The organism is Streptomyces sp. NPDC002309, assembly GCF_053593375.1.
Genome location: NZ_JBSFCI010000013.1, coordinates 113,276 through 168,135 on the forward strand (window position 1 = coordinate 113,276; position 54,860 = coordinate 168,135).

The 54,860-nt window shown below is 72.3% G+C and carries 34 protein-coding genes (1 of these 34 cut by a window edge); 18 read left to right on the forward strand and 16 right to left on the reverse strand.

Going from position 1 to position 54,860, the window contains the following annotated elements:
• The 6 genes from ACWCPM_RS13820 to ACWCPM_RS13845 form a co-directional block, all read left to right on the forward strand.
• Positions 1-4,293 carry the 3' portion of an amino acid adenylation domain-containing protein gene (locus tag ACWCPM_RS13820; RefSeq protein ID WP_450976354.1) on the forward strand. The gene continues 2,025 nt to the left of window position 1, outside the view, so 4,293 of the gene's 6,318 nt are visible here — the last part of the coding sequence; the start codon falls outside the window, past its left edge; it ends in the stop codon at positions 4,291-4,293.
• Between the two features lie 65 nt (positions 4,294-4,358).
• The gene (locus tag ACWCPM_RS13825) at positions 4,359-5,642 is read left to right on the forward strand and encodes an ATP-grasp domain-containing protein (RefSeq protein ID WP_450976355.1); all 1,284 of its coding nucleotides are present in this window, start codon (positions 4,359-4,361) and stop codon (positions 5,640-5,642) included.
• Between the two features lie 71 nt (positions 5,643-5,713).
• Positions 5,714-11,077, forward strand: coding sequence for a non-ribosomal peptide synthetase/MFS transporter (locus ACWCPM_RS13830; RefSeq protein ID WP_450976356.1), 5,364 nt, complete (start codon positions 5,714-5,716; stop codon positions 11,075-11,077).
• 180 nt (positions 11,078-11,257) lie between these two features.
• Positions 11,258-17,092, forward strand: coding sequence for an SDR family NAD(P)-dependent oxidoreductase (locus tag ACWCPM_RS13835; protein WP_450976357.1), 5,835 nt, complete (start codon positions 11,258-11,260; stop codon positions 17,090-17,092).
• Positions 17,089-18,135, forward strand: coding sequence for a ketoacyl-ACP synthase III family protein (locus ACWCPM_RS13840; RefSeq protein WP_450976358.1), 1,047 nt, complete (start codon positions 17,089-17,091; stop codon positions 18,133-18,135). Before ACWCPM_RS13835 ends, ACWCPM_RS13840 begins: the two co-directional genes overlap by 4 nt.
• Positions 18,125-18,922 carry a thioesterase II family protein gene (locus ACWCPM_RS13845; RefSeq protein WP_450976359.1) on the forward strand — a complete coding sequence of 266 codons (798 nt, stop codon included), beginning with the start codon at positions 18,125-18,127 and terminating at the stop codon, positions 18,920-18,922. The genes ACWCPM_RS13840 and ACWCPM_RS13845 overlap by 11 nt, the downstream gene beginning before the upstream one ends.
• Positions 18,923-19,094: 172 nt before the next feature.
• On the opposite strand, the gene ACWCPM_RS13850 is transcribed toward ACWCPM_RS13845, so the two are convergent.
• The 4 genes from ACWCPM_RS13850 to ACWCPM_RS13865 all read right to left on the reverse strand — a co-directional run bounded on the left by ACWCPM_RS13850 (position 19,095) and on the right by ACWCPM_RS13865 (position 26,553).
• The gene (locus tag ACWCPM_RS13850) at positions 19,095-22,061 is read right to left on the reverse strand and encodes a hypothetical protein (protein ID WP_450976360.1); all 2,967 of its coding nucleotides are present in this window, start codon (positions 22,059-22,061) and stop codon (positions 19,095-19,097) included.
• Positions 22,062-22,063: 2 nt separating this feature from the next.
• Positions 22,064-23,911 (reverse strand): HSP90 family protein, encoded by a 1,848-nt coding sequence (locus ACWCPM_RS13855; RefSeq protein ID WP_450976361.1) that lies wholly within the window; start codon positions 23,909-23,911, stop codon positions 22,064-22,066.
• 63 nt (positions 23,912-23,974) lie between these two features.
• Positions 23,975-24,961: a hypothetical protein gene (locus ACWCPM_RS13860; protein ID WP_450976362.1), complete on the reverse strand. Its 987-nt coding sequence runs from the start codon at positions 24,959-24,961 to the stop codon at positions 23,975-23,977.
• 368 nt (positions 24,962-25,329) lie between these two features.
• A complete protein-coding gene (locus tag ACWCPM_RS13865; RefSeq protein WP_450976363.1) occupies positions 25,330-26,553 on the reverse strand; it encodes a cytochrome P450 family protein in 1,224 nt (407 codons plus the stop codon).
• Between the two features lie 155 nt (positions 26,554-26,708).
• On the opposite strand from ACWCPM_RS13865, the gene ACWCPM_RS13870 reads away from it, so the two are divergent.
• Together ACWCPM_RS13870 and ACWCPM_RS13875 are read left to right on the forward strand one after the other, a co-directional pair.
• Positions 26,709-27,986 carry an FAD-dependent oxidoreductase gene (locus ACWCPM_RS13870; RefSeq protein ID WP_450976364.1) on the forward strand — a complete coding sequence of 426 codons (1,278 nt, stop codon included), beginning with the start codon at positions 26,709-26,711 and terminating at the stop codon, positions 27,984-27,986.
• A 134-nt stretch (positions 27,987-28,120) separates the two neighbouring features.
• Complete coding sequence (locus ACWCPM_RS13875; protein WP_450976365.1) at positions 28,121-29,536, forward strand: FAD-binding oxidoreductase; 1,416 nt, start codon at positions 28,121-28,123, stop codon at positions 29,534-29,536.
• 3 nt (positions 29,537-29,539) lie between these two features.
• Here ACWCPM_RS13875 and ACWCPM_RS13880 read toward each other — a convergent pair whose 3' ends face one another.
• From ACWCPM_RS13880 to ACWCPM_RS13900, 5 genes are all read right to left on the reverse strand, one after another.
• Entirely contained in the window at positions 29,540-30,415 is an 876-nt protein-coding gene (locus ACWCPM_RS13880) for a PhzF family phenazine biosynthesis protein (protein WP_450976366.1), read from the reverse strand.
• 121 nt (positions 30,416-30,536) lie between these two features.
• Complete coding sequence (locus ACWCPM_RS13885) at positions 30,537-31,820, reverse strand: ThuA domain-containing protein (protein ID WP_450976367.1); 1,284 nt, start codon at positions 31,818-31,820, stop codon at positions 30,537-30,539.
• Positions 31,817-34,087: an RICIN domain-containing protein gene (locus ACWCPM_RS13890; RefSeq protein ID WP_450976368.1), complete on the reverse strand. Its 2,271-nt coding sequence runs from the start codon at positions 34,085-34,087 to the stop codon at positions 31,817-31,819. The genes ACWCPM_RS13885 and ACWCPM_RS13890 overlap by 4 nt, the downstream gene beginning before the upstream one ends.
• 112 nt (positions 34,088-34,199) lie before the next feature.
• The gene (locus tag ACWCPM_RS13895) at positions 34,200-35,582 is read right to left on the reverse strand and encodes a ricin-type beta-trefoil lectin domain protein (protein WP_450976369.1); all 1,383 of its coding nucleotides are present in this window, start codon (positions 35,580-35,582) and stop codon (positions 34,200-34,202) included.
• A gap of 721 nt (positions 35,583-36,303) precedes the next feature.
• A complete protein-coding gene (locus tag ACWCPM_RS13900) occupies positions 36,304-37,002 on the reverse strand; it encodes a hypothetical protein (protein ID WP_450976370.1) in 699 nt (232 codons plus the stop codon).
• A 387-nt stretch (positions 37,003-37,389) separates the two neighbouring features.
• On the opposite strand from ACWCPM_RS13900, the gene ACWCPM_RS13905 reads away from it, so the two are divergent.
• The 5 genes from ACWCPM_RS13905 to ACWCPM_RS13925 all read left to right on the forward strand — a co-directional run bounded on the left by ACWCPM_RS13905 (position 37,390) and on the right by ACWCPM_RS13925 (position 42,981).
• A complete protein-coding gene (locus ACWCPM_RS13905; RefSeq protein WP_450976371.1) occupies positions 37,390-37,902 on the forward strand; it encodes a GNAT family N-acetyltransferase in 513 nt (170 codons plus the stop codon).
• A gap of 225 nt (positions 37,903-38,127) precedes the next feature.
• Positions 38,128-38,982: a hypothetical protein gene (locus ACWCPM_RS13910; protein ID WP_450976372.1), complete on the forward strand. Its 855-nt coding sequence runs from the start codon at positions 38,128-38,130 to the stop codon at positions 38,980-38,982.
• A gap of 172 nt (positions 38,983-39,154) precedes the next feature.
• Complete coding sequence (locus ACWCPM_RS13915) at positions 39,155-39,724, forward strand: hypothetical protein (RefSeq protein WP_450976373.1); 570 nt, start codon at positions 39,155-39,157, stop codon at positions 39,722-39,724.
• A complete protein-coding gene (locus ACWCPM_RS13920; RefSeq protein ID WP_450976374.1) occupies positions 39,721-41,907 on the forward strand; it encodes a M48 family metalloprotease in 2,187 nt (728 codons plus the stop codon). Before ACWCPM_RS13915 ends, ACWCPM_RS13920 begins: the two co-directional genes overlap by 4 nt.
• Positions 41,908-42,492: 585 nt before the next feature.
• Positions 42,493-42,981 carry a hypothetical protein gene (locus tag ACWCPM_RS13925; protein ID WP_450976375.1) on the forward strand — a complete coding sequence of 163 codons (489 nt, stop codon included), beginning with the start codon at positions 42,493-42,495 and terminating at the stop codon, positions 42,979-42,981.
• 61 nt (positions 42,982-43,042) lie between these two features.
• On the opposite strand, the gene ACWCPM_RS13930 is transcribed toward ACWCPM_RS13925, so the two are convergent.
• The gene (locus ACWCPM_RS13930; RefSeq protein ID WP_450976376.1) at positions 43,043-43,699 is read right to left on the reverse strand and encodes a TOPRIM nucleotidyl transferase/hydrolase domain-containing protein; all 657 of its coding nucleotides are present in this window, start codon (positions 43,697-43,699) and stop codon (positions 43,043-43,045) included.
• 147 nt (positions 43,700-43,846) lie between these two features.
• On the opposite strand from ACWCPM_RS13930, the gene ACWCPM_RS13935 reads away from it, so the two are divergent.
• Positions 43,847-44,062, forward strand: coding sequence for a hypothetical protein (locus tag ACWCPM_RS13935; protein WP_450976377.1), 216 nt, complete (start codon positions 43,847-43,849; stop codon positions 44,060-44,062).
• Positions 44,063-44,254: 192 nt separating this feature from the next.
• Here ACWCPM_RS13935 and ACWCPM_RS13940 read toward each other — a convergent pair whose 3' ends face one another.
• The 3 genes from ACWCPM_RS13940 to ACWCPM_RS13950 form a co-directional block, all read right to left on the reverse strand.
• The gene (locus ACWCPM_RS13940) at positions 44,255-45,406 is read right to left on the reverse strand and encodes a glutathione-independent formaldehyde dehydrogenase (RefSeq protein ID WP_450976378.1); all 1,152 of its coding nucleotides are present in this window, start codon (positions 45,404-45,406) and stop codon (positions 44,255-44,257) included.
• Positions 45,407-45,684: 278 nt separating this feature from the next.
• Positions 45,685-46,182, reverse strand: coding sequence for a winged helix-turn-helix transcriptional regulator (locus ACWCPM_RS13945; RefSeq protein WP_450976379.1), 498 nt, complete (start codon positions 46,180-46,182; stop codon positions 45,685-45,687).
• A 32-nt stretch (positions 46,183-46,214) separates the two neighbouring features.
• Entirely contained in the window at positions 46,215-47,231 is a 1,017-nt protein-coding gene (locus tag ACWCPM_RS13950) for a LysR family transcriptional regulator (protein WP_450976380.1), read from the reverse strand.
• A gap of 148 nt (positions 47,232-47,379) precedes the next feature.
• On the opposite strand from ACWCPM_RS13950, the gene ACWCPM_RS13955 reads away from it, so the two are divergent.
• A complete protein-coding gene (locus ACWCPM_RS13955; protein WP_450976381.1) occupies positions 47,380-48,330 on the forward strand; it encodes a DMT family transporter in 951 nt (316 codons plus the stop codon).
• Between the two features lie 101 nt (positions 48,331-48,431).
• On the opposite strand, the gene ACWCPM_RS13960 is transcribed toward ACWCPM_RS13955, so the two are convergent.
• On the reverse strand, positions 48,432-48,791 hold the full coding sequence (locus ACWCPM_RS13960) for a carboxymuconolactone decarboxylase family protein (protein WP_450976382.1): 360 nt from the start codon (positions 48,789-48,791) through the stop codon (positions 48,432-48,434).
• Between the two features lie 39 nt (positions 48,792-48,830).
• Positions 48,831-49,619 carry an SDR family NAD(P)-dependent oxidoreductase gene (locus ACWCPM_RS13965; RefSeq protein ID WP_450976383.1) on the reverse strand — a complete coding sequence of 263 codons (789 nt, stop codon included), beginning with the start codon at positions 49,617-49,619 and terminating at the stop codon, positions 48,831-48,833.
• Positions 49,620-49,884: 265 nt separating this feature from the next.
• Between ACWCPM_RS13965 and ACWCPM_RS13970 the strand changes: the two genes are divergently transcribed.
• Together ACWCPM_RS13970 and ACWCPM_RS13975 are read left to right on the forward strand one after the other, a co-directional pair.
• Entirely contained in the window at positions 49,885-50,748 is an 864-nt protein-coding gene (locus ACWCPM_RS13970; RefSeq protein ID WP_450976384.1) for a LysR family transcriptional regulator, read from the forward strand.
• Between the two features lie 166 nt (positions 50,749-50,914).
• Positions 50,915-51,736, forward strand: coding sequence for an enoyl-CoA hydratase/isomerase family protein (locus tag ACWCPM_RS13975; RefSeq protein ID WP_450976385.1), 822 nt, complete (start codon positions 50,915-50,917; stop codon positions 51,734-51,736).
• A gap of 284 nt (positions 51,737-52,020) precedes the next feature.
• On the opposite strand, the gene ACWCPM_RS13980 is transcribed toward ACWCPM_RS13975, so the two are convergent.
• Positions 52,021-54,522 (reverse strand): SpoIIE family protein phosphatase, encoded by a 2,502-nt coding sequence (locus ACWCPM_RS13980; RefSeq protein ID WP_450976386.1) that lies wholly within the window; start codon positions 54,520-54,522, stop codon positions 52,021-52,023.
• A 92-nt stretch (positions 54,523-54,614) separates the two neighbouring features.
• Between ACWCPM_RS13980 and ACWCPM_RS13985 the strand changes: the two genes are divergently transcribed.
• Positions 54,615-54,860 (forward strand): hypothetical protein (locus ACWCPM_RS13985; RefSeq protein WP_450976387.1); only part of this gene is annotated, 246 nt, incomplete at its 3' end.

A 54,860-nucleotide genomic window follows, 5' to 3' on the forward strand; every position in this document is an offset into this window, starting at 1 on the left:
GGAGCCTGGCTCACCGGCGGCACCCTGCACCTGCCGGACCGGGAGACCGCGACCGACCCGCGGGCTTTCGCCCGCTACCTCGCCCTGCACCGGGTGGACGTGGTCAAACTCGTGCCGAGCCACCTCAATCTGCTCGCCCGGCACGGCGACCTGGCGGATGTCCTGCCCCGCAGGCTGCTGATCCTCGGAGGCGAGGGGTGCCCGTGGTCCCTCGTGGAGGAGGTCCGCCGGCTGCGGCCGGACCTCGCCGTGCACACCCACTACGGGCCGACCGAGGCCACGATGATGTCGCTGATCTGCGACGTGGACGAGGTCCCCGAGCCGGCCCGCACCGGGCTCGTGCCGCTGGGACGCCCGCTGCCCGACGTGACCGGACTGGTGGTGGACCGCGCGGGCCGCGCCCTCCCGGCCGGTGTCCCCGGCGAACTGATGCTCGGCGGGCCGGGCGTGGCCCGCGGTTACGTCGGCCGGCCGGACCTCACCGCGGAGCGCTTCGTGGACGGTCCGGACGGCGGCCGCTGGTACCGCACCGGGGATCTGGTGCGGCTGCGCGACGGCGGAGCGGTCGAATTCCTGGGCCGCACCGACGACCAGGTCAAGATCCGCGGCCACCGGGTCGAGCTCGGCGAGGTGACCGCCGCGCTGCGGGCGCTGCCCGAGGTGGCCGACGCCGTCGTGCTGCCCGAAGGCGAGGCGCACGAGCGCGGGCTGGCCTGCTGGGTCGTGCCCGCCCCCGGTCACACGCCGCGGCCGGACGGGATCCGCGCCCGGCTGCGTCTGTCGCTGCCGGCCCACATGGTGCCCGCCGACGTGAGCGTGCTGGACCGCATCCCCCTCACCTCCAACGGCAAGCCCGACCGGGCCGCACTGCGGCGGCAGCCGAGAGCCGCCCGTCCCGAAGCCGCCGCGGTGGCGCCGAGCACCCCCGCCGAACAGGCGGTCGCCGGGGTCTGGACGGAACTCCTCGGCCTTCCCTCGGTCGGCGCGGAAGACGACTTCTTCGCGCTCGGCGGCCACTCCTTCGCGGCCACCCGGATGGTGGGCATGCTGGCCGAGGCGACCGGCCGCAGGCTGCCCGTGCGGCTCGTCTTCGAACGACCGGTGCTGCGCGACCTGGCCGCGGAGCTGGAGACCCGTTCGACGGGGGCGGGCGGGTCCGGGCCGGTGCCCCGGCGCGCGGATCCCGCCGCCCCGGTGCGGCTGTCGTCCGCGCAGGAGCGGTTGTGGTTCCTGTGGCAGCTGCGTCCGGACAGCGACGCCTACAACACCAGCGTGGCACTGCGGTTGAACGGTCCGCTCGACGTGGCGGCCCTGTGCGCCTCGGTGCGTGACCTCGCCGGCCGCCACGAGGGGCTGCGCATGGTCGTCACCGAGGACGAGGCGGGACCACTGGCCGTACCGGTCGCCCCCGACACCCTCGCGGTGTCCTCGGCGGAGACCGAGGAGGACGGCGTCGCCGCCGCCGTACGGGCCGAGGTGTCGCGGCCGTTCGCCCTGGACCGCGAACCGCCCTTCCGGGCACTGGTGCTGCGGATCTCGGCGGCGGAACACGTGCTCGTGCTGACGGTGCACCACATAGCCGTCGACGCCTGGTCCTGGACCACGATCCTGGACGACCTCTCGACGCTGTACCAGGCGCGGCGCGGCACCGGCCCGGCTCCCGAGCCGCTCGGCGTCCAGTACACCGATGTGACCGAATGGCTCCGCGCCCGGCACGACGGCGGAGCCGCCGACGAGCGTCTGGACTGGTGGGCGGCTCGACTGGACGGACTCTCCCCCCTCACGCTCCCGATGGACCGCCCGCGCGGACCGGCGGCCGGCTGGGCGGGCGCCTCCGAACCGCTGGTGCTCCCCGCGGGTCTGGCCGCGCGGCTGCGGGCCGTCGCGGCGGAGCTGGACTGCACCCCCTTCATGGTGCTGCTCACCACCTGGCAGGCGCTGCTGGCCCGGCTCGCCGGGACCGAGGACGTAGCGGTCGGCGTACCGGTGTCCGGGCGCACCCATCCCGGCACCGAACACATGGTGGGCTGCTTCGCGAACACGCTGGTGCTGCGCGGCGACCTGTCGGGCGACCCCACGGTCGAGGAGGCACTGCTGCGTACCCGGACCCGGGTGCTGGCAGCCCTCGACCACGCCGAAACGCCGTTCGAGGACGTCGTTCGACGACTGCGTCCGGAGCGCGACCCGGACGCCACTCCGCTGATCCGGGCCATGCTCAACGTCATCGACCTGCCCGCCCCCACCGACAGGTTCGCCGGCCTGGCCGCCACCCGGATCGACACACCCCGGACCGCGGCGCAGACCGACCTGTCGCTCGCCCTGGTCGACGACGGCACCGGGTTCACGGGCACGCTGACCTACCGGACCGGTCTGTTCGACCCGGCCGCCGTGCGGCGCTGGGCGCGCTGGTTCCTCGCGCTGCTCGAAGCGGTGCTCGACGCGACGGACCGGCCGATCCTCGGGCTCGACCCGCTGTCCGCCGGGGAACGCGCGGAACTGCGCTCGGCGTCGACCGGCCCGTCACTGCCGCGGGACCGGCCGGCCACAGTCGTCGCCGCCGTGCTCGAGCAGGCACGCCGCAGGCCGGACGCGGTCGCGGTGCTGGCCGCCGACGGCGAGGTGACCTACGCCGAACTGGCCCAGTGGTCCGGCCGGGTGGCGGCCGCGCTGGCGGCGCACGGTGTCCGGCCCGGCGAACCCGTCGGAGTCTGCCTCTCACGCGGCCGGCTGCTCCCGGGCACGCTGCTCGCCGTACTGCGGGCCGGGGCGGCGTACCTGCCGCTGGATCCCGAGCACCCGTCCGCCCGGCTGTCCGGGCTGGCCGCGGACGCGGGGGTGCGCGTGGTCGTCGCCGCCGGCACGGCTCTCGCCGCGGCCCGTGCCGTGCCGGGGGTGACCGTGATCGACGTCGACGAGGTCGCGAACGTGACGGCCCCTCCCGCCGAACCGGCGGAACCGGACCCGCAGCAGCCGGCGTACGTCCTGTTCACCTCCGGCTCGACCGGCCGGCCCAAGGGCGTGCGGGTCACCCATGCGAACCTGGCCGCCTTCGTCGCCGCTCTGTCGGCGAGTCCCGGTATGGCGCAGGACGACGTCACCCTCGGCGTCGTGCCGTTCACCTTCGACGTGTTCGGCTACGAACTGTGGGTGACACTGGCCTCAGGCGCCCGACTGGCGCTCGCGGACAAGGACACCGCGGCGGACGGCCACGCGCTGGCCGCGTGGATGGAGCGGACCGGCGTGACCGTCGCGACGGCGACGCCGACCGCGCTGCGCCTCCTGATGGCGGCGGACTGGCCCGGCCGGCCCGCGCTTCGCGTGATCAGCATCGGCGAGGTGCTCGACCCGGCGCTGGCCCGGGGCCTCGCCGGGCGCGTCGGCGAGCTGTGGAACGCCTACGGGCCCACCGAGACCACGGTCTACTCGACCCTCGCGCGGGTCGACCGGCCGGTCGGGGACGATCCGGTGCCGGTCGGCGGGCCGATCGCCGGCACCCGGGTGCACGTCATGGACCGAAGAGGGCGGCTCACGCTCCCCGGCGTCGCCGGCGAGCTGTGGATCGCCGGCGCGGGCGTGGCCCACGGGTACACCGGCGGGCGCGGACTCACCGAGGAACGGTTCGTCACCGGACCGGACGGCGAGCGGTGCTACCGGACGGGTGACCTCGCCAGGTGGCGGGGCCGCACCCTGGAATACCTGGGCCGGACGGACAACCAGGTCAAGGTACGCGGACACCGCGTCGAACCGGGCGAGATCGAGGCCGTGCTGCTCCGCCACCCGGAGGTCGCCGACGCCGTCGTCACGGTGGCGGGCCCGGTCGGCGAGCAGCAGCTGGTCGGATACGTCGTCACCCGGCGAGGCGGCGGCGACACCGCGCGGTTCGAGGCCCATCTGCGCGAAACGCTGCCCGAGTACCTGGTCCCGCGCCGCTGGACCGTCCTCGACGCGTTCCCCACCACGGCGAACGGAAAGGTGGACCGCGCCGCGCTGCCCGCGCCCGTCGCGGCGCAGCCGACGGCCGCGGCACCCATGTCGGCGATGCAGCAGCTCGTGGCGAGGCTCTGGGCCGAAGTGCTGCACGTGGACGAGATCGGCCCGGAAGGCGAGTTCTTCGCGCTGGGCGGTACATCGCTGTCCGCGACGAGGATGCTGGGGCGGCTGCGCGACGCGCTGGGCCAGCGAGTACCGGTGCGGACCCTCTTCGACCGGCCGGTGCTCGCGGACTTCGCCGCCGAGGTGGAGCGGACCATGCTGGAGCGCCTCTCCGCCGAGCAGGACGGGGGACCGTCATGACGGAAACCGGCCGGGGCCGCGCACCGCAGGAAAGTGATCAGGAAATTCCGAAAAGAGAGAGGGACATGACGGCCCCGCCTGTGATCATGGTGGGATTCGCCTGGGTGGCGGTGGCTGCCATCGGCGTGTTCCAGCCCGACGCCTCGGTGATCCTCATCGAGGAACCGGAGACCATCCGCAAGGGCGACCTCCGGTCCCGGCTGAAGGATGCGTCGGTGATCCTTGAAGTGGTGGAATGGGAATACCAACTCGCGGGAACGGCGGATGAGTTCTTCAACGCCCACCCCGATCTCGCACCGGCCGCGATAGCCCCGGCCGTCGAGTACGCCACCCCGTTCGCCGCGCGTCTCGCCGAACGCTACGGACTGCCCGGCGCCGGGCTCGGCGCCGCCGAGCTGCTGCGTGACAAATCGCTGCTCCGCAGGGTGACCCGGGCGGCCGGCGTCCCCAACCCCGCGTCACAGGCCGTCGACAGCCCGCAGGAGGTGCGGGCGTTCATGACGGCCCACCCCGGCCCGGCGATCCTCAAGCCCGCCGACCGGGCGGGGTCCCTCGCCGCGTACATCCTCCGGTCCGTCGACGAGATCGACACGGCCTGGGCACAGTGCGTCGCGGAATGCCGAACCCTGGACGTGGCCGTCTCGGGGCCGGACCGGCCCGCCGAGGTGCGGATGCTGGTCGAGCGCTTCGTCCAAGGGCGCGAGTTCAGCGTGGAGTTGCTGGTGTCGGCCGGCCGGACGCTGTTCGCCAACGTGACCGAGACGGAGCTGTACCCGGGCCCCAGGCCGGTCGAGCGCGGACACGTGGCGCCCGCCGACATACCCGAGGAACTCGAAACGCGCCTGCGGGAGCAGACCGAGGCGGTCGTGCGCGCGGTGGGCTTCGACACGGGCCTCGTCTGCTGCGAGTGGATCGTCGAGGCCGGCGCGCCGTACCTGGTCGAGTGCGCCGGACGCCTGCCCGGCGACCGCATGGTGGATCTGATCGAGTGGGCGTACGACACGGAGCTGTTCCGCGCCTTCTGGAGCGTCCACAAGGGCGAGATCCCGACGCCTCCGCTGCCGCGGCGAGCCCGACGATTCGCGGCGGTCCGCTTCCTGCACACCGGGCCGGGCGTGGTCGAGAGCGTGGGCGGGCTGAAGGAGGCGTACGCGGTACCGGACGTGATCCACTGCGGCTTCATGGTGGAGCCCGGCACCCGTGTCTACGAACTGCGCCACTCGATGGACTGCGCCGCCTTCGCCATCAGCTGCGCGGCGACACCGGGCGAGGCCGTGAGCCGCGCCGAGGAGGCGGTCGGCCGCATGCGGGTCACGATGCGGCCGTCGTCCGGCACGCACGGATCATGAACTCTTCTCGGGTGAGCCCTCCGGATCCCGGAGGAAGGACGCCCTTCCCGTCTCGAAGGAGAACGAACGCCATGGGAGCTGGGGCTCTCGGTGAGGACTCGCTCATGACCACCGGTGACGCGCAGGCGCGCTCCCGTGAACTGCTGGAACGGCGCCTGGCCGCCGCGCTGGCCAAGCCCGCCGACACCCTGCCACCGCGCTCGGACCGCTCCGCCCCGATCCCGCTCACCTCCGCGCAGACCAGGCTGTGGTTCCTCGAACAGCTCGGCAACAGCGGTTCGGCGTTCCACTCCCGCATCGTGCTGCGCCTGCGCGGTCCCTTGGACGAGCAGGCCCTGCTCGGAACCGTCCGGGACCTGGCGCAGCGCCACGAGGTGCTCCGCAGCCGGATCGTCGAACGGGACGGGGAACCCTTCACCGTCGTCGGCAGCGCCGCGGACGTACCGGTCGTCGTCGAGGACGTGGCGCCGGCGAATCTGGAGGCGGCGCTGGCCGAAGAGTCCGGCCGGCCTTTCGACCTGGCGCTGCGGCCGCCCATGCGTGCCGCGCTGCTCCGGAGCGGCGACGCCTCGACACTCCTTCTGACGTTCCATCACATCGCCATCGACGGCACGTCCTTGGGCGTGATCCGCGCCGAACTCCCCGCCCTGTACGCGGCCGGACTCGGACTCGCCGAGGCCCCGCCGCTCCCGGCGCAGCACACCGACTGGGCAGCGTGGCAGGCATCCCGTCCGGAGCGACACGACGACCTGGACTGGTGGGAGGAGACGCTGAGCGGTCTCGCGCCCGTGCTGGACCTTCCGTCCGACCGGCCCCGGCCCGCGGTCGCGAGCCCCGAGGGCGGCGAGGTCGGACTCGTGATCGCCGGTGATCGCGCCGAGCAGATTCGTGCGGTCGCCGCGCGGACCGGCTGCACCCCCTTCATGGTGTTCCTCGCGATCTGGCAGGCGTTGCTGTCGCGCATGTGCGCGACGACCGACGTACCGGTGGGCGTGGTCGAGGCGGGCCGCCGCCATCCCAGTACGGACAGCATGGTCGGCTGCTTCGTCAACACCGTCGTCATGCGCACCGACCTCTCCCCCGACCCGACATGGGCGGATCTGCTGAAGCGGGTCAGGGAGGTGGCCCTGGACGCGTTCGCCCACGCCGACGTGCCGTTCGAACAGGTGGTCGCGCGACTCCGTCCCGACCGCAGCGCGACCTCCGCGCCGATCGTCCAGACGCTGTTCAACTTCCTCGTCCTGGACGAGGAACCGGAGGCCCTTCGGGGACTCGAGGTGACCGCGCTGAGCACACCGGTGCTGTCCGCCAAGTCCGATCTCCACCTCACCCTGGCCGAAGGACCGTCCGGCTTCACCGGCACCGTGAACTACCGCAGTGATCTCTTCGACGAGGAGACCGTGCGGGACATCGCCTCGTGGTACCAGAACCTGCTCGCGCAGATGCTGGACGACCTCGAAGGGCCCGTCGGGGCCGCGGAGCTGGCGCCCGGCACCGTGCCCGAGCTGCGCGGTCCGGTGCGTGAGGAGGCCCCCCGCACGCTGCACCCGCTCGTCGAGCGGTGGGCGGACCGCACCCCCGACGCGCTCGCCGTCGTCGCGCCCGACGGCGAGCTCACCTACGGCGAGCTCGACCGCATGGCCAACCGCGTCGCGCATGCCCTGATCGCCGCCGGAGTCTCACCCGACGATCCCGTCGGGGTCCTGCTGGAACACTCGGTGGCCCTGCCCGCCGCCCTGCACGGTGTGCTCAAGGCCGGCGCCGGCTATCTGCCGCTGGACGCGATGTACCCCGCGAACCGGATCGCCGCGATCCTGGACACCGCCGACGTGCGCACCGTCGTGACCGTGCGGGAGTTCACCGGGCTGGTCGAGGGGGGCGACCGGCGCATCGTCGTCCTCGACGACCCCGCCGTGCTCGAGGACCGCCCCGAGACCCGGCCCGACGTCCCGGTCCGCCCCGACCACCTGCTGCACGTCATCTTCACCTCCGGATCCACCGGCACCCCCAAGGGCGTCGCCGTCGAGCACGCCAGCGCGACCGACTACCTGGAAGGCGTCCTGGAACGGCTGGGCCCCGACGTCCACGGCGGCGTCTACGCCGTGATGTCGACGATCGCGGCCGACTTCGCCCACACCTGCTTCCACGCCGCCCTGTCCACCGGCGGCACCGTCCACTTCGTGGCACGCGAGACGGCCATGGACCCCGTGGCGCTCGCCGGCTACCTGGCCGACAACCCCATGGACGTGATCAAGCTCGTCCCGAGCCACTTCGAGCTGCTCGCGGCGCACGGTGACGTGGCCGCCGTCCTGCCCCGCAAGCTGCTGATGTTCGCCGGTGAGGCCCTGCCCTGGTCCATCGTCGAGCGTGCCCGTGCCGCCCGCCCCGGACTGCGGGTGCAGAACCACTACGGGCACACCGAGTCCACCATGGTGCGCATGGTGTGCGACGTCGACGACGTACCGCGGGACCTGCGCACGGGCATCGTCCCGCTGGGACGCCCGGTGGCCAACACCGCCGGCTTCCTCGCCGACCGGAACGGCCGCCCGCTGCCCGCGGGCATCCCGGGGGAGTTCCTCGTGGGAGGACCCGGTGTCGCCCGCGGGTACATCGGCGCACCCGACCTGACCGCGCAGCGGTTCATCACCGTGGACGGGCAGCGCATGTACTGCTCCGGTGACGTCCTGAGGATGCGCCGGGACGGCTGGGTCGAGTTCCGCGGGCGGGTGGACGACCAGGTCAAGGTGCGTGGCTACCGGGTGGAGCCGGGCGATGTCGCCGATGCCGTGCGGCAGTTGCCGGGCGTCGCCGAAGCGGTCGTCCTGCCCGTCGGCGAGGGGCAGAGGCAGGGACTCGCCGCGTGGCTGGTACCGGAGCCCGGTAGCCGGCTCGACGTCCGCCAGGTCCGCACCGGGCTGCGGGACCGTCTCCCGGAGTACATGGTGCCGGGTTCCCTCGTGGTGCTCGACCGCATGCCCCTGACCCCGAACGGCAAGGTCGACAGAAAGGCCCTGCCGTCGCCCGAGGCCCGGCAGGACGAGGACCGCGCGCTGCCGCGCACCGCCACCGAGCATCGCCTGGCCGAGGTGTGGGCACGGGTCCTCGGGCTTGCCGAGGTCGGGATCGACGACGACTTCTTCGCACTCGGAGGCGACTCGTTCGCCGCGGTCCGTGCCGTGGCGGCCTGCGACCCCGGCCTGCGAGTGATCGACATGTTCACCCGTCCCACCGTTCGTGAACTGGCCGCACACCTCGACACGTCCGAGTCCGGACAGGGTCGTCTGCTGCACCGCCTGAGCGGTTCCCGTGCGGCGACCGCGACGGTGGTCTGCGTCCCCTACGGCGGCGGGTCGGCGGCGGTCTACCAGCCGCTCGCCGCGGCGCTGCCGGACGACCTGGCCGTCCTCGCGGTCGAGTTGCCGGGGCACGACCCCGCGCGCCCCTCGGAGCGGTTCCTGCCGCTCGGCGAACTGACCGAACAGCTCGCCGAAGAGATCGCCGCGACGGTCACCGGGCCCGTCGTCGTCTACGGGCACTCCGTGGGATCGGCCGCCGCTGTGGCGCTGGCCCGCCGCCTGGAGGCCGACGGACGAGAGGTGCTCGGCGTGGTCGTGGCCGGCAACTTCCCGTCCGCGCGACTGCCGGGACGCGCGGCGGCCTGGGCCCACCGCGTCCTGCCGCTGGAGCGCTGGGCCTCCAACCGCCACTACCGGGACGCCCTGCGCACGACCGGCGGCATCCTGGACGACATGGACGAGGCGGCCACCGAGACCGCGCTGCGGGCCATGCGCCACGACTCGGCCGAGGCCCGGGCGTGGTACGCCGCCGAACTGGCCGCGACACGCGCCGGCCTGGCGGCGCCCATCCTGTGCGTGGTGGGTGAGGCCGACCACTCCACCGAGCACTACCAGGAGCGGTACCGCGAATGGGGTGCCTTCGCCGACCGCGTCGAACTCGCCACCATCCCCAGGGCGGGCCACTACTTCCTGCGGCATCAGTCGACCGCCCTCGCCGCCCTGCTCGGGGAACGGATCGCGGACTGGTCCGCGGGACGCCTGCCCGAGCGGGTCGCCGCGATCCCGGTACGGCCCCGCGGCCTCCGGGCGTTCTACACCGTCGCCGCCGGGCAGTTCATGTCCATGCTGGGCCACGGACTCAGCATGTTCGCTCTCGGCATCTGGGCCTACCAGCGCAGCGGCCGGGTTCTCGACCTGGCTCTCGTCACGATGCTCGCCACCCTCCCCGCGCTCCTGGTCACACCGCTCGGTGGAACGGTCGCCGACCGGGTGGACCGCCGTCGCGTCATGCTCGCGGCGGACAGCACCAGCGCTCTGGCGATGGCGGCGCTCGGGGTGCTGCTCGCCACCGGCCGGCTGTCACTGGCGGCCGTGTGCCTCATCGTGACGGTCACATCGGTCGCGTCGGCCTTCCACCGGCCCGCGTACCTGGCCGCCACGGCGCAGCTGGTGCCCAAGCCCTATCTGCCGCAGGCCAACGCCCTCGTGGGTCTCGGATTCGGCTTCGCCAACGTGGTCGGACCGCTCCTCGGCGGCGCGCTGGTGGCTTTCGTGGGCCTGGCCGGCGTCGTCGGTGTGGGCGTGGCCGCGTTCGCCGCCGGGATCGGCTCCTTGCTGGCCGTCCGCTTCCCCGACCGCGTGTTCCGCCGGCAGCGCGAGTCCTTCGGCCAGGCGCTCACCGGAGGCTGGCGCTTCGTCGTGCGGCGCAGACCGCTGCTCCTGCTGATCGGCTTCTCCGCGGTACTGAACCTCTTCGCCTCGGTGGTCTTCGTCGCCGTGCAGCCGCTCGTCCTGTCGTTCGCCGGAGTCACCCAGCTCGGTCTGGTGACCACCGTGGGCGGAGTGGGCGGCGTCGTCGGGGGACTGCTGATGGTCCCGTGGGGCGGGTCCCGGCGCCGGGCGACCGGCATGATCGCCGCCACCCTCGGCGTGGGTGCCGGCACCGTGGTGATGGGCCTGCACGCGTCCTTGCTCGTGGTGGCGGTCGGACTGGCCCTCCGGATGGGCGCCATGGCCGTGATGAACGCCCACTGGCTGTCGATCATCCAGGTCAAGGTGGGCCAGGAGCTGCAGGGCCGGGTCATGGCCATCAACGTCATGCTCGCGCTCGCCACCCAGCCCGTCGGGTTCCTCGCGGCGGGTCCGCTCGCCGACGACGTGTTCGCCCCGGTGCTGCGCGAGCACGACTCGCTCGGTGCCCTGCTGGGCAGCGGTCCCGGACGCGGCATGGCACTCCTGATGATCGTGTGCGGGGTGTGCATCGTCGTCTGGGGCACGCTCGGTCTCTGCTACCGGCCCCTGCGCCGGCTGGAGGACGACCTGCCGGACGCGACACCCGACGCCGAGACCGACCTCGACCTGAACGCCGTCCAGGAGCGGGCGGACCGCCGGTTCGCCGCCGGCCGGCGCACGGGATGAGCCCGGCACGCCGACGCCCGGCGGCCGCTCCGAGCCCGGGTGCGAAGTCCCCCGCCCCGGCAGCGCGACCGGCCCCGGAGGACGGGACGCCCCGGACGGGCCCTGCCCCGCCGCGGGCGTCGTCCGCCGGCCCCCACGCGCCTGAACCGAAGCCACCTACCCACCCCTGAGGAACGACCCGTGCCCTTGGACACCCGGACCGGCCACACCCCGCCGACGGGCCCGGCCGAACCCATCGCCGTCATCGGCATGGCCGGCCGCTTCCCCGGCGCCGACACCGTCGACGAGATGTGGACCCTCCTGAGCGACGGCACCGACGCGATCACCGAGGTGCCCGTCGACCGCTACGACGTCGACGCGTTCTACGACCCCACCCCGCGTACGCGCGGCCGCACCGTCAGCCGGTGGGGCGGATTCCTCGAGGACATCGAGGAGTTCGACGCCGAGTTCTTCGGCATCACTTCGCGGGAGGCGGCCACGATGGACCCCCAGCAGCGCCTGCTGCTGGAAGTCGCCTACGAGGCTCTGGAGGACGCCGGCGTCCCGCTGTCCGCACTGGCCGGCTCCGACACCGGCGTCTACGTGGGCCAGATGTGGGGCGACTCCTGGCACACGCAGCGTGCCGCACGCGACACGCTCGACCTGTACGGCATGACGGGAGCAGGGTTCCGCGCGGTCACCTCAGGGCGACTGTCGTACGCCTTCGACCTGCGAGGCCCCAGCATCACCGTCGACGCGGCCTGCGCCTCCGGGCTGGTGGCGGTGCACAACGCCATGCAGGCCCTGCGCCTCGGCGAATGCCGTACGGCCGTCGTGGGCGCGGTCGCGCTCGTCCTCCATCCGGAGGAGGGAATCGGGTACTCCAGCGCGGGCATGCTCGCCAAGGACGGCCGCTGCAAGTTCGGCGACGCGTCCGGAGACGGCTTCGTCCGCAGCGACGGCATCGGAACCGTGATCCTCAAACCCCTCTCCCGGGCCCTGGCCGACGGGAACCGGATCCGGGCCGTCCTGCGGGGCTCCGCGGTGGGCAGCGACGGCCGGTCCGGCGGATACCTGGTCGCCCCGGGAGTCGAGGGCCAGCGCGACGTACTCCTGCGCGCGTACGCCGACGCGGGCGTGGATCCGGCGGACGTGGACTATGTGGAGGCCCACGGCACGGGGACCGCGGTCGGCGACCCGGTCGAACTCGAAGCGCTCGCCGCGGTCCTGGGCGAGAACCGGCCCGCCGACCGCCCCGCCCTCGTGGGCTCGGTCAAGACCAACATCGGGCACACCGAGGCGGCGGCGGGAATCGCCGGCCTGATCAAAGCGGTGCTCTGCCTCGAGAAGCGCGTCGTCCCCCCGAGCCTCCATTTCCACGAGCCCAACCCGGCCGTGCCCTGGGGGTCGCTCCCGCTGACCGTCGCGACGCGGAACACGCCTCTGCCCGACAGGGGCCGGCCCGCCGTGGTGGGCATCAACAACTTCGGGATCTCCGGCACCAACGCCCACCTCGTCCTGGAAGAACACGTGCCCGCCCCGGAGCACGCCGGCGACACGGCGACGGCGACGGACCGCGCCGAACTGCTCACCCTCTCGGCCGCGACACCCGAGGCACTCAAGGCGCTCGCGGCGTCCTACGCGACCTTCCTGACCGCCGAGGACAGCCGCTCGTACCGCCTCCGCGACGTCTGCCACAGCGCGGCGCTCCACCGCTCCCACCTCGACGCCCGGCTGGCCCTCCCGGTCGTCTCCCGTGAACAGGCCGCGCTCGGCCTGCGCGCCTTCGTGCAGGACGACCCCGAACCCACCCTCTCCTTCCGGCAGCACACCGACTCCACCCGGCGCCCCCGGATCGCCTTCGTCTTCCCCGGCCAAGGCTCCCAATGGTTCGGCATGGGCCGTGAACTCCTCGACACCGAGCCCGTGTTCGCCCGCGCCCTGCGGATGTGCGACGCCGCCGTCCGGACGGAGACCGGCTGGTCGGTCGTCGACCTGCTGCGCCACGGTCCCGAGGAGCGCCTCGCCGACAGCGATGTCGTCCAGCCCGTTCTGTGGGCGATGGAGATCGCACTGGCGCAGCTGTGGCGCTCCTGGGGCGTCGAGCCCGACGTCGTCATCGGCCACAGCATGGGCGAATCCGCGGCGGCCTACGTCGCCGGCGCACTGAGCATCGAAGACGCCGCGGCCGTCATCTGCCGCCGCAGCCGGATCGCGGGGCGCCTGTCCGGCCGCGGTGCGATGGCCTGGGTCGCCATGCCTGCCGCCGACGCGGCCCGGGCGCTCGCCGGCCACGAGGGCGAGGTCGCCGTGGCCGCCGCCAACAGCCCCACCTCCACACTGCTTTCCGGAGACGTGGACGCGCTGGCCGAGGTCCTCGCCGCGCTCGACATCCGGCAGATACCCAACCGGCTCGTCAGGGTCGACTTCGCCTCTCACTGCCCGCAGATGGACGTGGTGCGCGACGACCTCCTGGCAGCCCTGAAGGATCTGTCCCCCCGGCCGTCGTCCGTGCCGATCCACTCCACGCTCCTCGGCGAGGTCATCGACGGCTCCGGCATGGACGCGGCCTACTGGGCCCGGAACATCCGTGAACCCGTCGACTTCGTCGGCGCGGTACGGCACCAGCTCGACACCGACGACGACACCGTGTTCGTCGAAGTCAGCCCTCACCCCGTGCTCGTCAACGGCATCAAGGAGACCGGCCGGGCGGCAGGACGGGACGAGACGACCGCCGTGGGGTCGCTGCGCCGCGAAGAAGGCGAGCGCCCGGCCCTGCTGGCCGCGGCGGGACACCTGCTCACCGCCGGGGTGCCGGTCGACCTGGCCGCCCTCGTCGACGGCGGCCACTTCGTCCCGCTGCCCGGCTATCCCTGGCAGCGCACCCGGCACCGGCTGCCCGAGGCCGCGTCGGACCGGACGCCCCGCACCGGCACGGCGACCCCCGCACGGCACCGTCCCGGCACCGCCGCCGCCCGGGAGGCGACGACGGATGCCACTCGCCACGTCACCGGTGACGGGCCCGCGGCCGTGACCGCGGCCTCGGCGACCGCAGCAGCCGCGACCGCGGCCTCGGCGCCCCGGCCCGCGGACGACCTCGCCGGCCGGCTGTACGACCTCCAGTGGAAGGATCTGCCCCGCGTCCACGCCGCTGCCGCGCCGGCCGCGCGCGGAACATGGCTGGTCTTCAGCGACAGCGGGCCTGTGGGCAGAGCGGTGGTCAGAGGACTCGCGGCCGAGGGCGAGGACACCCTCGTCGTCACGGCCGCCGCCACCTACCGGGCCACCGTCGACCGGGTGCGGATCAACCCCGCCGACCCCGCCCACTACGCCGCCGTGCTGGACGAGATGGCGGAGCGGGGAGGATGCCGCGGCATCGTGCACCTCTGGTCCCTGGACGCGGACGCGGGACTGCACGCGACGGCGAAGGAGGGGGAGCGGGCCCGACTGCTCGCCTGCGGCAGCGTCGTCCACCTCGCCCAGGCCCTCGACACCCACGCGCTGCCCGGCGCCCCCGGACTGTGGCTGATCAGCCGGCACGCCCAGCGCACCGCACCGGACGACCGGCGCATCGCGCCCTTCCAGGCGCCGTTGTGGGGACTCGGACGTGCTCTCGCCGCCGAGCACCCGGTGCTGCGCACCCGTCTCGTCGACCTGGACCGCAGCCCCAAGAGCATCGCCGCCCTGGTCATGGACCTCCTCGCACCCGACGACGAGGACCAGATCGCCCTGCGCGACGGCACGCGCCGCGTCGCGCGCCTGGTGGCCCACAGGAAGCCGTGCGGGAACGACGTACCGGTCGCCGCGCGCCTTTCACTCCCGCGACCCGGTGTCATCGACGACCCCCGCCTGGAACCGGTACCCCTGCCCACCCCGGCGGCGGACGAGGTCGCCATCCGTGTCTCGCACGCCGCGCTCGACCACCCGGACGCCCTCCGCGCCGGAGGCCGCCACCCGCTCCACGACGGTCGGCCGTTCGTCACAGGGTGCTCCGGGACCGTGATCGCCGTCGGGGACGGCGTGACCGACGTGGCCGTCGGCGACCAGGTCATCGCCCTCGCCGAGGGCGCGCCCGCCACACACGTCGTCACCAGAGCCGTCCTGACGGCGCCCAAGCCCGCCGACATCACACCCGCCGAGGCAGCCACCCTGCCCTGGGCATACCTCACCGCCTACCACGCGCTCCACGATCTCGCCCGAGTCGGCGCGGGCGACCGTGTCCTCGTCCACGGCGCCACCGCAGGCACCGGTCCGGCCGCCGTCAACGTGGCCCGATGGCTGGGCGCCGACGTCCACTCCACGGTGCGAGGCGCACACCACGGGCAGTGGACGGCCGAGCGGGGAATCCGCCATGTCGCGGACTCCCGCTCACCCGAGTCGTCCTCCGTACTGCGCGAGACCACCGGCGAGGCCGGCTTCGACGCCGTCGTGAACACCGGCACGGTTGACGGCATCCCCGTCGATCCCTCCCTCACGGCCCCCTACGGCCACTACCTGGAACTCACGACCGGCCACACGGGCGACCGCGCCCCGCTGGACCGGAGCCTCCTCGCGCCCAACCTGTCCTTCCACGCGATCGACATCGCCCACATGGTCCGGCACCAGCCGCAGCGAGCCGGTGCCGTGCTGCGGGCGACGGCCGGACTCGTCGGCGAGGGAACACTCGCGCCGCTGCCGTACCAGGAGTTCAGTGCCGCGCGAGCCGGGGAGCTCTTCCGGCCGACGACCGGGCCGAGGCACGTCGGCGAGATCGTCCTGGCCTTCCCCGACGACGTGCTGCCCCCCTCACCGGCACGCCGGAAGACCACGGAGTCCGCTCCGGTGCACGCCGTGGGCACCTACCTCATCACCGGCGGCACCGGAGGCATCGGAGCGGAGCTGGCCTCCTGGCTCGTCGACCAGGGCGCCCGCACCCTGCTCCTGACCGGCCGGACCCCGCTGCCCGACCCGGCGACGGCCGCTCCCGACCACCCGCGGGCCGCGCGGTCGGCCGTGCTGCGCGCTCTCACCGAGCGGGGCGTCGACGTTCAGTACGCGGCCGTCGACGTGGCCGACCACCGGGCCATGCGCGCTCTGCTCGACGAACGCGTCCGCGACGGCAAGCCTCCGCTGCGCGGGGTGTTCCACGCCGCCGGGACATACGACAGCGTCCCGGTGGGCGACATGACACCTGGGCGACTCGCCTCCCTCCTCGAGGCCAAGGTCTCGGGGGCCTGGAACCTGCACCGCCTGGTGCAGGGCCTGCCACTGGACATGTTCGTCCTGTTCTCCTCCGCGTCCTCCGTCCTGTCCTCACCCCTGCTCGGCGGCTACGCGGCCGGCAACGCGTTCCTCGACGCCCTTGCCCACCACCGTCTCGCCGAGGGCGCCCCGGCCACCTCGGTCAACTGGGGCTACTGGGGCGATGTCGGCATCGTCGCGCGCGAGGAAGAGCGGGACGGCCGAAGCCCGGTCCCGCGAGGCATGTCGAGTTTCCCGCCGGACGAAGGTCTCACCGTGCTGGGCGACATCCTCGCCCGGGGCACCTCGCACCACACCGTCCTGCGGATCGACTGGCCGTCATGGGCGCGCACCTACCCGGTGGCGGCGCGTGTACCGCTGCTCAGGGAACTGGCCCTAGGTGACACGCACCCCGCGCCTCCCGTTCCCCACGGCGCGGAGCAGCCGCAGCCCGTGGAGGCGGGCACCGGCTCCGAGCCGGTCCTCGTCGCGCCTGCCGCCACGTCGCCGTCGCACCTGCCGGATCCCGCCCCCGCGTCCCGGGCGTACAGGGATGCCGAGGTCACGGAGGTGCTGAAGCAGGTGGCTGCCGAGATTCTGGAGGTGAAGCCGGAGCGGCTGAGTACGACCCGGCCGCTCAACCGGATCGGAATGGACTCGATGATGGCGGTTCAGTTGAGGAATGTCATCGATCGGCGATTCCAGGTCAAGTTGCCGATGGGCAGGATCCTTCGGGACGCCTCCATCGCTTCCCTTTCCCAGGCCGTCACCGGTGCTCAGGCAGACGCCGCGGCAGAAGGAGCATCCGCGCGATGAAGACCCCCGACCTGTACATCGCCGGGCTCGGCGTGTACATCCCCGAGATATTCACCGCCGAGAAAGCCGTGGCGCTGGGACTGTACGACGCCGAGGACCACCGGTACCAGGGGTGGACCGGCGCGGCCGTGGCCGGCGACACACCGGCACCGGACATGGCTGTGCGCGCAGCGCTTCAGGCCGGTGAACGCGCCGGTATCCATCCCCAGGACCTTGCCCTCCACATCCACGCCTGTGCCCACCGACAGGGGCCGGGAGCCTGGTCGGCACAGCACTACATCCTGCGTCACCTCACCGACCGCGACATCCCCGCCTTCCACGTCGGGCAGGCGTGCAACGGACTGATCGGATCGATCGAACTGGCCGCCTGCTACCTCCAGGCCGTCCCCGAACGCGAAGCGGCCCTCGTCACGGGCGCCGACAACGTGGGCACTCCGCACTTCAACCGCTGGGCGTCCCTCGAGAACGGGGTCATCGCCGACGGGGCGAGCGCCGTACTGCTCACCAAGCGGCCGGGTTTCGCCAGGGTCCTGTCGATCAACAGCGGGTCCACCGCCGAGGTCGAGGCGCAGTTCCGCGACGAGGAGTTCCCTCCCGTGAACGCCGGAGAGCACGTGGACGCCGGGGCTCGGCCCGCGGCACCCGCGACCACGGACGAGGCCGTCGCCGAAGCCGTGGGCCGCCAAGGTGAACTGCGCACCGAGCTCGCTCTGCGCACGGTTGCCGAGGCGGATCTCGACATGGGCGACATCACCCGCGTGGCGCACATCTTCACCGGCCGGAAGAGCTATCTCAAGGGCATCCTCGATCCGCTGGGCCTGAGCCCGGAGCAGGGACTGTTCGAGTTCGGACGACGGCTCGGCCACATGACGGTCAACGACCAGATAGTGGGACTCAACCATCTCGTCGAGACGGGACAAGTGGGTCCCGGCGACCACGTCCTGATCGTGGCTCATGGCGGCGGTGTCTCCATCACCTGCGCGGTGGTGCGCATCGAACACCAGCCGTCCTGGGCCGTCGGGGAGGCGCGCGATGCCGACTGACGAAGCGGTGCCGCGGCTGCATGCCGGAAACGCCGGCGGCGGCGCGTTCGGCGGTGACTGGTTCCGGGTGATCAAGCCATCGGCGAAGCCACGGGCGCGACTGATCTGTTTCCCCCACGCCGGTGGCGCGGCGAGCTTCTTCCGGGAGTGGGCGGACCTCGTCCCCGAGGAAGTGGAGCTGGTGGCTGTCCGCTATCCGGGCCGTGAGGACCGTTTCCTCGATCGGCCCGCCGCGCGCATGGCGGATCTGGTCGATCCGGTGGCGCGGGCGTGCTTGGCGTCCGGCGGCGTTCCGCTGGTGTTCTTCGGCCACAGCATGGGCGCGTCCGTCGCCTACGAGGTAGCACTCCGTCTGCGGTCCGCGGGCAGGAGCCGGCTCACGACCCTGTTCGTCTCCGGCTCCGGGGCGCCGGGGCACAGCGGGAGATCGGGCGAACCGCACCTGATGAGTGACGCGGAGATCCGCGAGGAGATCTCGCAGCTGGGCGGCACGGAGGCGAGTGCGCTCGAAGACCGGGAGTTGTGGGAACTGATGATCCCGTCGATCCGCGCGGACTACCGGTTGATCGGACGGTACTGGGCTTCGTTCCGCGCGCGACCCCCGCTCGACGTGCCGGTGGTCGCCTACCACGGCCGCGCGGACAGGGACGTGGACGCGGCTGCCGTCGCCGCCTGGGCCGACACGACGAGCTCCGCCTTCGTCATGCGTTCCTTCGACGGCGGCCACTTCTACCTCAAGGACCGGGCCCCGCTTCTGGTGGCCGACCTGCTGGCCCGCCTGACATGAGCGGCCGGTCCGCTCCCCGATGAAACCGGGCTACTCCCGGACACCGGAAGAGGGCACCCGCGACAGAGGGCGCCTGTGAAAGAGGGCGCCTGCCCAGTGACGGTGCCCGGCAGGCGCTCTGCCGGGCCCGCAAGGGGAAGGGCGTGCCGGAACACGCCCTTGCTCCCGCTCGTCACTCCTCGTCGCGCAGCCGGTTCGCCAGGGCGGTCAGCGGCTCGGTCTCCTCGGTGTGGCCGAGCGCGGTCAGGCGGGTGATGGCCGCGTCGACGCGGGTGAGGGCGGGGGCGGTGCGCTCCAGGTAGATGCCCTCCACGGCGCCCGCGAGGCGGACGCACTCGGCCCACTCGCCGGCGTGTTCGTCCTCCCGCCCCGGTTCGCCGAGCAGCGCGAGGGTCTTCTCCAGGGCGGCCAGGGCGTCCTCGTACTCGCCGGCGTAGGCGTTGACCCGCCCGTGCTCGTAGGCCAGGGCGGCGTCCAGGGAACGGCCCCGTGCCTCGTATCCCGCGACGCGCGCCTCGTCGGCGATCCGGCCCGCGTCGGTGAGGAACGCGCGCGCGTCGGCAAGACCGTCGGGGCCCTGCTGCTGCGCCTGGAGGCGGGCGAGTTCGCGCAGGCAGTTGCTGACCTGCTCGTAGCGCGGGTCCCGGGAGTGGGCGGCCAGTGCCTGGTCGGCCACCTCGCGGGCCCGACCGAACTGGCCCGACTCGCCGAGGAGTACGGCGGTCTCCGCGGCGATCATGGCGTGGCTCCCCGGATCGTCGTCCCAGCCGGACGACTCGGCCGCCAGCGTGACGAACTCGGCCGTGGCGGCCTTGAGGTCCTCGCCCGCGTACAGCGCGCGGGCGCGGGTGAGGCGCAGCTGAGCGACGAGCCGGTCGTCCAGCTCTCCCGCGACGACGTCCGGTTCGGCCAGCAGGGAGTCCAGCAGGGCGATGCAGTCCTCGACGCGCCCCAGGTCGAGGCTGAGCTGGGCCGCGTTGCTGTAGGAACAGAACGCGTCCATCCGGTTGCCGCGCCGAAGGCCCACCTCCGCCGAGCGCGTCAGGTGCCGCAGCGCCTCGTCGGGGCGGCCCAGGTGCATGCAGGTCTCCGCCAGATCGCCGTGGAAGCGGGTGGTGTCGACGGTGTCGGCGGGCCAGTCGGCGGCCAGCCGCAGGCCCTCGCTGAGGTCCGCGTACGCGGCCTGCGCGTCCCGCAGGCCGAGCTGGAGCCGGCCACGCAGCCCGAGGGTGCGGGGCAGGTGCCAGGCGGGGCCGTGCGTCCTCAGCCGGTCGAGCAGGGCGTCGGTCTCGGTGACCGCGGTGGGCAGATCGCCGGAGATGGCGTGGGCGCCGGCCCGCAGCAGCAGCGCTCCGGAGAGCTGCCCGGCGATGTCGTGCCGGGCGGCGACCGCCTGCAACCTGTCCAGCTCGGCGAAGACCGGCCCGACGTGCTCCTCGCTGCCGGACGTCTGCAGGCGCAGGGCGAGCGCGGTCGCCCGCAGCCGCAGCAGTCGGGTCTCCTGGAACGGGGAGAATCCGGGCGTCTCCTCGTGGAGGCGGACCATCGACGTGTGGGCGGCGGTCAGCGCGGCTTCCTTCGCCTCGACCGCGTCGGTGCCCTGCGCTGACGCGGCTCCGCCGGCGTCCTGCGCGGGGATCTCGGCGGTGGCGAGCAGAGCGGCGGCTCGGGACAGCGCCGCGTCGACCGGTCGCCCGGCGTCGTCGTACAGGCCCGCGGCCTCCTCGTGGAGGGAGGCGGCGTCGGCGAACTCGTCCTTCTCACGGGTCAGATCCGCCTCGTCGGCCAGCAGATCCGCGCGCAGCCGCACGAGCGGGCCCACGGCCGGATCGTCGGGGTGGAGGTAGTCGCGGGAGGCCGCGAGCGTGCGCAGCCGCGCCCAGCACGCCCGTGAGTCCGGGTGCCCCTGCTGATCCAAGTCCCTTGCCCGGAGAATGAGTTCAGGCAGGGAGTCGGGGAGAGCGGCGGCGGTGCGGGCGGCGGGCGCGGCGACCGGGGCGGCGGGAGCCACGTCGTCGAGTCCGCGCGGACGCAGGGTCAGTTCCAGTGCGTCCAGGAGCGGGGCACGCTCAAGGCGGACCCGGCGGCGGTCGGTGTGCGCGGTGGTTCCGTTGCGGGCGTCGAAGCGGGCGGCGAGGTCGTCCGCCCGGCCGCGCACCTCGGAGCGCAGGCCGGCCACCGTCCAGGTGCGGCCCGCGAACCCGGCGGCGGGCAGCCCGCCGTGGCCGAGTGACTCGACGCGCTGGAGCAGGACGTCGACGCCGGTGAGGAAGCCGAGCTGGTCCAGCGGCGAGTCGACCTCCTCGAACAGGTTCCGGTTCTCGGCGAGCAGCTCCAGGCCGCGTGCCTCGTTGCCGGTCAGCGCGCAGAACTCCATGTGCCTGCCGACCTCCTGGGCCATCGAGGGGTTGCGGCGGCAGCCGCGGTAGCCGGCGAGGTGCAGTTCCCGGGCCTGGTCGGTGCGGCCGGTGCGCAGCAGGGGCAGCAGCGCGTACGAGACGGAGCGGGCCGGCTCCTCCTGGCAGGATTCCTTCCCGGCCAGGACGGGCTCCCAGAGGCCGAGCGCCCGCTCGTCGTCGCCCGCCGTGAGGTGGTACAGGGCGCGCTCGCAGATCTCGCAGGCCTCGCAGTCGCTGAGCCGGGTGCGGGTCCGGCTCGCCCACAGCTCGTAGGCGAGGGCGCTGTCCTCGCCGACATGGGCGGCGAGCTGGTACGCCTGTCCGTAGTAGGGCTGGAGCCCGAGGCCGGCCTTCTCGTACCGCTCGCGCATCTCCCGCGTCCACTGGTTCAGGCTGGCCAGAGGTATCTCGGGCAGTGCGCGCAACGCGTTGGCCACCCACTTGAACCGCCAGAACAGGGTGTGGCGCAGGCGCTCGTCGAAGTCGTCGGGCCGCTCGTCGAAGAGGGTGAGCAGACGGGCGAAGACGACGGGCGACTTCCGGGGTTCGGAGCCGTAGGTGTACGCCTCCTGGAGTTCCAGGAGCGCCTGGACCAACGGGACGGGCTCCTCGAACTGCTCGGCGGCGTCGACGAGTTCCTCGGCCGTGACGGTGCGGGTGCGGCCGTAGGGGCGGCGGCCGTTCTCCTGGAGCGCCTGGTACAGCTCGTCGGTGTTCTGAGGACGGGATGCGGTGGGCATTGTCAGCTGTCCTTGCGCAGGGCGTGGGCGAGAAGGTCGAGGAAGGAGCGGTTGATGAGGCTCGACTCGGCGGGCCTGAGCGGGCGCCGGGACAGCATCGCGGCCTGCCCGTAGAGAGCTTCGGCGCTCGTGCGGGCCAGCTCGGGCTCGTCGATCGCGACGGCGGTGCGGACCAGCGGGTTGAGCTGGTTGAGGATCAGCTGGGCCCGCGGTGCCTCCTGGCGCAGGGCGCCGAGGATGTCGCCCCACAGTCCGCCCTCCTGCTCACGGGCGAGCCGGGAGCGGGTGCGCTCGTGCCGGGCCTCGCGGCCGTCCACCAGGAGGGCGGGAGCGGAGGCGGGTTGGAAGGCACGCAGCGCGACGTCGCAGTCGAAGACGGCGAGGGCGTCACGGGCCCCGGCGAGGTAGGCCGCGGCGGCCAGTTCCGTCTCCCGGTCGACGGTGTCGAGATGGGCGGTGAGGGTCGCCGGGTCGAGGTCGGCGACACTGACCTCGGGCCTGATCTCGGGCAGCCGGTGCACCAGCTCACGGTCGTAGGTGTAGCCGCCGTTGACGACTCCGAGCCCGGCCGCCGAGGCGATCGCCGCGACCTGCCGGAACTCCTCCACGCTGGACGTCACGAGCACGGTGCGGTGGGTACGGGCGAACTCGTCGAGGGTGCTGTGCCCGTCGGTGGTCTCGAACGGCAGCCAGGGCAGCAGCATCCGCAGGATCTCGTCGTCGTGCACCGCGAGCGACTTCACGGCCAGGTGGTGGGCCTGGAGGAAGCGGGCGAGCAGATCCGGGTCGCTGGCGGCGGCCCGGGCGATCCACGCCCGCAGCCGCTCGGCGAGCGCGTCACGGACAGCCGCGAGCGTGTCGTCCTCGTACAGGGACTCGCGGGACGCCGTGGGGCGCAGGCTCTCGGCGTCGACCACGCAGCGGACGAAGAAGGCCCACTCGGGCAGGATCTCCTCGGCCTGCTCGGACAGCAGCATGCCCTTGACGTGCACGCGGTGGCCGTGACGGCGTCCGGCCGGCACCGTCTCCGGCAGCACGCACGCGATGCCCTTCAGGCCCACGGCCGGCAGGTCCAGTTCGATGGTGTCCAGCGGCGCGAACCCGAAGGTCTCCTCGCCGTACGCGGCCAGCGCACGGGACCGTGCTCCCGGCGTGGGGTACGTACGCGACCAGGGTGCCGGCTCGGGGTTGACGGGCGCCCCGGGGCCGCCCTTGCCGTCGTCGAAGGTCACCGGGTGGCGCAGCAGGGAGCCGAAGTGCCGGGCCAGCGCGTGGACCTGCTCCGGGCGGGTCCACTCACCCGCGTCGGCGCGCGGTGTCAGCGTGACGGTGGTGCCGGGCCGAGGGCGGGCGGAGGCGGGCAGGGTGCGGACGGTGTAACTGCCGTCGCCGCGCCCCCGCCATTCGACGGCGGGTGCGTCGGGGGTGCGGGCGGAGCGGCTCAGGACGTGGATCTCGTCGGCGACCAGAAAGCAGGAGAGCAGGCCGATACCGAACTGGCCGATGAAATTGCCCCGTTGCTCGGCGATCTTGTCGGCACGCTTGCTGCTGCGGCCGATCGTGGCGAGGAAGGTGTGCACGTCGGCCTCGGTGAGACCGACGCCGTCGTCCTCGACGCGTACGACGGAGCCGTCGGCGTGGACGCGGATGCCGAAGGCGGCGGCGGGGGCGGCCGGTTCGAGGCTGTGCCGGGCGGTCAGCGCGTCCACCGCGTTCTGCATGAGTTCGCGCAGGTAGACGCGGGGGCTCGAGTAGAGGTGGTGGGAGAGCAGGTCGACGAGGCCGCGCAGATCCACCTGGAAGGTGCGGTCGGCGCCGGCCGGGTTCGCGGCGGTGTCGGGCAGAGTCATCGGGCGGTCCGGAGTGTGAGGGACGACAGGGGCGGGCGAGCGGCGGCGGTGGCCGAAGGGCGCTCAGGCGCGGCGGTGGTGGCGGGCGAACGCCTTCTCCGGCTCCGCGAAGTAGTTCCACGGCCACTTGGTGCAGGCGCCGTCCAGCGCCTGGAAGACGCGCCGGACGGTGTGGCGCTCACCGGCCAGCGACAGGGCCATGGCGAACATGTTGAAGTCGTGCTGCCAGCCCGGGCGCCGCACATAGGAGGGATGCAGAATGCTGTGGTCCGCCGCCTCCCGCAACCGCGCCTGGATCGCCGGGGTTTCGAGGTGGTCCCCACGCTCCGACTCGACCCACTCCTCGATGTACGCCATGGCGATCACACAGCCGAGACGGTGCCCCTGCGGGGCGCGTGCCAAGGCGTCCTGGGCGAAGGCAAGGGCCTGCCCCGGCTCGCCGCCCCACCGCGGCTGCAACTGCGACAACCAGTCGACATGGGTCTCCAGGTCGAGCGGGTCGCGGCGCAGTGCGGCGTCGCGCCGGGTCTCGGTGACCGCGGGACCCAGCGACATGCCGCGCCCGGAGGTGAGGAGTTGGCTCCAGGGCGTCACCCATTCCGGCCGCAGCTCGGCGGCTTCGAGCAGGTGCTCCTCGGCGATGTGGAGCCGCTCGTGAAAGACGCGCCACTGCTCCTGCGTCACGTTCACGGCACGCTCAGCGGTCCGGGCCTCCCAGCCCCAGCTGATGTGGCGCGCCCCGGATATCAGCAGAGCGGTCGCGCGGTGCTCCTTGTCCTCCTCGACGGCCCGGCCGATCCAGTTCTGCACACCGTCCCAGTCGGCGAGTTCACCGAGGACCAGGTGGTCGCGGCCGAGATCGAAGGGGGCCAGCGCGGTCCTCACCGCCCGCCAGTCTCCCGCGTCGGCCGCCTCCATCAGCGCGAGCACCCGCGTGTCCCCGAGCGCACGCAGCGTGTACACCCCGTTCCTCCCCCGGCGCGGGACGGGAAGGGCGTGCGGGTCCGCTGTCGGTCTCTCCGCGTCCCGTCCGAACAGCTTGCCCAACATGCCGCGCCCTCCCCTTGGTCCCGCGTGATCGTCCGCTGCAGCATAGGCGGCACCACCGACATCACTTCCACAAGGTTTTCACCGGCGCTTCACGACGCTTCCGGCCCGCCGGAGGAGCGCTCCGGCGGGCGTGGCCGAAGCCAGGTGCGGCGGGTCCGTGGCATGCCCTATAGTTGATCTCACGCCGGTCGCCCGAACTGAGGGGAACTGGCCGTGCGTTGGTGGTCCAAGGAAAGACGTCCCGCTTCCTGCGGGGAGATGCAGGTGCAAGGCCTGCCCGGCGCTCAGGAGAACGAGCCCATCCCGAGTACGGGGTGGGCTCGTTCGTCGTGCCGCCCGTGTCGTGCTTATGGGTCGGCGGCGCGGACTCAGCTCGCGGTGAAGGTGACGGGCAGCCGCACCGGACCCCGCAACCCGCCCGGGCGCCAGGCCAGTTCGGTCGGCGGTACCGCCAGGGCCAGCTCCGGGAGGCGGCGCAAGGCCGTGCCGATGGCGATCTGCCCCTCCAGGCGGGCGAGCGGAGCGCCGAGGCAGTAGTGGATGCCGTGCCCGAACGCCAGATGTCCGATGTCCCGCCGGGTGACATCCAGCCGGTCGGGGTCACAGAAGCGCCCCGGATCGCGGTCGGCGATCGCGGAGGCGATCACCACGGTCGCGCCGCGTGGCACGCTGACGCCCGCGATCTCGACGTCCTCCCGCGCGAACCGCGCGATGCCCGGGCTGACGGGGCCGTCGTAGCGGAGGAACTCCTCGATCGCGCCCGGCAGCAGGCCGGGGTCGCCGCGCAGGAGTTCCCACTGGTCGGGGTGGGTGAGGAGGGCGGTGATGCCGCCGCCGATCAGATTGACCGTCGTGATGTAACCGGCCACCAGCAGCAGGAACGTCATCGAGATCAACTCGTCCTCGCTGAGCCGTCCCTCCTCGTCACGGGCGCTGATCAGCGCGCTCAGGAGATCGTCCTCGGGCCCGGCGCGCTTGGCGTCCAGCAGTTGCGTGAGGTAGGCGCGCATCTTCCGCCACGCCTCGTTCACGACCACCGGGTCCGGCATCCGCTCCCCGCGCAACAGCATGTCGTCGGTCCAGCGCTGGAAGTCGTACCGGTCGTCCACCGGCACCCCGAGCAGCTCGCTGATCACGGTGACCGGCAGCGGCAGCGCGAACTCCGCGACGAGTTCGGCCCGGCCCGCCGGCAGCATCTCGTCGAGCAGCCGGTCCGTGACCTCCTGGATCCGGGGCCGCAGCCCGGCGACCCGGCGGGCGGTGAACGCCTTCGAGACCAGGCGGCGCAGCCGGCCGTGGTCGGGCGGATCGGAGCGCAGCATGTTGCTCATCATCGACTCGCGCTCGAACTCGGGCAGCTGGTCCATCAGGCGCCGGTCCGACGCGTCACGGATGTCGCTGCTGAGCCTCGGGTCCGACAGGGCCGCGAGCCCGTCCTCGTAGCGGGTGACCAGCCAGGCGTCCACACCGCCCGCGATGACCGCGCGGCGGACCGGACCGGCCTCGCGCAGCTGTCGGTAGAGCGGAAAGGGATCGGCCACGAAGGCCGGATCGGCGTAGGGGAGAAGGACCGGCTGCTGGCTCTGGCTCATCGTGCCTCCCGGGCACGCGGCCACCATGCGCGGGAACACACATGGCGACCGCGTATCGCGACCCTGTGTGACGGTTTTGCTGTTACTTGTGGGTATGTATACCAGTGTGACTCATCGATGACGCATCGGTGACGCGGACGAAGGGACGGAGCGCGATGGACACGAGGGACGGCGTGCGGGCGGGGGAGCGCACCACGTGCTGCGTGGTGGGCGGCGGACCCGCCGGAATGGTCCTCGCCCTGCTCCTCGCGCGCGCCGGGGTGGAAGTCACGGTCCTGGAGAAGCACGGCGACTTCCTGCGCGACTTCCGCGGCGACACCGTCCATCCGACCACCCTCGCGCTCCTGGAGGAGCTCGGTCTCGGCGAACGGTTCGCCCGGCTGCCCCAGCGGCGGGTCACCACGGTCCAGCTGCCGCTCGGCCCTGACGGGACACTGGTCACCGTGGGAGACATCGGCGCGCTGCGACGCCGGTTCAACTACGTCGCGATGGTGCCCCAGTGGGACCTGCTCGACCTCCTGGCCGACGAGGCCCGGCGCGAGCCGTCCTTCACCCTGCGCATGAACACCGAGGTGACCGGCTTCCTCAGGGAGCGCGGCCGTGTCACCGGCGTCTCCTACCGCACGTCCGACGGCGGCACGGGCGAGCTGCGGGCCACCCTCACGGTCGCCTGCGACGGCCGCGGCTCGCTGGCACGCTCGCTCCCCGAACTGGACCTGCGCACGTTCCCCTGCCCCATGGACGCCTGGTGGTTCCGGCTGCCACGGCGCGAGGGCGACCCGGGAGGGCTGGTGGGCGGCGTCGGCGACCGGTTCCTCAGCGCCATGATCGACCGCGGGGACTACTGGCAGTGCGCCGTGCTGATCCCCAAGGGCAGCGACGCCCGGCTGCGCGCGGAGGGCCTCGACCGCTTCCGGGACTCCTACGGGACCGCCGTCACCTGGCTCGCGGACCGTGTGCACACCCTCACCTCGTGGGACGAGGTGAAACTGCTCGACGTACGGCTCGAACGGCTCGGACGCTGGCACCTGCCGGGGTTGCTCTGCATCGGCGACGCGGCGCACGCCATGTCGCCGGTCTTCGGCATCGGCATCAACCTTGCCGTCCAGGACGCGGTGGCCGCGGCCCGCCACCTCGTCGGTCCGTTGAGCGGCGAGCCGTCCGGCCTTCCGGCGGCCGTGCGCCGCGTCCAGCGCCGCCGCATGCCGACCACGGCCGTCACCCAGGGCATGCAGCGGATCGCCCACGCCAACGTCATCGAGCCGGTGCTCCAGGGCCGGCCGCCCTTCGGGAACCCGAGACGGGCCCAGCGGCTGGCCGACCTGGTCACGAACTCACGCCGGCTGAACCGCGTACCGGCCTACTTCCTGGCCTACGGCGCCCTGCGCGAACGGCCGCCGACGGCCTCGCTGCGCCGGCCGGAGCCGGACTGAGGCGCCCGCCGGCATGCCGCCGGGCGCGGTCGGTCCGGCACGGCCCGCCCCGGTCCCGGCGGCCGTGCGGGGCCCCGCGCCCGGGCCTACCGTGGAAGGACGGACAGCAGCGCGCACCGGGAGAGGTGACGCCGATGCCGCACGAGCGGAACGTGCCCCCGACGGCCGCCGAGGAGCGGGCGATCGCCGACGAGCTGCGCTCCTCGCTCCTGGGCGAGGTGATCGACCGCGGGCATCCGGCCTACGACGAGGCGCGCACCGTCTGGAACGGCCTGATCGACCGCCACCCCGCGGTCGTCGCCCGCTGCTCCGGCACGGCGGACGTCGTCGAGGCGGTGCGGGTCGCGCGGGAGCACCGTCCCGTCGTCAGCGTCCGCGGCGGCGGTCACCAGGTGGCGGGCAGCGCAGTGTGCGACGACGGGCTCGTGATCGACCTGTCGCGGATGAAGGGCGTGCACGTCGACCCCGTGGCCCGTACGGCGCGCGCCCAGGCGGGCGTGACCTGGGGCGAACTGGACCGCGAGACGCAACTGCACGCCCTTGCCACGCCCGGCGGGGAGATCTCGGCGACCGGCATCGCGGGTCTCACGCTCGGGGGCGGCTTCGGGTTCGTGATGCGGACGTTCGGCCTGAGCTGCGACAGCGTCCGCTCACTGGAGATCGTCACCGCGGACGGCGCCGCGCGCGCGGTGAGCCGGGAGCGGGAACCCGACCTGTACTGGGCGGCGCGCGGGGGAGGCAGGGGCATCGGCGTCGTCACGTCCTTCGAGTTCGGCCTGCACTCCCTGGGCCCCGAAGTGGCCACGGTGGTGGTCCTCCACCCCTACGAGCACGCCGAGGCGGTGGTGCGGGCCTGGCGGGACGCGACGTACCACGCGCCCAGGACGGTCACGCCGGAACTGCTGCTCTGGAGCGTGCCCGCCGCCCCCGGGATACCGAGGGAACTGCACAGGGCGAAGTGCGTCATCATCGGCGCCGTCCACGGGGGCCCGCCGGACGACGGCGCCGCCGCGGCGCTCGCACCCCAGCGCGCACTGGGCCCGGTGCTCCTGGACCTCAGCGCCACCGTGCCCTACGTCGCGCTGCAGAGCGCCAACACCTGGCGGTTCCCGGACGGCGAGCGCTACTTCATGAAGTCGCACTTCATGGACGAGCTGACCGACGACGCCATCCGCACCCTGCTGGACTGGGACTCCCGGCGGCCGACCCCGGAGAGCCTCGTCGTCGTGCGCACCCTCGGCGGCGCCGTCGCGGACGTGGCCCCCGACGACAGCGCGTTCGCGCACCGCTCCGCGCGCTTCAACGTCAGTATCGACGCGGGCTGGCAGGACCCGGCACAGGACGGGCCGGCCATCGAGTGGGCGCGCTCGGCGTGGGACGCGGTGAAGCCGTTCTCCAGCGGCGGGACCTACGTCAACTTCGCCGGGCTCGGCGAGGACGCGAGCCGGCTGCGCGGCGCGGTCTTCGGCGCCCACGAGGAGCGGCTCGCGGGCATCCGCGCCGCCTACGACCCGGAGGGGCTCTTCGCGCCGGCCGCGCTGATGCCGTGAACCTCAGTCGATGCGCGTTCCCGCGCCGCCGACACGCACCCGCCGGTCACCCGCGCGCAGCGTGACCGTGAGTTCGCCGGGGCGGCCCAGGTCCTCGCCCTGGCGCAGGGTGAGGACGGCTTCCTCGGGGACCAGGCCGAGTTCACGGGCGTACGCGCCGAAGGCGGCGGCCGCGGCGCCGGTCGCCGGGTCCTCGACGACCCCGCCGACCGGGAAGGGGTCACGGACGTGGAAGACGGAGGCCGACTCGCGCCACACCAGCTGCAGCGTGGTCAGGTCCAGGCGGTGCATCAGGGCCTCGAGGCGCGCGAAGTCGTAGGCGAGATCGGCGAGGCGTGCGCGCGTCGCCGCCCCGAGCACGAGATGGCGGGCACCGGCGAACGCGATCCGGGGCGGGAAGTCCGCGTCGAGATCGGCCGCGGGCCAGGCGAGTGCGGCGAGCGCCTCCGTGACGTCGGCGGCGGCGATCTCCTCGACATACGGCTCGACGCTGGTGAGCGTGGCCCGGACCGTTCCGCCCTCCTCGGTGACCTCCACCGGTACGGTGCCGGCGGGCGTCGCGAACACGAGTGCTCCCGGGCCGGTCCGCTCGGCGAGAGCGACGGCGGTCGCCACGGTGGCGTGCCCGCAGAACGGCACCTCGGCCCTGGGACTGAAGTAGCGGATGCCGTACGCCCGCCCCTCCTCGCCGCCGAGGCCCTTCGGGGGCGCGGTCAGGAACGCGGTCTCCGAGTACCCGAGCTCGGCGGCGACGGCCAGCATGTCGGCGTCGTCCAGGGCGCCGGCGTCCAGCACGACTCCGGCGGGGTTCCCGCCGTCGGGGGAGCTGGAGAAGGCGGTGTATCGCAGCACTTCGGGTCGCGGTGTGTTCGTCGTCACGTCCTCTCAACGCGCGGTCGGCTCAGGCTGTTCCCGGGGCCCCTCGGCTCCCGGACGCAGGACCCCCTCCCGCCCCGAGGGGTGGGAGGGGGTCCGTGGAGCCACACGGTGGACCGGAGGGTCAGGGCTGCGCGTCCAGACGGAAGCTCTGCGCCGCCGAGTTGTCGCACGGCCGCTGCACCAACTGCACGCCGTTGGCCGAACTGCCGGTGGAACTCATGCACTTGCCGCTGTGCCGGGCGATGAAGCGGTAGCTGCCGGACGCCTCCCGCTCCGGTCGCCACTGCTGGTTGCCGCCCGCGCCGTACGACCACAGCTGAAGCGGCGCGTTGTCGGCGGTGGAGACGCCGGTGACGTCGATGACCTGCTGAGGATTGCCCCGGATCGCGATCCGGGTGTAGCCGCTGTCCGTGGAGCGGAACTGGAACTGCTGCGCCAGGGTCCCGTTGCAGGTGTACTGCTGGATGGGCGTGCCGTTGGCGGTGGCGGCCGCCCTGGCGTCGACGCAGGCCCCGCTCGCGCCGTTGGTGGCCGAGTACCACGTCGTCTCGGAGATCGGGTCGGGCGGCGGGGGCTCCTCTCCCGCGCCGCCGAGCCACTTGAGGCCGTCGATGAGGAAGCGGTTCTGGGTGGCGCTGGCGAACGTCGAGGAGAGACGTGTGTTGGTGTCGTAGTTCATGGCGTTGTGGCCGAAGTTCGCGTACAGCATCCGGTACTGGGTGTTGGTCCACAGGATCGGGTAGTAGCCGCTGTACCACGACTGGTTCGGATCGGTGCCCAGCGGGAAGCTGGACGGGTCGACCGACGCCAGGACCTTGATGTCGGACCTGTTCCGAAGGTCGTTGGACCAGCTGTACCACTCACTGACCGACGAGGTGAACGTCGCCGGCAGCGCAGCCGTCGACGGGTGCGTGCGGTCCTCGGTGCGCAGGACCGCCGTGGTGGGACCCCACGTGTTGGACCGGAAGTTCCCGCTGCCCAGGAAGGTGTTGTGGTACCACGACCAGGCGTTGGCATTGGTGGTGAAGGCCGCCACATGGAAGCCCAGCCAGCCGCCGCCTGCCCGCATATACCGTTCGAAACCGGCCCGTTGCGCGGCCGTCTTGGGCGAGTCGTCCAGGAACAGGACGACCTGGTACGCGTCGATCCCGCCGTTGGCCAGGAGGTTCCAGTCGGTGGTGGCCGTGTAGGTGAAGTTGTTCTGAGCCGCGGCCTGCGGGAACCAGACGTTGGCTTCCTTGACGAAGTCGATGTGCGCGGGGTCGTAGTTGCCGTTGTAGAAGGCGATCACCTTGAACGCGGGCGCCTGGGGCGCCACGGAGGCCGGGTTCCCGGCGTGGGCCGGGGCGGTCAGCCCCAGCAGCACGGCCAGCAGTGTCAGCAGCCTGGCTGCGAGCCGCCTCACGGGTAGCTCACCAGGTTCGCGACGTTGGTGGTCGAGTTGGACGGCCCGCCGCGGTCGTTGATGACGTGCCGGATGGTGCCGGTGCCGCCCAGCGACACGGTCACCATGTTCTGGAAGCGGACGTTGGGGTTGTTGGGCACCTCGAAGGCCCGCTCCGCGGTCACGCCCGGGTTGACGTTGAAGAAGCAGTAGCTTCCCAGTCCGTACGCCTGGTGGCTCGTGACCGAGTTGGCGACCTTGTACGCGGAGTAGCCCTGTGTCGAGCCGTTCATCCAGGCGGCCTGGTTGGGCGGGTCGTAGGGCATCTCGTTCTGGTAGAAGTACGTCCGCCCGCCGTTGCCGTTCCAGATGGTCTGGTGCTTCTGGTAGTGCTCGACGAACAGCCCGTACATCGTCACGTTGTCGCCGTTGACGATCAGGCCGGTGTCACCGGTGTTGGTGTTCCAGCCGATGCCGGTGCCGTGGTCGCCGCGCCAGATCCACATGTGGTCGCCGATGACATGGTCGCTGTTGACGACGAGGCTGGTGGTCGCCTTGCCGACCGCGGCGCCGCCGACGCGGAAGTACACGTCGTGCAGGGAGGTGGGGTTGGCCGCGTGACCGGCCGAGGACCCGGCCGGTCCGATCTCCACCAGCGTCTGGGAGTTGGTCGTACCGGCGTCGAAGAGGACACCCGCGATCTTCACACCGTCGACGTCGGCGACCGTCATGGCCGTGATCCCGTTGTCCGGGATGAAGGTGGCCAGGCCCAGGCCGAGGACCACGGTGTCGGGCCGCGTCACCCGCAGTGTCTGGTTCAGGTGGTAGACGCCGGGTGTGACCAGAAGGTTCTTGCCCTCGTCGAGAGCTGCGTTGATCTGCGCGGCGGTGGCGCCGGCCTTGACGACGTAGAACTGGTCCATCCCGAGCGAGGTGCCGGGCGCGTTGCCGCCGGCCCATGTGGTGGCCGAGGAGTTGGTCCGCAGAGCGGGGACGAACACCCGGTAGGCACCCGCGCCGTCGACGTACAGGAAGGGCTTCTCCCGCACCGTCGGGGTCTGCGTGACCGTGGTGTAGGGCGGGTTGGGGAACGTGTTGCCCGGCACGCCCTGGCTGCCGACGAAGACCATGTTCCAGTTGGAGCCGGTCCAGCTGCCGAGCTGGGAGTTGCGGGTCAGCCACTGCTGCTGGGTGCCCGAGCGGACCTGGCCGTCGATCTTGGAGTCGGCCATGAACCCACCGCTGGACCAGCCGCCGTCACTGAGCTCCAGGTTGCCGCGCACATGCATGCGCCGGTACGAGGAGGCCTGCGACACCGCCCAGCGGTCCGTGCCGCCGGTCGGGTTCACCGAGAGGTTCTCGGCGCCGCGCCAGAAGTTGTGCGTGGCGTTCTGCGGCGGGAACCAGTCCGCCTCCACATGCACGGCGCCGTTGATCGTCACCGAGTCGGGGGACTGCCCCAGGCCCAGGACCTGGGTGTAGAAGCCGACGTTGACGTCGTTGCTGTAGGTGCCCGGCTTGAACAGGACCGCGTGGCGCTGCGAGCCGAACTGGTTGGTCTCCTGCTGCCGGAAGATCGTGTCCAGCCGGCTCTGGATCGTCGACGAGGGCATCGACGGGTCGAAGACGGCCACGTTGGGACCGAGGTCGACATCCCCGGGCGCGGTGCTCACGGGCGTCACCTGGAAGCGCTGCGCCGCCGTGCCGTTGCAGGTGTACTGCACCAGTTGCACCCCGTCGGCCGTGGAGGCGGACGGGACGTCGAGGCACTTGCCGCTGTGCCGGTTGACGAAGAGGTAGGCGCCGCCGCCCTCGTCGACCGCCTGCCACTGCTGGTTGTTGCCGCCGCCGTACGTCCACAGGTGCACGGGCGCGTTGTCGGCGGTGGACACGTCGCTCACGTCCACCACCTGCTGGGCGTCGTTGCGGTTGCCGATCCGCACATAGCCGTCGCTGGTCGCGGTGAAGTTCCACTGCTGCGCGGTGGTGCTGTTGCAGGTGTACTGCTGCACGGCCGTGCCGTTGGCCGTCCCGGCCGCCCGGGCGTCGAGGCACTTGCCGCTGCCGCTGTTCACCACGGTCGCCCAGCTCGCCGGCAGGGCGGCGATCGCTGCGGAGTCCGGTGGGGCGGCGGCCTTCGGAGCGGCGGCCTGGGCCGGCTGGACGGCGGTGAGGACGGAGGCCGCGACGGCGGCCGCCGCCAGGACCGCGGTCCAGGGGCGACGGACGCGGCTCAGAGGAGAGCCGCCGGACGGACCGCCTACGGGTGGTCGCGAGGAGCGAGACATCGTGTCTACCTCCTGTGCCGCGAACGGCACGGGTGGGGGATGGGGGAGGAGAGGCGAGCGGGGAGCGGGCGCGGGTCGGCGGCGGTGCGGTCGACCCGAACCCGCCGTGCGGTCAGCCGTTGTACTGGGCGAAGACCCGGGTGAAGTCCCACGGCTGCTGGGAGACGCCCGAGCAGGTGTCGGCGCCACCACCCGTGCAGGGCCGGTCGCGGTTGACCGACCAGAAGGTCAGCCGGGCCAGGTGCCGCTGCTGGGCGTAGGCCAGGATGGTGCGGAAGTCGGCGACGGTCACCGTCTCGTTGTTGTCGGTGATGCCGTTCATCGAGGAGATGCCGGTGTGCCGGTAGGCCTGGTCGTCGCTGTACCCGTAGGCGTTCTTGACCGCCGTCTTCAGCCCCTCGGCCGCGCGGACGGTCAGCTGGCCCATGTTCTGGCCGGCGCCGCCGAAGTTGAACGGCATGATCGTCCAGCTGTCCACGGTCAGCCCGGACGCGGCCGCCTTGCTGATCAGGCTGCTGTCGGGCCCGTTCTGCCCGGTGCCGAAGGTGACGTACACCTTGATCCCCGGGTTGTTGGCCTTGACCGTCTTGAGGGCGTCCACCGTGCGCTGCTGCACCACCGGGCTGTCGTACGCCGCGGCTTCGATGTCGATGTCGATCGCCTTGAGTCCGTAGGCGTTGATGACCTTCTGGTAGGCCGCCGCCAACTCGCCCGCGCTGCCGCAGGAACTCTCCAGCTTGTTGCCGCTCCATCCGCCGAACGACGGGATCACATCGCCACCGGCGGCGCGGACGGTGTTGACGGTCTGCTGGTCGACCCCGCCGGTGAGGGGACGCTGGCCGTCCCACTGCGGATTGCAATAGCCGTTGCTGAGGACGAAGGCGAGGGTGAACCACTTGACGCCGGTCGCGTTCATGACGGTCGTGGGGCTCGGCGGGCTGCCCCAGCCGTTGTAGAGGTAGGGGGCCACGGCCATCGCGCCGGGTCCGGGCGGGGGGTTGCCGCCGGTGGGCGCGGTCCACTTCTGGTTGGCGGCGCCGGTGCAGGTCCAGATCTGCAGCCGGGTGCCGTTGGCGGAGCTGTTGCCGGTCGCGTCAAGGCACTTGCCGGCCTGTGGGTTGACGATGTCGCGGGCGGCCGTGACCGTCCACTGCTGGGCGGCGCTGCCGTTGCAGTCCCACAGTTGGACGCGGGTGCCGTTGGTGGTGCCGGCCGAGGCGACGTCCAGACACTTGCCGAGCGCCCGGACGGTGCCGTCGTCGCCGACGGTCCACTGTTGCGCGGCGGTGCCGTTGCAGTCGTAGAGCTGTACGGCCGTGCCGTTGACCGTCGCGGCGCCCGCGACGTCCACGCACTTGCCGCCGAGGCCCGTGATCTGTCCGGTGGCCGCCACGGCGCCTGCCGGCGAGGAGTTCAGACCCGCCAGGAGGACGGCGGCCACCGCCGTACCGAGCCCGGCGCGCGCCGCGTGCCCGCGGAGGAGTGTCGAGGTCATGCGTCACTGTCCTGTTCTGCCGTCATCCGATCCGCGCAGACCCCCGGCCCCCGCTCACGACCGCGCCTGCCACGAGCCATGACGACTGCGGGAGCCATCGTGGTGGCGTGTATATGACAGGCGGGCCGTGATGTGGGGGCTGCGGGAATGTGTGCGGCGGCTGCGATGGTGGGGGAGGAGGAGTCAGATCGGACCGCTTACTTCACACCGTGATTTAAGAAGTGACCGAAAACTCCTGTCAAGAGCTTGGTACAGTCCAATTCGTCAAGGGGGCCATTGAGTTGGGCTCGGACCGGCAGCCGCGCAGGCCACTCCTCGCCTACGGCGTCACGCTGATGTTCGTCCGCCCCCGGCCGCCCGTGACGGTGTTGCTGCTGTACACCGTCGTACGGCAACCGGAACGGGCGGATAAGTGTCCGGTTCGTCCGCGGGCGTGGGGTTCCGACGAGGGCGTTCGTGTAGGTGACCTCAAGGGTGCTGCAGGGTGCGGGGTTCACGGCCTCGCGTGCGAAGGGGATTCGCCTTCGTGGCGCCCGGAGGTCACGTGGAACGCGCCTGCCGCCCCGCGGTTGAGTTCCGCGGGGCAGATGTCCCGCGGTCGAGTTCCGCGGGGGCGGGGGCGGGGCGGTGCCGAAGGGGCGCTTTCTCGCGGTCGCGGTGTCACGACGGCCGCGTCCCGCGCTGTCGGCGGCCGTTGGGGGTCATGCCCTCGGCGGGCGTGTCATTCGCCCTGCTGGGCGGTTTCCTCGGCCTGTGCGGCGGGCTCGGCCGCCTCGGGGGTGGTGTAGAAGACGGAGGAGCCCTGCTTGGTGCGCTGCGCCTGGTTCCTGGCCACGAGCCCTTCGAGCGTCGTGCGCACGACGGTGCTCTTGACCGTGCGCTCGGGGTACTGCTGTCCCAGCGCGGTGGTGACCTCGGCGGCGGAGCGGGGTTCGCCCTGGCCCTCCAGGTGCGCGCGCACGAGTTCGACGAGCGTCGGCGAAGCAGGCGCTGCCGCTGAGGACTTGGCGGGGGCCGGGCTCTTCTTGTCCGGGCGCTTCCGGGCGGGGGCGGCGGGCTTGTTCACCTTCGTGCGCTTGGTGGCGGGCGAACCGGCCTCCGTCTTCCGGGTCTTGCGAGGTGCGGGCACAGTGGTCGTCGCGGGCTCGGTCACGGGCGCCGTGAGCGCCGGGACACCGAGTGCCTGCCGGATGTTCACCAGGACCGTGTGGTCATGGCGCAGTGACGCCAACTGCGCCTGGAGAGACTCGATCTCGGCATTGAGGCGGTCCTGTTCCTTGACATTGCGATCGAGGTCGCCGGCCACCTGCGCGCTGTACTGCGAGGTCAACTCGGTCGTTTCGGCGGCGGTTGTCTCGGCGGCGGTTGTCTCGGCGGTGATGGTCTTGGCGGTGATTGTCTCGGCGGTGGTCGGGGACAAGGTCCTCACACCCCTTCCGGGTGTCGTGGCCGACGGGTGACAGTGCCCGTGGCGTATGCGAAATCTAACGAGGGTGTTCTTCTGCCTGGTGTCGTCCGGGCGGCAGCAGTTACTGCCGCACACGGTAAGCAGTGATGGTACGGAAGATGTCCGCCATGTACCTGGGAGACGACCGCGGTACATCATGAGGTGGGCATATCGGCCACGGGGTGCAAGGGGCGGTGTTAGGGTTGGTGTGTTCGTGCTGATCAGGATCTGAGTGCCTGATCCGGATCCGAGTGAGAAGAGGGAGGTGGGGTTGATGACCGCGTTCGAGGTCGCCGCGAGCGGCGCCCGGTTCTCCCTCACGTCCCACACGAACATCTCCTGAAACGGAAATTCACCGTCATGGGCAACACCTGGATCACACGTGCCGAAACCGGCGCCGACATCCCCGCCGTACGGGAAATCAATCTCGCCGCCTTTCCCACCCCCGAGGAAGCGGACCTCGTCGACGCCCTGCGTGCGGACCCGGCCGCATGGATCGAGGGTCTCTCCCTGATCGCCGCCGGTGAGGACGGCCGGCCGGTGGGGCATGCCCTGCTGACCCGCTGTCACATCGACAGCACGCCGGCGCTCTGCCTCGCCCCCTGCGCCGTACGCCCGGAGTGGCAGCGGACCGGGGCGGGCAGTGCCGCCGTACGCGCCGCCCTGGCCGCGGCGAGGTCACTGGGTGAGCGCCATGTGGTCGTCCTCGGACATCCGGCCTACTACCCCCGGTTCGGATTCACCCGCGCGAGTGACCACGGCATCGGTCTCACCATCGACGTACCCGACGAGGCTCTGATGGCACTGGGTCTCGACGCCGACCATCCGTTGCCGAGAGGCACGGTCCACTACGCCGCTCCGTTCGGTATCTGACCGACCTGTGCCGCGCGGGGGCCTCGAACCCTCGCGTGGCACGCTCCCCACCCGCCATATGAATCACACATTCATATGGGCCGATTGGTAGATCAATTGATCGACTCCCTCCCCTTTTGATCGAATGCGATTCTCGGCCCATTTCCGGCACTTGATACTTTAAGCTTCCTGGTGTCACGCCAGGGAGCGCGCTGGGGGCGCGCGTCGCAGGGGGAGCTGGTTGTAGTGCGCCGTCGATCGTTCTTCGCGGCCTTGTTGGGCTGCGCCGTATTCCTTTTCGGTTCGATCTCGGCCGCGGCGCCGGTCCACGCCGCCGACCCGGTCGCTCCGTACGCCGAACTGGCGCCTGATACCGGCGATCTGGTTCCGGGCGGTGAGCCACTGAGTGTCGACGCGCTGTTCCACAACACACTCGACACCGACGTCACGGACAGCTTCATCGTCGCCGTCGGCGCCCGGCTCGCACCACCGGCCACACCGCTGACGGCCGATCAGATCACCGTGGAGTGGTTCGACGCTGCGGCGTCCGTGTGGCGGGCGGTGGAACTGACGCCGGGCAGCACCGCGCTCTCCGGGTACCTCAGCACGGACGAGGGACTGCCGTCCGTCGGGACCCTCCCGGCCGGCGAGACGATGCGGATCGGCCTGCGGATCTCGCTGGCCCGCGAGGTACCGACCTCCACCACCCTCCAGTTCGTCGTCCAGGGCCTCATCCAGCCCATCCCGCAGGTCGATCCGGTGACGCTCATGGACGGCACGGCGTCCTACTCGGTCGTGCCCGAGGCCACGGCCACCGCCTCGCCCACCGCCACCGGTTCGACGAGCGCGTCACCGAGTGAGTCGGCGACGCCCAGTGCGAGTGCCTCCGCCTCGGTCTCGGCTTCCGTCCCGGCCGAACCGTCGCCGTCCCCGTCCCTCACCTCGGTCGCCCCGGCGCCGTCGGCGCTGTTCGGTGGCGGCGGAGGGGCACAGCTCGCGGAGAGCGGCACCCCCGGACTCGCCGTCGTCGCCGGCGCGACCGCCCTCGTGTCCGCCGGTGCCGTGGCGCTCGTCCTGATCCGTCGACCGCGCCGAGGCTGATCCCGACCGCCGACCGCCGACCGCCGACCGCCGACCGCCGACGAAACGGCCGAGGGGTGAGGGGCATGGGACACCGCACGCCGCAGGTGGGCGTCACGTTCCGTGTCTCTGGCGCGAGTGCCTTCGCGTCGTCCGTACGTCTCCATGTCTTCACGCCCTACGGGAGGTACCCATGCAGCAGCGCACAGGCGAGGACGTCCTGCGCGAGGTGGTCAGCAGCCTCGCACCGGCCGAGCTGGAGAAACTCGACGCGACCTGCCGGGCCTACGCCGCCAGGCCGTATCCGCCGCAGCCGCTGCACCGGTCCGCCGGGGACCCGCTCGGCATCGGCGTCGAGACGGCCGTACTGCTGCCGGTGCTGGTGGCGGTGGTCTCACAGATACTCGCCGACCTCGCCTCCGGGCACATCCGGGCGGGCGGCACCCGGATCACCCGGTGGTGGCGTCGGAGGCAGAACCGTGAGGCGGCCGAGGGCCGGCGTGCGGCGCTGACCGGTCCCGTGCCCGAGCTGTCCGACGTGACGAGGCAGGAACTCACGGACTGGGCCCTGGTCCAGAGTCGTGCCGCGGGCCTTTCGGCCACCGAGGCCGACGAATGCGCCCGGATCGTCGTCATGGCCGTGGTGGTCCGGTCGACCGCTCCCGCGACGGACGGTGCGGCCCCGGACGCCCCCGAACACCGGGGCGCCGTGCCCGACGATCCGGGACCCGCCCAGGCACCGGCGACCTCGCCACCGTCATGACCACCGCGCCGGTCGCCGTCCGGTCCACCGAGGACCCCCGTGACGTCGCCCGTGCGCTCGTCTCCAGTCCGCTGCCCCTGCCGACGACCACACGCCTCTGGCTGTTGAGCCTGGTCGCCTGCGCCGGAGCCTCGTTCACCACGTGGTGGTGGCTCGTCCTGGGCCGCGGCAACTGGCCGGGCGCCCACACCGGTTGTCTGCCCACCGCGCCGGCCGCCCCCGACGCGGTGCTCGACCGGTTCACGGGCTGTGTCCACGACGTCCGGCTGGCCCAGTCGGCGGTGGTGCTGTGCGGGCCGCTCGCGCTGCTGGCCCTCGCCCTGCTCTGGCGGGCCGCCGTGCGCAGGCTGAGTCTGTGGTGGTGGCAGGCGGCACCCGACACCTCGGAACTGCGCGCACTCCTGGACTCCGTACAGCCCGAAGGAGCCGGTGCCCGGCCCACCCTGTGGGTGCGCCACCGGCGTGTCGGAGTCCGGGCCCGGGCGTGGGGCACCCGCCGTGACCCGTGGATCGTGGCCGACTCCCACGTCTTCAACCTCCCCGACGACCGCACGCGGGCGATGTTCCGCCACGAACTGGCCCACCTGCGGCTGCGGGACGTGGGCCGGGTCCGGCTGGCCACCGCGGCCTGGTGGATCCTGCTCATCGGCTGCACCGTGCCGGTGGGCGTCACCCTGGCGCTGGAGCCACGCGTCCTGGGTACCGGGCTGCTGGTGCGGATGGCGCTGGTCCTGCTGATCGTCGGCCTCAGCCTCCGCTCGGTGCTGCGTGTCCGGGAGTACGACGCCGACCTCTGCGCGGACTCGGATCCGCGCGCGCCCGATGGCGCGGCCGCCGCGCTCATCGGTTCGGGCAACCGGCCGAGCCGCCGCGAGCGCCTGCTGGCGCGGGCGGGGCTCGCGACCCACCCCACGCCCGCGAGCCGGCTGCACGCGCTCGCGCATCCGGCCTGGACCTGGGGGCTCTCGCCCTTCGCGTGCCTGGCCACCGGCCTCGGCGCCGGACTGGTCCTCACCGACCTCGCCCTGCTGGTGGGCGCCCTCGCCCCCACACGGACCCAGCTCGCCTACACGGTGGCGGGAGCCCTGACCGGCTGGGCCGTGTCCGGTGTGGTGACCGTGGCGTGGTGGCGGGCCGTCGCCGTCGAAAACCGTGCCGCCACCGGATGGCGCCCCGCCATCGGGGGAGCCGTTCTCGGGATCGGCGTGCTCCTCGGCAGCCAGCTGTCCGGACGGGCGGCCGGCGAATGGGTACGGGACACCTGGACCGCCGAAGGGCTGGCCACGGCACTGTCCCTGACCGACGTTCCGTTCTCGCAGGCGGCGGCCCTGGCGGCGGCGCTGGTGGCCGGCGGTGCCCTGTTCGGTGTGTGGACCACCTCCCTCGCCAGGGCCGCGCGGGCCGCGGTGTCCGGACCGCGGTCCGCACCCGCCTGCGCGGCGGCCGTCGTCCTCTCCGGGCTGCTGACGGCCGTACCGCTGGGCAGTTGGTTCCTGTTCGCCCGGCTGACCGCGGCCCGCCAGGAGCAGGAGATCCGGTGGAGTGTGATCGACACACCCTGGTGGGTGACCGGAGTGGCGGTGACCGTGGTGGGCGCGCTGCTGCCCATGGCAACGCGGCGCGCCGGCAGGCGGGCGAGCACCTCGGACGAACCCGTCGTACGACGGGCCCGGCCGATTGCCGTGCTCGTGGCCGCCGCGGTCGTGGTGACCGCGGGGGCCGTGTGGGCGACCGTGGGTGGCGAGTTCGACGAGAGAGCCGACCCGCCGAGTTGGGGCTCCCCGCGCTCAACAGCCCCGCGCTCAACCGGGGTTGCGCGGACTCCCGAGCATGCTTCCGCGTCCCCGGAGGCCACCACCGCATCCCCGGGCGCCCCGGTCACCGGCGTCGACGAGACAGTGCCCCTCGACGAACTCCCGGACCTCCCGCCCCCGGGCGAGCGCACGCCTCAGATGCGGGCGGACCCGGCCCTCGTGTGCCGGGCGCTGACCCTGGGCGGAACGGTCATCTGGAACGACCCGCTCGCACGGCGCGAGACTGCCGAACTGCTGGGCGGCGTCGACGACATCGTGCTGCGGTCCGCCTCGGCCGTGCTGCGGCGCGACCCGTACGGACCCGTCGACCGTGACGCGCTGATCGCCTCCTTCCTCCGCTGCGACCTCTACTTCCGCTACCACCGCTGACCCACGCCCCCGACGCACCGAACGGATCCACAGGAGGCATGCGTGAACAGGACATCCGCCGCGGCCCACACGGGCGCCGCCCGTCTTCGCTTCGCCGTGGTGCCGGTCGTGGTGGCGGTGCTGGCCGCCGCCCTCACGGCCTGCGGCGGTCAGCGCGACGACCACGCGGACACCGTCGTACCGACGGAGTCGTCGCTCGCCGCTCCGTCCAGGACCGCGGTGTCTCCCACGGGCTCGGGCTCCGCGTCCCCCCGGAAGCCGTCCGGCTCGCCATCGCCGTCCCGAGCCCCGGGTGCCTCCGGCACGGGTGAGGGGAACGGGCGCTCGGGAGGCCCGGGAGGTGGCGGCGGAGACGGGGGCTCCGGCGGATCCGCGGCGTCGGGCGGGACCGGCGGGGCCGGGGATTCAGGGGGTTCGGGGGGATCGGGGGGTTCCGGCGGCGGTTCGGGAGGTTCCGGCGGCTCGGGCGGGTCGGGTGGCTCGGGTGGGTCGGGCGACCCCGCGCCGCCCGGCCCCGACGGGCCACCCACCTCCGGGAGACTGTCGGCCGCGCTCCTGACGACGGCTCACCTGCCCTTTGGCTATGTGAAGACCGTGCTCGAGAACGATCCCCCCACCCGCTCCGACCGCCCCGAGTGCGTCAACACGCTCAACGCCCTGGAGTCCTATCGCAGCACCCGTCCGGGCGCGGTGGAGGCGCGGGTCACCTTCGCGCAGAGCAAGAGCGGGCCGTTCCTGCAGGAGGTGCTGCGCTGGCTGCCGGGTGCGGGGGCGCGGCAGGACCTCCAGCAGGCGGCGAACGTGCTGTCCGGCTGCGGGGACTTCAGCATCGGCTGGAACGACGGCATGACCGGCAGGGAAGGCGTGGTCGCGCACGGCTCGGCCGGGATCGGCGACGTGTCGTGGCACGCCACGGTCACCGTCACCGTGGAGACGTTCACCGTGCAGGAGACCCTGGTACTGGTGGTCGTGGGGAAGACGCTGGTCGTCCTCAGCGAGGCGGGCAGCCCCACGGCACCGTCCCGCTCCCGGACACTGGGCCTGGCGCGGGCCGCCGCGGCACGCGTGCCCTGACCGGACCGTCGTACGGGGCAGACGCCCCGGGCGCGGTGGAGGCGGTTGGCGCGCGCACGCGTCAGAGGTGTGTGAGGAGGAGGTCCAGCGGCCGGGGAACGTGTGCGAGGTCCAGGTGCGCGACCAGCGCCCGCGCGTAGAGCGCCTTGCGTCCGCTGTGCGTGCCCATGAAACGTCGCAGTTGGTGTTCCACGGTCCTTTCCCGCTGGGCCGGCTGGCCCTGGAAGGTGCGGAAGGGACGCGTCTCGCCCTGGTCCTCGATGACCTGCCGCACGCGTGCGGACCCGAGTGCGCGGATCAACTCGTCCTCCAGGTCGGCGACGCACACAGGGAACCCGAGAGCCTCCAGGTCGGCCGGCGTCAGACGGGACCCGAGCCCGACCCGCTCCAGATGGCGCCGGAAGTGCCGCTCCTCGCCGATGTCGCAGAGACCCGCCAGCGGGAGGCCCAGCCCCCCGGGACCGCACACGTCGAGGAAGCGGCCGATGTTCGTCGCTCCTCCGAGCGGTACCACGGCGACACCCTCGGCACCGAGGTCGCGGCCCTGGCGCGTGGCCAGCACCTCCAGCGCGACCTGATCACTGGCCCCCTCGACGAGCACGATCCTCCGCACACCGCCGCCGGCCAGCTCCCGTGCCACCTGGGCAGCGGTTTCCGCTCCCGCACCGCCGGCGGCCCACGCGATCAGTGCCCGGCGGAATCGCCCCGACTCGTCCACGCGACCTCGCCTTCCCCGGGCCATCGTGGCACGGACGAGATCCCGTACGCACATGAGTTTTCCTGGAGGCCACGACACACGTCGGTGTCCGGGAGGGGGGTCGGCGCCCCGAGTGCGGGGGCCCCGGGCAGACCGCATCCTGTTGCCATGGCGCTCGCCCCGCCCGTGGTGATCTACCCGCCCGCCGAGGACGGCGGCCGGCGGGTGCGCGTGGAGCAGCACTTCGTAGGGATGGCGTACGGGCTGCTGGACATCGTCGAGTTCCTGCGTCTCGCGGGCCTGGACGACGTCGACGACGACTGGGTACGGCGGTCCGAACTCGTCGAGTGGCGCGGCGGCGGCCCCGACGCATGGGAGAGCTGAGGCCGGCGGTCGTACTCGCGTCCGCCGGCCGATGAGGTGCGCGCGGACGCGGTGGGCCCTCTCGGCGCACGCGCATGAGCGGACGCGGTAGGCCCTCTCGGCCTCGCTTCCCCGTGACATGGCCGGGCCCGGGCACCGGTGTGTACGACATGGCCGGGCCCGGGCACCGGTGCGTGCCCGGGCCCGGGGGGTTCACGCCGCGAGTGCGTGGCCCGGGTGCAGGACCACCTTGGTGTAGCCCTCGATGCGCTTGTCGAACTTCTCGTACGCCTGCGGGGCGTCCTCCAGCGGCAACTCGTGCGAGACCACGAAGCTGGGCCTGGCGCGCCCGGCGATGATCAGATCACGGAGCTGGCGGTTGTACCGCTTGACGTTGCACTGGCCGGTGCCCACCTTCTGGCCCTTCTCGAACATCCTGCCGATCGAGACTAGGAGCTGGCCGTGCCTGGCGTGCTCGTCGGGTCCACCCGGGTCGGAGGGCACGTACAGACCCGGTATGCCGAGCCGGCCGGTCGCCCGTACCGTCTCCACCAGTTCGTTGAGGACGATGGCCGGTTCCTCGTGGCTGGTGTCGTGCGCCTGGGCCTGGTAGCCGACCGCGTCGATGCCCTTGTCGGTTCCCTCTCCGTTCGTCTGCGCCTTGATCTGCTCGGCGGGGTCGCCCTTGGTGAAGTCGATCGGGATGGCCCCGATCTCCTCCGCCTTGGCGAGCCGCTCGGGCACGCGGTCGACCGAGAACACCTTCGAGGCGCCACGCAGCAGCGCCGAGTAGGCGGCCATGAGGCCCACCGGTCCGGCGCCGAAGACGGCCACGGTCTCCCCGGGGATGACCTGGGCGAGTTCGCAGCCGTGGTAGCCGGTCGGGAAGATGTCGGCCAGCAGGATGAAGTCCGTCTCGAACCCCTCGCCGGGCGGCAGCTTCAGGCAGTTGAAGTCGGCGAACGGTACCCGCAGCCGCTCGGCCTGGCCGCCCTTGTACGGGCCCATGGCCACATAGCCGTAGGCACCGCCGGCGAAGCCGGGGTTGACCGTCAGGCAGAAGCCCGTTTCATTGGCCAGGCAGTTCTTGCAGAAACCGCACGCGACGTTGAAGGGCATCACGACGCGGTCACCCACGGCCAGTGACGACACGCCGTCGCCGACCTCCTCGATGACACCGAGGTTCTCGTGTCCGAAGACGATCCCCGGCTCGGCCGCGGTACGGCCTTCGTACATGTGCAGGTCGGAGCCGCAGATCGCGGATGACGTGACACGTACGAGCACGTCGTTCGGGTGCTGGATCCGTGGGTCGTCGACGTCCTTCACCGTGACGCTGAAGGGCCTCTCGTAGACAACGGCTTTCACCTGTGTCACCTCCTGTGGAGCTTCGGAGGCGGACTCGAGGACGGGCCGCTGCCGGGGACACACCTGAAGGCGCGGCTTTCGGTATGCGCCGTGAGAGGGCTCGCCTCACCGCCGGTACTTCCAGGGAACGCCCGTGGGTGAGGGCTTGCAACCCGCCTGGGCGGCCGCCGGCGAGGGCGCTCGGGGCGGTCCCGGGTTCCCGGGTTCTCAGGGAGGCGACGTCGTCGTGCGTCCGGATGCCCGGCGCGTGCGGACGCCCGGCGCCGGAGACGGCACTCTCACGTGGTACGGCGACGAGGTGTGTCGACCGGCACCCCGCTCTGGACGGGGTCCGCCGCACGGGCCTGGACCACGAGCAGGTCTTCGGGGGTCAGTTCCCTGCCGTCCTCCGCGACGACGGACAGCAGCCGGGGTGGCTGTCCTGTCCGGGCGTCCACGACCTGGTTCATCGGCTCGTCGTCCTCGAAGAGGTACTTCTGCCCCCATTGCCGAAGTGCCGCGAGAACCGTGTGGAAATCCCGGCCCTTGTCGGTGAGGACGTATTCGTGGGAGTTGCCGAGCGCCGACTCGTGGATCTCGAAGATCCCCACGGCCACGAGCTTCTGCAGCCTGGCGGAAAGGATGTTGGAGGCGACGCCGATCCGCTTGTTGAAGTCGGTGAACCGTGTGACACCGTGCAGGGCGTCACGCAGGATCTGGAGCGTCCAGGTGTCGCCGACCTCGGAGAGGGAGCGATCGATCGGGCACGCTGAATGGACCAGTTCTCGACGCTTCACCGGAACCTCCGAACCCCAGGTTGCTTGCAATTCTAAAGCATGGCTCGGGCGCGCGACCGAGGCGTGCGGCCGGACCGGGCGCCGGGGGCGGGGGACGCCTCCCGGCCGTTCTCCGCTCCCGCCGTCTCCGTCTCCGCCGCCTGCCTCAGGAGCTCGCCGAGACGGCGGATGTCCGGGCGGCGCGACGTGCCGCTGCGGCTGACGAGGTAGACGGCGCGGGTCACGGGCCGGCGCAGGGCGTGGAGACCGATCGTCCCGGACGTCCCCTCCGGGACGGTCATACGCGGCAGCAACGCCACCCCCGCGTCCGCGGCCACCAGCGCCGCCAGCACCGAGAAGTCACTGCTGCGGGAGCGGATGCCCGGCACGAACCCGGCGGCCCCGCAGGCCCGTTGGATCATCTCGTAGCACGACGTCTCCGGGCCCGGGGTGAGCCAGGGGCTGTCGGACAGGCGCGCCAGGTCCACGGTGTCCCCCGGCCCGATGTCCATACGGGCGGCGCGATCGGGGTGGAGCGCGAGCAGGACCGGTTCCTCCAGGAGCCTGGTCTCCTCGCAGCCGGGCGGGAAGTCCCTGGGCAGCACCGTGTACCCGTGGACGACCGCCACATCGACGTCCCGCCGGCGCAGCGACTCCAGTGCCGCGTCGGGCTCCTGTTCGACGAGTTCCAGGTCCAGTGAGACACCGGCACCCTCGTCCGGATCGAGGATGCGCTTCCAGGCCGGGGCGATCAGGGTGCGTGCGGCGGAGGCGAAGGCCGCGACGCGGACCATGCCGTGGCCGCCGCCGCGGACGGCCTCCAGCGCCGACTCGGCGGCGGCCAGGTCGCTGAGCACGATCTCGGCGTGGGAGACCAGCAGCTCACCGACGGGCGTCAGACGCAGGGTGCGGCCCTGCTTCTCCACGACGGGCATGCCCACGTCCCGTTCCAGCGCGGCGAGTTGCTGGGAAACGGCGGGCGCCGTCAGGTGCAGCGCCTGTGCCGCGGCCGCCACCGTGCCATGGGTGGCCAGGTACTGCAGGACGCGGAGTCTTCTCACATCGAGCATGAAGCCCTCCTTACGCCTCGCGCCTGAAACATCAAGCATAGCCATGCGCCGACCGGCTCGGCCCGAGTCGTCGATGCGCAGCTTTCCTTTCGTTTTCACCAAGAAAGACTAACTGGACCTTTATGATTCCCGGGCTCATCGTGGAGGCATGAACGTGCGCTCCAGCCCCCGCAGCTTCCTGGCCCTGGCAGGTGTCGTCGTGCTCTGGGCGTCGGCGTTCCCGGCGATCCGTGCGGGGGTCGACGGCCTGGGCGTGGCGGCGCTGTCCTTTCTCCGCCTCGCCATCGCCGCCGTCGTCCTCGCGGCGCTCGCGCCCTTCCTCGGCGTCCGGCGTCCGCGGCGCCGGGACCTCCCGCTGATCGTGCTCGCCGGCGCGACCGGCATGACCGCCTACCAGGTCCTGCTCAACTGGGGGGAGGTTCATGTCTCCGCCGGCACCGCGAGCATGCTGATCGCCGTCGCGCCCGTGTTCAGCGTGCTGCTCGGCAGGTCGTTCCTGTCGGAGCCCGTCGCACGTTCCGTGCTCGTCGGCAGTGGGGTCGCCCTCGGCGGTTCCCTGGTGGTCGCGCTGGGAGGCGGCTCCGCGGGGTTCTCGGCCGGAGCGCTGGTGGTGCTCGCCGCGGCTGTGGTGCAGGGGGTGTACCACGTCGTGTCCAAGCCCCTGCTGCGTCACTACAGCGGCATGGAGGTCGCGACGTACGCCATGGTGGCGGGGACCGTCCTCGCGCTCCCGCTGCTTCCGGCGACGCTGCGTGCCGTGGCGGGAGCACCCTCCGGGGCCTTGGTGTCGGTGGCCTATCTGGGGCTTCTGCCCTCCGCCCTGGGGTTCGTCCTGTGGGGTTACGCCGTCGCCCGGCTGTCGTTGGCGGTGTCGACGGCAGCCCTCTATCTGGTACCGCCGGTCGCGCTCGTCGTCTCGTTCGTGTGGCTCTCCGAGGTGCCCCGCCTCATGGAGGTACTGGGCGGCTTCGTGATCATCGGCGGGGTGGTGCTGATCAACCGCCGCCACCGCGGCGGCGGCCCGCCGGCCGACGTGCGGCACGAGGTGGAGGGATCGCCGTCCCTGCCGCGGTCGCCCGCGCTTCGGGACGGGCGGTGACGGTCGCGTCCGACAAGCCCTCGGGCCGCCGGCCCGAGGGCTTGTGCCGTGCCACGGCACCCGGATCATGCGAGCCCACCGCGCGCGATCCGCGCCGGGGCTCAGTGGGTGTCGTTCTTCCCGGCCTGCTTCCCGGCCCGGTCGAAGAACTTCATGGCCATGAACCCGTGCGCGTAGCTGCCGCCGGCGCGGAGTGCCGCGGCGGTCATGACGGTCTCCGCCAGTTCCTGCTGGGTCGCCCCCGCGGCGTGCGCGGCGTTGGTGTGCGCCTCGATGCAGTACGCGCACTGGGTCGTCAGCGCCACCGCCACGGCGGTGAGTTCGGCGTACTTGGTCGGGATGACGTTGTTGCTGCCCCGCAGGGCCTGGTGGTCGAACGCCAGGAACGCCTTGAAGGCGTCGGGGGCGCCCGCGCGGAGGTGCTGGGCGTACTGGTGATCGGTGTGCTCGTGGTAGGACACGAAGCGCTCCTGTGCTGGGGGAGTGGGTGTGCGGGCCGGTCAGTAGGCGTTGCGTCCGGCTCGGACGCCGCCGTCGACGTCCCAGGTGGCGCCGGTGATCCAGTCGGCCTGGTCGGACAGCAGGAAGGCGACGGTGGGGGCGACGTCGTCGGGGGTCCCGACGCGGCCGAGGGGGTGGAAGGAGTTGAAGCCGTCGAGCGTGGAGTCGATCTCGTCCTTGGGGATGAAGGCCTCGTAGATCGGGGTGCGGACGACGGCGGGCGCCACGGTGTTGACCCGGATGCCGTGCCCGGCCAGCTCCATCGCCAGATGCTGCGTCAGGGAGTGCAGTCCGGCCTTCGCGACGGAGTACGCGGACGACGGGGTGGCGGCCATCGCCTGGTGCGCGAGCATGCCGCCGATGTTGACGACGGCTCCGCGGTTGCCGCGGGCGATCATGTTGGCGGTGACGGTCTGCGTGATGAAGTAGAAAGCCCGGGTAATGGCCTGGTAGCGGTCGTAGTCTTCGGGAGTGTGCTCCAGGAAGGTCTTCGGCTCGAAGACGCCCGCGGCGTTCACGAGGAGCGTGGCGTCGCCGTGCTCCTCGGTCAGGGTGTCGCGCAGCCGGTCCACGGCGGCAGGGTCGAAGAGGTCGGCCGACAGCCCGGTGACGTCGCCGGACTTTGACAGCTCCGCGACCGCCTCGGCGGCGCTGGCCTGCGACCGGCCGGTGACCACGGCGCTGCCGCCGCCCTCCAGGACACGGCGGGCGACGGCCATCCCGATGCCGCTGGTGCCGCCGATCACGACGATCTTCCGGCCGGTGAAGTCAAGGGTGTTGCTGGGCATGAGCGTGCTCCTCAAGGGTGTTGGGTGTGCGGAAGGGGCCGCGGTCCGACCGCCGTCCTCCACGATGTGTGCGGAGGGGTAAAAGAAACCGGTCAGTTGTATTTTGTCGGTATTTTGTCCACGTGGAAGCGGTCGTGAGGGATCCGGGGCGATGCGGCGGGCCGGCCGCCGGAGTGCCTTCGACCGTAAGGCGGCGCACGTCGTCCCGGTAGAGGATCATGAGTGATGCGGACATAACGTCCGGCTATGGCGAGGGTGGTTGATCATGAACATCGAGGCGCTCCGCTACGCCCAGGCCGTCTCCCGGACGAAGTCCTTCAGCGCCGCCGCGCGGGCCTACGGTGTGACGCAGCCGGCTCTGTCGAACGGGATCGCGCGGCTGGAGGAGGAGCTCGGGGTCCGCCTCTTCGACCGCTCGCCCCGAGGTGTCCGGCCCACCGCGCACGGCGTGCGCATCCTGCGCCTGGTCGACGACGTCCTCGGCGGGCTCGACACGCTGCTCGCCGAGGCGCGACGGCTGGCCCATCCGCCCGCCGAGACGATCCGCATGGGCGTGTCCCCGCTGATCGGGTCCGATCTCGTCGCCCGCGCCTTCGAGGCCGCCCGCGCGCTGAAGCGTCCGCGCGATTTGGTCCTGCGGGAGGCGGACCTGGACCCGCTGCGCGACGACCTCCAGGCGGGGCGCCTGGACATCGTCCTCGTCCCCGCCGTGCCCGGCCTGCCCCACTTCGAGCACCGCGTCGTCGCCCGGGAGCCGCTGGTCGTCATCGGCTCGGGCACCGGCGACGATCCGGTCGAGCTCGCCGACGTGGCCGACGCCGCCTACATCCTCGGACCCCCCACCTGCGGGCTGACCACCTTCACCACCGAGCTCTTCGAGAGCCATGACCTGGGCCTGCGTACCTACCCCGGAGAGGCCGCGAGCTTCCGCGCGGTCGACGAGTGGGCCGCGATGGGCCTGGGGGCGGCGCTCCTGCCCCGTTCCAGGGTCACGCACGAGCACGCCGGTTGCCGCCCTCTCCTCCGGGGCGGCGAGCCCGTCGAGATCGCCTACGAGGCCGTATGGGGTTGCGACACGCCCCTCGGGGCCGACCTGCGGGAGTTCGTCGGGGCGCTCACCGACGCTTAGCGGGCGCCTTCGGCCGGTGCGGCGACGGGGTGGAGCGGCTGCCGCGCGGGTTCGGTGTTGTGTCCCTCGCGGCAATGTCACTTGCATATTGCAAGTGGCGGTGTCAGGGTTGATATATCGCTTGCAATTCGCAAGTGACTTTCCATCGCCCGAGGAGCTGGCGACCATGAGTTACCGCACGATCCGGACAGAGCTGCGCGACGGCGTCCTGTGGGCCACGATCGACAACCCTCCGATCAACCTCATCGACGAGCCCTTCGTCACCGACCTGATCGCGCTGCTGGACGAGACCGAGGGCGACGGCGACGTGCGGGTCGTCGTCTTCCGCAGTGCCGACCGGGACTTCTTCGTCCCGCACGTCGACGTGCGGGGGATCGCGCAGTACACGGCGGCGGCGGCCACGTCCGGTGGCCCTGACGACATCAGCCTGGGCGCGCTGTACCGACGGCTCAGCGAGGCGCGGCCCGTCACGATCGCGGTCGTCGAGGGCCGGGCGCGCGGCGCGGGCGCCGAGTTCCTCTACGCCTGCGACATGCGGTTCGCGTCCCTGGAGCGGGCCGTGATCGGCCAGCCCGAGGTGGGGCTGGGCACCTTCCCCGGCGCGGGATCGGTCCAGCACCTGGTGCGGCTCGTCGGACGCGGCCAGGCCATGCAGGTGATCCTGGGCGCCGACGACATCGACGGGCGGGAGGCCGAGCGGATCGGCATCGTCAACAAGGCACTGCCGGACGAGGAGCTGATCGCCTACGTGGAGCGGCTGGCCCGGCGCGTCGCCGGCTTCCCGGAGGCGGCCGTGCGGCTGGTGAAGCGCCGGATCAACGCGGCCGGGCTGCCGCCCAAGGAGGACGTCCACGTCGACGCGGGCTTCTTCCAGATCCTGGCGCGTGACCCGGCCAGCACGGCCCGCATGGGCACCCTCATGGAGCGCGGACTCCAGGAACGCTCCCGCACCGAGCTCGACCTCGGCGCGGCGGTCGGGGAGCTCTGAGCCCAGAGCACCGCACCGGTGCCGCAGGCCGGCCGCCGCGTCCCGTCGGCCGCCCACGCCGTCGTCACCACCGGCTGACCGCCGCGTGACGGGCGACAGAGTCGTGAGCCGCGCGTGGCACCTGGGACAGGGTGTTCCGCCCCCGCACGGGCCCTGGTCGCTTTCGTGCCGCGCGGGACCGGACAGAACAGCTGGGTGTCGCATCGGGACCGGACAGGACTGCTTGACGTCGCGTCCGGACCGGACAGAACAGCTGGGCGCTGCCTGCGGACCGGACAGAACAGCTAGGCGGCCGTCCTGGTTCCAGGCGACTTCTCCGACGGGGGAGGCGCGTCCTGCGCGGGCAGGCGCTGCTCGGCCCAGACGATCTTGCCGCCCGGCGCCGGGCGGTAGCCCCATCTGTGGGACAGATGGGAGACCAGAAGCAGTCCCCGGCCGTTCTCGTCGCCGATGTGTGCTCTGCGCTGACGCGGCGAGCAGCCGTCGGTGTCGAACACCTCGCAGGTCAGGACCTGGTGTCTGATCAGGCGCAGCCGGATCGGGCCGGATCCGTGGCGGACGGCGTTGGTGACCAGTTCACTGACGATCACCTTCGTCGCGTCCTCGATGCCTTCCAGGCCCCATTCGGCCAGCTGTCCGGCCGCCAGGTTCCGGGCGTGGCGGGCGGCGGTCCTGTCGACGGGCAGCGTCCAGGAGGCGACGTGGTGCGAGGCGAGTGCGCGGGTGCGGACGAGGAGCAGGGTGACGTCGTCGTAGGCCGCCTTGTCGGCGAAGGGCTCCATCGCGCGGTCGCACAGCTCCTCCAGTGACTGACGGGGGTGCGCGAGAGCGGTGCCCAGCCGGCGCATGCCGTCTTCGATGTCCTGGCCGCGGCACTCGATCAGGCCGTCGGTGTAGAGGGCGAGCAGACTGCCCTCGGGCAGTTCGAGCTCCATCGCCTCGATGGGGGAGCCCAGTCCGACGCCGAGCGGGACTCCGGTGGGAAGCGCGGGGAAGGTGACGTGGCCGTCCGGGTCGACGACGGCGGGCGGCGCGTGACCCGCGGAGGCGATGGTGCACCGGCCGGTGACGGGGTCGTGGACGGCGTACAGGCAGGTGGCGCCGACCACGGTGGCCGCCTGGTCCGGGGCTTCGGCGTCCTCCTCCACCATGCGCATGACCGTGTCGTCGAGGTGGGTGAGCAGTTCCTCGGGAGGCAGGTCCATGTCGGCGAGCGTGCGCACCGCGGTGCGGAGCCTGCCCATGGTGGCGGCGGAGTTGATGCCGTGTCCGACCACGTCGCCGACGACGAGGGCGACGCGGGCGCCGGACAGCGGGATCACGTCGAACCAGTCGCCCCCCACACCGTGGTCGATGTCCGCCGGCAGATACCGCGAGGCCGTCTCGACCGCCGCGCCGCCCCGGAGGCGCTGCGGCAGCAGATTGCGCTGCAGCGCCAGTGCCGCCGTGTGTTCGCGGGCGTACCGGCGCGCGTGGTCCAGCGAGACCGCGGCGCGGCTGACCAGTTCTTCGGCCAGGAGCAGATCGGTCTCCCGGAAGGGGACCGGGTCCTTCGTGCGGACGAAGACCGCCAGGCCCAGCAGGATGCCTCGCGCGCGGATCGGCACGACCATCAGGGAGTGCATGCCGTGATCGTGCAACTTCTCGGCCCGCAGGTGATCGCGGTGGATCCAGGTGCCCGGAGCGGTGTCGAATATGGGTTCCAGATGGGGTCTGCCGGTGTCCAGCACGGTGGTGAGGGGCGAGTCCGGCGGCACGGTGACCGGCTCACCGTGTCTCCACGGCGACTCCGGGACTCCTCGATGGATCGAGGCCATCCCGGTCCGGCGCAGGACGGGAACACGCTCGCCGGAAGGGCCGGTGCGGACCGTCGGCCCCTCGCCCGAAGCGACCCCCTGCTCGAGGTCCACGGCGACGAAGTCGGCGAGCAGCGGCACGGCGAGGTCCGCCAGTTCCTGGCTGGTCTGCATGATGTCCAGCGTTCCGCCGAGCCGGCTGCCCGCCTGGGTGAGGACGGCCAGGCGTTCGCGTGCCTGCCGGCTCTCGACGACATCGACACTGGTGATGCAGATACCCGACGGCAGGCTGTCGGCGCCCAGGAGGCACGAGAACGAGACGGCGAAGGGATGCTCCGGCCCCAGAGCCGTCGGAAGCCATGTCCGGTATTCGTGGACCTTGGTGGTGCCACTGTTCAGCACCTGCCGCATCACCTCCTCCAGCGCCTCCGCCTTGACGCCGGGCAGGGCGTCGGTGAAGCGGTGCCCGAGCCGCTGGTCGGGGGGAATGCCGTCATGGGTCTGCATCGCCTCGTTCACGCCGACGCAGCGCAGGTCCATGTCCCGCAGCGAGACACCGATCGGGGCGCGGGTGAGGAGCGCCCCTCCGGCCGGTCCCTTCAGCGCCTCTCGGGACAGCGTGCCCATGTCGGTCACGGACGCGAGCCACCGGGTCGTCCCGTCGAGCGCCCGTACCTCCGACATCCGCAGGCCCGTGTCGGTGGTGCGGCCGTCCTGACGCAGTACCTCCGACACGCCCGGCCAGCCGTTCCTGGCCCGGCACCGCTCGACGAAGTCCGACATCGTCGCCGCCTGCGCGAAGGACGGCAGCACCAGCGCGGCCGACCGCCCCACCACATCGGCCGCGGAGTGGCCGACAAGCCGCTCGGCGGCCTGCGTCCATGCCACCACCGTCCCCAGCTCGTCGAACAGCGCGACGGCCGACTCGGACACCTCGGACGTGCTCATCTGATCGCTGAACGTGATGTTCCTTGAGCTGTTCGTGTTCATGGCGCTGCTGTTCCTTGCCTGGCGTGGCTTGCCCGCATCCGAACCGGGACCGAAATGTCCTTCGGTGGTTAGACCGGACAGGTGCACGCGCTGTGACGGGAGCCGGCGCCCACCTCGCCGCGGGTGTCGTCGGCACGCACCAGAACGCGAGGGCCGCGACCGTCACATGGGCGAAGGCTCCGAAGGTCACGCCCGTGCGCGGCCCCGACCATGTGGTCGGGGCCGCGGTGAGGCGGAACGCGGTTCAGAAGCCCACAGCCGTCGTCGAGCCCGCGGCGGCCGGCGGGCGTGACCCGCTTCCGCCGCGACCGGCCGGCCGGGCTCCGGTGCGGGCCCGG

What these genes read in the sequence shown, in the direction of transcription:
- ACWCPM_RS13840 (WP_450976358.1), top strand. Translation starts at nt 17,089, where the DNA reads ATGAAGACCCCCGACCTGTACATCGCCGGGCTCGGCGTGTACATCCCC.
- ACWCPM_RS13915 (WP_450976373.1), top strand. Translation starts at nt 39,155, where the DNA reads ATGCAGCAGCGCACAGGCGAGGACGTCCTGCGCGAGGTGGTCAGCAGC.
- ACWCPM_RS13920 (WP_450976374.1), top strand. Translation starts at nt 39,721, where the DNA reads ATGACCACCGCGCCGGTCGCCGTCCGGTCCACCGAGGACCCCCGTGAC.
- ACWCPM_RS13890 (WP_450976368.1), bottom strand. Translation starts at nt 34,087, where the DNA reads ATGTCTCGCTCCTCGCGACCACCCGTAGGCGGTCCGTCCGGCGGCTCT.
- ACWCPM_RS13970 (WP_450976384.1), top strand. Translation starts at nt 49,885, where the DNA reads ATGAACATCGAGGCGCTCCGCTACGCCCAGGCCGTCTCCCGGACGAAG.
- ACWCPM_RS13905 (WP_450976371.1), top strand. Translation starts at nt 37,390, where the DNA reads ATGGGCAACACCTGGATCACACGTGCCGAAACCGGCGCCGACATCCCC.
- ACWCPM_RS13950 (WP_450976380.1), bottom strand. Translation starts at nt 47,231, where the DNA reads ATGCTCGATGTGAGAAGACTCCGCGTCCTGCAGTACCTGGCCACCCAT.
- ACWCPM_RS13980 (WP_450976386.1), bottom strand. Translation starts at nt 54,522, where the DNA reads ATGAACACGAACAGCTCAAGGAACATCACGTTCAGCGATCAGATGAGC.
- ACWCPM_RS13860 (WP_450976362.1), bottom strand. Translation starts at nt 24,961, where the DNA reads ATGTTGGGCAAGCTGTTCGGACGGGACGCGGAGAGACCGACAGCGGAC.
- ACWCPM_RS13870 (WP_450976364.1), top strand. Translation starts at nt 26,709, where the DNA reads ATGGACACGAGGGACGGCGTGCGGGCGGGGGAGCGCACCACGTGCTGC.
- ACWCPM_RS13845 (WP_450976359.1), top strand. Translation starts at nt 18,125, where the DNA reads ATGCCGACTGACGAAGCGGTGCCGCGGCTGCATGCCGGAAACGCCGGC.
- ACWCPM_RS13955 (WP_450976381.1), top strand. Translation starts at nt 47,380, where the DNA reads ATGAACGTGCGCTCCAGCCCCCGCAGCTTCCTGGCCCTGGCAGGTGTC.
- ACWCPM_RS13865 (WP_450976363.1), bottom strand. Translation starts at nt 26,553, where the DNA reads ATGAGCCAGAGCCAGCAGCCGGTCCTTCTCCCCTACGCCGATCCGGCC.
- ACWCPM_RS13850 (WP_450976360.1), bottom strand. Translation starts at nt 22,061, where the DNA reads ATGCCCACCGCATCCCGTCCTCAGAACACCGACGAGCTGTACCAGGCG.
- ACWCPM_RS13825 (WP_450976355.1), top strand. Translation starts at nt 4,359, where the DNA reads ATGACGGCCCCGCCTGTGATCATGGTGGGATTCGCCTGGGTGGCGGTG.
- ACWCPM_RS13935 (WP_450976377.1), top strand. Translation starts at nt 43,847, where the DNA reads ATGGCGCTCGCCCCGCCCGTGGTGATCTACCCGCCCGCCGAGGACGGC.
- ACWCPM_RS13895 (WP_450976369.1), bottom strand. Translation starts at nt 35,582, where the DNA reads ATGACCTCGACACTCCTCCGCGGGCACGCGGCGCGCGCCGGGCTCGGT.
- ACWCPM_RS13855 (WP_450976361.1), bottom strand. Translation starts at nt 23,911, where the DNA reads ATGACTCTGCCCGACACCGCCGCGAACCCGGCCGGCGCCGACCGCACC.
- ACWCPM_RS13965 (WP_450976383.1), bottom strand. Translation starts at nt 49,619, where the DNA reads ATGCCCAGCAACACCCTTGACTTCACCGGCCGGAAGATCGTCGTGATC.
- ACWCPM_RS13875 (WP_450976365.1), top strand. Translation starts at nt 28,121, where the DNA reads ATGCCGCACGAGCGGAACGTGCCCCCGACGGCCGCCGAGGAGCGGGCG.
- ACWCPM_RS13830 (WP_450976356.1), top strand. Translation starts at nt 5,714, where the DNA reads ATGGGAGCTGGGGCTCTCGGTGAGGACTCGCTCATGACCACCGGTGAC.
- ACWCPM_RS13975 (WP_450976385.1), top strand. Translation starts at nt 50,915, where the DNA reads ATGAGTTACCGCACGATCCGGACAGAGCTGCGCGACGGCGTCCTGTGG.